The sequence below is a fragment of the Maribacter aquimarinus genome (assembly GCF_047345505.1).
In the GTDB taxonomy this organism is placed as follows: Bacteria; Bacteroidota; Bacteroidia; order Flavobacteriales; family Flavobacteriaceae; genus Maribacter.
The window spans coordinates 132,165-189,835 of sequence record NZ_JBLFEO010000006.1 but is presented as its reverse complement, the minus strand read 5'-3'; the positions used below and the strand labels follow the sequence as shown (position 1 = coordinate 189,835).

The 57,671-nt window shown below is 51.1% G+C and carries 50 protein-coding genes and 1 pseudogene (1 of these 51 only partly in view); 21 read left to right on the top strand and 30 right to left on the bottom strand.

The features are described 5' to 3' along the window. The 9 genes from ACKWCC_RS06600 to ACKWCC_RS06560 all read left to right on the top strand — a co-directional run. Positions 1-1,150, top strand: partial view of an MBOAT family O-acyltransferase gene (locus ACKWCC_RS06600; RefSeq protein ID WP_413995118.1) — the 3' portion only. It extends 272 nt beyond the left edge of the window; 1,150 of the gene's 1,422 nt are visible here — the last part of the coding sequence; the start codon falls outside the window, past its left edge; its stop codon occupies positions 1,148-1,150. Positions 1,151-1,271: 121 nt separating this feature from the next. Then, positions 1,272-2,060 carry a hypothetical protein gene (locus ACKWCC_RS06595; protein ID WP_413995117.1) on the top strand — a complete coding sequence of 263 codons (789 nt, stop codon included), beginning with the start codon at positions 1,272-1,274 and terminating at the stop codon, positions 2,058-2,060. Beyond that, positions 2,057-3,184, top strand: a complete 1,128-nt coding sequence (locus tag ACKWCC_RS06590) for a glycosyltransferase family 4 protein (RefSeq protein WP_413995116.1) — start codon at positions 2,057-2,059, stop codon at positions 3,182-3,184. The genes ACKWCC_RS06595 and ACKWCC_RS06590 overlap by 4 nt, the downstream gene beginning before the upstream one ends. Before the next feature lie 90 nt (positions 3,185-3,274). Beyond that, positions 3,275-5,002 (top strand): GMC oxidoreductase, encoded by a 1,728-nt coding sequence (locus ACKWCC_RS06585; protein ID WP_413995115.1) that lies wholly within the window; start codon positions 3,275-3,277, stop codon positions 5,000-5,002. Positions 5,003-5,006: 4 nt separating this feature from the next. Then, complete coding sequence (locus ACKWCC_RS06580) at positions 5,007-6,473, top strand: oligosaccharide flippase family protein (protein ID WP_413995114.1); 1,467 nt, start codon at positions 5,007-5,009, stop codon at positions 6,471-6,473. Between the two features lie 58 nt (positions 6,474-6,531). Beyond that, complete coding sequence (locus ACKWCC_RS06575; RefSeq protein WP_413995113.1) at positions 6,532-7,782, top strand: glycosyltransferase family 4 protein; 1,251 nt, start codon at positions 6,532-6,534, stop codon at positions 7,780-7,782. A 21-nt stretch (positions 7,783-7,803) separates the two neighbouring features. Continuing rightward, complete coding sequence (locus tag ACKWCC_RS06570) at positions 7,804-9,048, top strand: glycosyltransferase family 4 protein (RefSeq protein WP_413995112.1); 1,245 nt, start codon at positions 7,804-7,806, stop codon at positions 9,046-9,048. A 359-nt stretch (positions 9,049-9,407) separates the two neighbouring features. After that, the gene (locus ACKWCC_RS06565; RefSeq protein ID WP_413995111.1) at positions 9,408-10,226 is read left to right on the top strand and encodes a hypothetical protein; all 819 of its coding nucleotides are present in this window, start codon (positions 9,408-9,410) and stop codon (positions 10,224-10,226) included. A gap of 107 nt (positions 10,227-10,333) precedes the next feature. Further along, the gene (locus ACKWCC_RS06560; RefSeq protein WP_413995110.1) at positions 10,334-11,470 is read left to right on the top strand and encodes a glycerate kinase; all 1,137 of its coding nucleotides are present in this window, start codon (positions 10,334-10,336) and stop codon (positions 11,468-11,470) included. Here the strand turns inward: ACKWCC_RS06560 and ACKWCC_RS06555 are convergent. The 12 genes from ACKWCC_RS06555 to tamL form a co-directional block, all read right to left on the bottom strand. Then, the gene (locus tag ACKWCC_RS06555; RefSeq protein ID WP_413995109.1) at positions 11,457-12,443 is read right to left on the bottom strand and encodes a YpdA family putative bacillithiol disulfide reductase; all 987 of its coding nucleotides are present in this window, start codon (positions 12,441-12,443) and stop codon (positions 11,457-11,459) included. The two genes, ACKWCC_RS06560 and ACKWCC_RS06555, sit on opposite strands and share 14 nt — an antisense overlap. After that, entirely contained in the window at positions 12,443-13,093 is a 651-nt protein-coding gene (gene rpe, locus ACKWCC_RS06550) for a ribulose-phosphate 3-epimerase (protein ID WP_413995108.1), read from the bottom strand. Before rpe ends, ACKWCC_RS06555 begins: the two co-directional genes overlap by 1 nt. A 71-nt stretch (positions 13,094-13,164) precedes the next feature. Next, on the bottom strand, positions 13,165-15,807 hold the full coding sequence (locus tag ACKWCC_RS06545; protein ID WP_413995107.1) for a c-type cytochrome: 2,643 nt from the start codon (positions 15,805-15,807) through the stop codon (positions 13,165-13,167). Between the two features lie 92 nt (positions 15,808-15,899). Continuing rightward, positions 15,900-16,484: a hypothetical protein gene (locus ACKWCC_RS06540; RefSeq protein ID WP_413995106.1), complete on the bottom strand. Its 585-nt coding sequence runs from the start codon at positions 16,482-16,484 to the stop codon at positions 15,900-15,902. Positions 16,485-16,524: 40 nt separating this feature from the next. After that, positions 16,525-16,989, bottom strand: a complete 465-nt coding sequence (locus ACKWCC_RS06535; RefSeq protein WP_413995105.1) for a tRNA (cytidine(34)-2'-O)-methyltransferase — start codon at positions 16,987-16,989, stop codon at positions 16,525-16,527. Then, positions 16,980-17,219: a VF530 family protein gene (locus tag ACKWCC_RS06530; RefSeq protein WP_413995104.1), complete on the bottom strand. Its 240-nt coding sequence runs from the start codon at positions 17,217-17,219 to the stop codon at positions 16,980-16,982. Before ACKWCC_RS06530 ends, ACKWCC_RS06535 begins: the two co-directional genes overlap by 10 nt. 213 nt (positions 17,220-17,432) lie before the next feature. After that, complete coding sequence (locus ACKWCC_RS06525; protein WP_094997794.1) at positions 17,433-18,296, bottom strand: sigma-70 family RNA polymerase sigma factor; 864 nt, start codon at positions 18,294-18,296, stop codon at positions 17,433-17,435. 246 nt (positions 18,297-18,542) lie between these two features. Then, positions 18,543-20,756 carry a polyribonucleotide nucleotidyltransferase gene (locus tag ACKWCC_RS06520; protein WP_413995103.1) on the bottom strand — a complete coding sequence of 738 codons (2,214 nt, stop codon included), beginning with the start codon at positions 20,754-20,756 and terminating at the stop codon, positions 18,543-18,545. 220 nt (positions 20,757-20,976) lie between these two features. Beyond that, positions 20,977-21,246, bottom strand: coding sequence for a 30S ribosomal protein S15 (rpsO, locus tag ACKWCC_RS06515; RefSeq protein WP_413995102.1), 270 nt, complete (start codon positions 21,244-21,246; stop codon positions 20,977-20,979). Between the two features lie 228 nt (positions 21,247-21,474). Then, positions 21,475-22,368, bottom strand: a complete 894-nt coding sequence (gene accD, locus ACKWCC_RS06510; protein ID WP_413995131.1) for an acetyl-CoA carboxylase, carboxyltransferase subunit beta — start codon at positions 22,366-22,368, stop codon at positions 21,475-21,477. 28 nt (positions 22,369-22,396) lie between these two features. Further along, positions 22,397-23,464 carry a class II fructose-bisphosphate aldolase gene (gene fbaA / locus ACKWCC_RS06505; protein WP_413995101.1) on the bottom strand — a complete coding sequence of 356 codons (1,068 nt, stop codon included), beginning with the start codon at positions 23,462-23,464 and terminating at the stop codon, positions 22,397-22,399. 67 nt (positions 23,465-23,531) lie between these two features. Further along, positions 23,532-26,147 carry a translocation and assembly module lipoprotein TamL gene (gene tamL / locus ACKWCC_RS06500; protein ID WP_413995130.1) on the bottom strand — a complete coding sequence of 872 codons (2,616 nt, stop codon included), beginning with the start codon at positions 26,145-26,147 and terminating at the stop codon, positions 23,532-23,534. Positions 26,148-26,189: 42 nt separating this feature from the next. On the opposite strand from tamL, the gene ACKWCC_RS06495 reads away from it, so the two are divergent. Beyond that, complete coding sequence (locus ACKWCC_RS06495; protein WP_413995100.1) at positions 26,190-26,897, top strand: TrmH family RNA methyltransferase; 708 nt, start codon at positions 26,190-26,192, stop codon at positions 26,895-26,897. Positions 26,898-26,969: 72 nt separating this feature from the next. Here the strand turns inward: ACKWCC_RS06495 and porT are convergent, their stop codons facing one another. Further along, the gene (gene porT, locus ACKWCC_RS06490; RefSeq protein WP_413995099.1) at positions 26,970-27,677 is read right to left on the bottom strand and encodes a type IX secretion/gliding motility protein PorT/SprT; all 708 of its coding nucleotides are present in this window, start codon (positions 27,675-27,677) and stop codon (positions 26,970-26,972) included. A 46-nt stretch (positions 27,678-27,723) separates the two neighbouring features. Then, positions 27,724-28,455, bottom strand: a complete 732-nt coding sequence (gene ubiE / locus ACKWCC_RS06485) for a bifunctional demethylmenaquinone methyltransferase/2-methoxy-6-polyprenyl-1,4-benzoquinol methylase UbiE (RefSeq protein WP_413995098.1) — start codon at positions 28,453-28,455, stop codon at positions 27,724-27,726. Between the two features lie 385 nt (positions 28,456-28,840). Here ubiE and trkA point away from each other — a divergent pair, with 385 nt between their 5' ends. Both trkA and ACKWCC_RS06475 read left to right on the top strand, forming a co-directional pair. Then, a complete protein-coding gene (gene trkA / locus ACKWCC_RS06480) occupies positions 28,841-30,190 on the top strand; it encodes a Trk system potassium transporter TrkA (protein WP_413995097.1) in 1,350 nt (449 codons plus the stop codon). Between the two features lies 1 nt (position 30,191). Then, positions 30,192-31,685: a TrkH family potassium uptake protein gene (locus ACKWCC_RS06475; protein WP_413995096.1), complete on the top strand. Its 1,494-nt coding sequence runs from the start codon at positions 30,192-30,194 to the stop codon at positions 31,683-31,685. 21 nt (positions 31,686-31,706) lie between these two features. On the opposite strand, the gene ACKWCC_RS06470 is transcribed toward ACKWCC_RS06475, so the two are convergent. The 3 genes from ACKWCC_RS06470 to ACKWCC_RS06460 all read right to left on the bottom strand — a co-directional run bounded on the left by ACKWCC_RS06470 (position 31,707) and on the right by ACKWCC_RS06460 (position 34,673). Then, the gene (locus ACKWCC_RS06470) at positions 31,707-32,114 is read right to left on the bottom strand and encodes a hypothetical protein (RefSeq protein ID WP_413995095.1); all 408 of its coding nucleotides are present in this window, start codon (positions 32,112-32,114) and stop codon (positions 31,707-31,709) included. 254 nt (positions 32,115-32,368) lie between these two features. Further along, on the bottom strand, positions 32,369-33,562 hold the full coding sequence (locus ACKWCC_RS06465; protein ID WP_413995094.1) for a pyridoxal phosphate-dependent aminotransferase: 1,194 nt from the start codon (positions 33,560-33,562) through the stop codon (positions 32,369-32,371). A 4-nt stretch (positions 33,563-33,566) separates the two neighbouring features. Further along, the gene (locus ACKWCC_RS06460; RefSeq protein ID WP_413995093.1) at positions 33,567-34,673 is read right to left on the bottom strand and encodes a fatty acid desaturase family protein; all 1,107 of its coding nucleotides are present in this window, start codon (positions 34,671-34,673) and stop codon (positions 33,567-33,569) included. A 119-nt stretch (positions 34,674-34,792) separates the two neighbouring features. Here ACKWCC_RS06460 and rsmG point away from each other — a divergent pair, with 119 nt between their 5' ends. Continuing rightward, positions 34,793-35,428, top strand: a complete 636-nt coding sequence (gene rsmG / locus ACKWCC_RS06455) for a 16S rRNA (guanine(527)-N(7))-methyltransferase RsmG (RefSeq protein ID WP_413995092.1) — start codon at positions 34,793-34,795, stop codon at positions 35,426-35,428. 360 nt (positions 35,429-35,788) lie between these two features. Here the strand turns inward: rsmG and ACKWCC_RS06450 are convergent, their stop codons facing one another. The 4 genes from ACKWCC_RS06450 to ACKWCC_RS06435 form a co-directional block, all read right to left on the bottom strand. Further along, positions 35,789-36,298: a DinB family protein gene (locus ACKWCC_RS06450; RefSeq protein ID WP_413995091.1), complete on the bottom strand. Its 510-nt coding sequence runs from the start codon at positions 36,296-36,298 to the stop codon at positions 35,789-35,791. Between the two features lie 266 nt (positions 36,299-36,564). Continuing rightward, positions 36,565-38,193 carry an L-glutamate gamma-semialdehyde dehydrogenase gene (gene pruA / locus ACKWCC_RS06445; protein WP_413995090.1) on the bottom strand — a complete coding sequence of 543 codons (1,629 nt, stop codon included), beginning with the start codon at positions 38,191-38,193 and terminating at the stop codon, positions 36,565-36,567. Positions 38,194-38,260: 67 nt separating this feature from the next. Continuing rightward, on the bottom strand, positions 38,261-38,647 hold the full coding sequence (gene apaG / locus ACKWCC_RS06440) for a Co2+/Mg2+ efflux protein ApaG (protein ID WP_413995089.1): 387 nt from the start codon (positions 38,645-38,647) through the stop codon (positions 38,261-38,263). A 493-nt stretch (positions 38,648-39,140) separates the two neighbouring features. Then, positions 39,141-40,385 (bottom strand): type IX secretion system plug protein, encoded by a 1,245-nt coding sequence (locus ACKWCC_RS06435; protein WP_413995088.1) that lies wholly within the window; start codon positions 40,383-40,385, stop codon positions 39,141-39,143. A gap of 151 nt (positions 40,386-40,536) precedes the next feature. Here ACKWCC_RS06435 and ACKWCC_RS06430 point away from each other — a divergent pair, with 151 nt between their 5' ends. From ACKWCC_RS06430 to ACKWCC_RS06395, 8 genes are all read left to right on the top strand, one after another. Beyond that, entirely contained in the window at positions 40,537-41,889 is a 1,353-nt protein-coding gene (locus tag ACKWCC_RS06430) for a Na(+)-translocating NADH-quinone reductase subunit A (RefSeq protein WP_413995087.1), read from the top strand. 3 nt (positions 41,890-41,892) lie between these two features. Continuing rightward, positions 41,893-43,164 carry an NADH:ubiquinone reductase (Na(+)-transporting) subunit B gene (locus ACKWCC_RS06425; protein WP_413995086.1) on the top strand — a complete coding sequence of 424 codons (1,272 nt, stop codon included), beginning with the start codon at positions 41,893-41,895 and terminating at the stop codon, positions 43,162-43,164. 2 nt (positions 43,165-43,166) lie between these two features. After that, positions 43,167-43,940 carry a Na(+)-translocating NADH-quinone reductase subunit C gene (locus ACKWCC_RS06420; RefSeq protein WP_413995085.1) on the top strand — a complete coding sequence of 258 codons (774 nt, stop codon included), beginning with the start codon at positions 43,167-43,169 and terminating at the stop codon, positions 43,938-43,940. 1 nt (position 43,941) lies between these two features. Beyond that, a complete protein-coding gene (locus tag ACKWCC_RS06415; protein WP_413995084.1) occupies positions 43,942-44,589 on the top strand; it encodes an NADH:ubiquinone reductase (Na(+)-transporting) subunit D in 648 nt (215 codons plus the stop codon). A gap of 12 nt (positions 44,590-44,601) precedes the next feature. Beyond that, positions 44,602-45,351, top strand: a complete 750-nt coding sequence (gene nqrE, locus ACKWCC_RS06410; RefSeq protein WP_413995083.1) for an NADH:ubiquinone reductase (Na(+)-transporting) subunit E — start codon at positions 44,602-44,604, stop codon at positions 45,349-45,351. Position 45,352: 1 nt separating this feature from the next. Continuing rightward, positions 45,353-46,663 (top strand): NADH:ubiquinone reductase (Na(+)-transporting) subunit F, encoded by a 1,311-nt coding sequence (nqrF, locus tag ACKWCC_RS06405; protein WP_413995082.1) that lies wholly within the window; start codon positions 45,353-45,355, stop codon positions 46,661-46,663. 155 nt (positions 46,664-46,818) lie between these two features. Then, positions 46,819-47,184, top strand: a complete 366-nt coding sequence (locus ACKWCC_RS06400; RefSeq protein ID WP_413995081.1) for a Na(+)-translocating NADH-quinone reductase subunit F — start codon at positions 46,819-46,821, stop codon at positions 47,182-47,184. An 82-nt stretch (positions 47,185-47,266) separates the two neighbouring features. Next, entirely contained in the window at positions 47,267-48,253 is a 987-nt protein-coding gene (locus tag ACKWCC_RS06395; protein WP_413995080.1) for an FAD:protein FMN transferase, read from the top strand. Here the strand turns inward: ACKWCC_RS06395 and ACKWCC_RS06390 are convergent, their stop codons facing one another. The 9 genes and pseudogenes from ACKWCC_RS06390 to ACKWCC_RS06350 all read right to left on the bottom strand — a co-directional run. Then, the gene (locus tag ACKWCC_RS06390; protein WP_413995079.1) at positions 48,254-49,018 is read right to left on the bottom strand and encodes a class I SAM-dependent methyltransferase; all 765 of its coding nucleotides are present in this window, start codon (positions 49,016-49,018) and stop codon (positions 48,254-48,256) included. It abuts the gene before it with no gap. Between the two features lie 203 nt (positions 49,019-49,221). Further along, positions 49,222-50,040 (bottom strand): type I methionyl aminopeptidase, encoded by an 819-nt coding sequence (gene map, locus ACKWCC_RS06385; RefSeq protein WP_413995078.1) that lies wholly within the window; start codon positions 50,038-50,040, stop codon positions 49,222-49,224. A 144-nt stretch (positions 50,041-50,184) separates the two neighbouring features. Beyond that, complete coding sequence (gene gpmI, locus ACKWCC_RS06380; RefSeq protein ID WP_413995077.1) at positions 50,185-51,702, bottom strand: 2,3-bisphosphoglycerate-independent phosphoglycerate mutase; 1,518 nt, start codon at positions 51,700-51,702, stop codon at positions 50,185-50,187. Between the two features lie 409 nt (positions 51,703-52,111). Beyond that, positions 52,112-52,282: a DUF6747 family protein gene (locus ACKWCC_RS06375; protein ID WP_413995076.1), complete on the bottom strand. Its 171-nt coding sequence runs from the start codon at positions 52,280-52,282 to the stop codon at positions 52,112-52,114. A 219-nt stretch (positions 52,283-52,501) separates the two neighbouring features. After that, the gene (locus ACKWCC_RS06370) at positions 52,502-53,269 is read right to left on the bottom strand and encodes a M48 family metalloprotease (RefSeq protein ID WP_413995075.1); all 768 of its coding nucleotides are present in this window, start codon (positions 53,267-53,269) and stop codon (positions 52,502-52,504) included. Positions 53,270-53,307: 38 nt separating this feature from the next. Then, positions 53,308-54,042: a M15 family metallopeptidase gene (locus ACKWCC_RS06365; protein WP_413995074.1), complete on the bottom strand. Its 735-nt coding sequence runs from the start codon at positions 54,040-54,042 to the stop codon at positions 53,308-53,310. 203 nt (positions 54,043-54,245) lie between these two features. Then, on the bottom strand, positions 54,246-55,430 hold the full coding sequence (locus ACKWCC_RS06360) for a gliding motility-associated C-terminal domain-containing protein (protein ID WP_413995073.1): 1,185 nt from the start codon (positions 55,428-55,430) through the stop codon (positions 54,246-54,248). A 136-nt stretch (positions 55,431-55,566) separates the two neighbouring features. Next, on the bottom strand, positions 55,567-56,217 hold the full coding sequence (locus tag ACKWCC_RS06355) for a hypothetical protein (RefSeq protein ID WP_413995072.1): 651 nt from the start codon (positions 56,215-56,217) through the stop codon (positions 55,567-55,569). A gap of 4 nt (positions 56,218-56,221) precedes the next feature. After that, positions 56,222-57,671 (bottom strand): annotated as a pseudogene (locus ACKWCC_RS06350) (hypothetical protein); the annotation flags it as partial.

The following is a 57,671-nucleotide window of genomic DNA, read 5'->3' as shown; positions in this document are numbered from 1 at the left end:
TAAGTATTACAACTTTTTCAACACGGCCATTTTTGGATTTTTGGAGGACTTTGGCCTTAGAATGCACCTACCGGAGTTTGGGTTCTTGTTGCCCGTGGGCATTTCGTTCTATACGTTTCAGGCGGTGGGCTATACCATAGATGTGTACCGTGGCGATATAAAAGCAGAAAGACATCTTGGGATCTATGCGCTCTTTGTCTCGTTTTTTCCCCAATTGGTGGCGGGGCCCATTGAGCGCGCCAAAAACTTGCTGCCGCAATTTAGGCACCACGCCCCGTTCAATTACAACATGGCGGCCAGTGGGGTGCGACTTATGATATGGGGATATTTCATGAAAGTGGTGGTGGCCGATCGTTTGGCCATATATGTAAACGCCGTCTATGGTAATGTGGAGTACCACAGTTCCATGACCCTAATTACCGCCACTTTGTTCTTTGCCGTGCAGATCTATTGTGATTTTGCCGGGTACAGCAATATAGCCATTGGCAGTGCCAGAATCATGGGCTTTGATTTAATGACCAATTTTAAAAGACCCTATTTTGCACCTTCTTGTGCCGCCTTTTGGCAGCGTTGGCACATCTCATTGTCCACTTGGTTCAAGGACTATGTGTACATTCCCTTGGGAGGGAACAGAAATGGGAAGGTCAGGACCTACACCAACTTAATGCTCACTTTTCTGGTCAGTGGCCTTTGGCACGGTGCCAATTGGACTTTTGTTGTCTGGGGAGGTCTAAATGGAATATATCAAGTGCTGAACAAAGTCTTGCCCTTTGCGCCCAGTGGTAAAAGGGACGTGGTACCGGCCGGGATGAGATATGCGGGCAACGTGGCACTTACCTTTTTGCTCATTTGTTTTTCGTGGATCTTCTTTAGGGCCAATTCTTTTGATGATGCCTTGGTGGTGGTAACAAGAATGGTTACGGCCAAAGGGGAGCTCTTTATCGGAGAGAGAAGTTATTTCCTTTACGGGCTTTTGGGCATTGGCATCCTTTTTCTCAAGGACGCCCGGGACGAGTTTTTTCCAAATGCCAGAATCTTTTTTAAAAGTACATCCAAGCCTGTTCGTTATCTGTCCTATACCACGGTGGTGGTCTTGATCCTTTTGTTGGGGGTCTTTGATGGCGGACAGTTCATATATTTTCAGTTTTGAAATGCGAAAATTTATCTTAAATATACTATTTGGGGTTCTTCTGCTGGTTCTGGTGGATTTTGCTTTGGGGAGCCTTTTGCACAAGCTTTATTTTTCCCAAAAACAGGGAGAACACTCCCTAATGACCCACGCCTTGCAAGAGACCAAGGAAGATGTTTTGGTTTTTGGGTCCTCCAGGGCAAGAAACCACTATGTGCCCGAAGTGTTTGAGAAAGGGTTGAACACCTCTTTTTTCAATACGGGAAAGGATGGCAGTTATGTTTTTTACCAAACCGCCGTCTTAAAGGCCGTGTTAAAGCGGTACCGACCCAAGCTCATTGTCTATGATTTCTATGGCACCCTTTGTTACGATCAGCGGGACTATGATCGGCTTTCCGTGCTGTTGCCCTATTATAAAGAGCATCCAGAGATACGGGAAACCTTGCATTTAAGAGGGGCGTACGAACCCTACAAGAACGTATCGCGGCTCTATCCGTTCAACTCCACCGTGGCCATTGTGGCCAAAGGGCTGCTGCTAAACGACAGTGCCACTGACCAGGAAAAGGGCTACACGCCGGGGAAGGGGGCGTTCAAAAATGTGCCCAATCTTGAATTTAGGGAACCATGCCCACTGGACAACCAGAAAGTGGAGCACTTCAAAGCATTTTTAAGTCTGTGCCAAGCAGAAAAAGTACCTTTGGTGGTAGTGTTTTCGCCCGTAATACATGACAATTCGGACGATTTTATGGTACAGACCATAAAGGAAATCTGCGAGCGGCAGAACACGGATTTTTATGATTTCTCAAAACCAGAGGCATTCCCCAAGGAGAAGAAATATTTTGTGGACGACATTCACCTCAATGAAAGCGGTTCCAAGCTGTTTTCACAAAAGGTGGTGACCTTGATAAAGGATAAAAAACTTTTTGAATGAAACGGACCATCTTGTTTGGCATACCACCCAAAAACCATGTCAATTTGGCCATGGATGAAGTATATGGGCTCAGGGAACTGGGCTATGACTGCGAAACCATTGGCTACACCCGCAACAATGACCGGCTGAGCGTATTCAACAAATTAATGGGCGTGCTCTACAATGCCTTTGCCATTGTGGGAAGGCTGTACAAGGTACGGCCCCATGTCCTCTACCTAAATTCAAGGTTCGAGAAAATTGGGTGCACCAGGGATTTCATCACTATTCTCATCATTCGTCTGTTGTACTGGCGCAGGCTCAAAATTACCATTAAGACCCATGGTTCTGACCTCTACATCCTAACACAGAAATCCTTTTTCCTGAACCGTATGGTCATTCCCTACCTGCAAAAGGAGGTGGCCCTCTGGTTTTTTCTTTCGCAAGTGGAAAAAGACGAGATTGCAGCGGTGGCACCGCGTTTTGCAAAAAAGGTCTTTGTGACCTGTAACATCATAGACCCAAGAAGATCGGTGGCCTCTGGGCAGTTTCGTGAAAAATATGATCTGGACAAGGGCCGGTTCACCTTCTTTTTTGCGGGCCGAATGATTGCCGATAAAGGCATCTTTAACATTGTCAAGGCCATTTCCAGGTTTGCATCCAGAGATGAATGTCTTTTTCTGTTTGCGGGAGATGGCGAGGATTTTGGGGCGCTAAAGGAAGAAATAGAACGTTTGGGAATCAAAGAGCAGGTGCGGTTGTTGGGCTTTGTGCCCGAGAACGAGTGTGATCACTTTTTTGCCAATACCAATGCTCTGGTGTACCCTACCTGTTGTGATGAAGGTTTTGCCATGGCCCTGTTCAAGGCGGTGGCTTGCGGTATGCCTGTAATTACCACAAAAGTCAGGGCCGCCGCAGATCACCTAACGGAACCCGAGCATTGTCTTTGGGTCGATGGCAGGAGTGTGGACAGTATCCTCGCCGCAATGGAACAATTGTACCGGGACAAGGAACTCAGGGAGCAAATGGGCAAGAACAATGTTCTGTTGGGCCAAAAATTCTCCAGAAAGGTCGTGGCCCAACAAATGTGCAATGATTTCAACACATTATTTTTGGAAGAAGACGGCATTACGCTTAGGCAAGTGTAATACCGGGACGGATTTATGGGGTTATCTGGCCGATTCCCTCCATTTTATACACCTGTGACATAGGGACAAAAACGCAAGAGAGCCGTTTTTGTGAACCAAGAAGAAAACGCAATGATCATCAATACCAATGAGATTCGGAATGGCCAAATTATGGTGGCAGACGTCTGTATCATAGGCAGTGGTGCCGCCGGTATTGCCATTGCCCTACAGTTTATCGGTACGTCCAAACGGGTGGTGGTGCTCACTGGTGGCAAAAGGAGGGAAACCCTAAAAAACAGGTCTTTGTACAAAGGCGTGGTTGAGCCAAAGGGCACGCATGAAGATCTCAGGGAAAAACGCAGAAGGGCCTATGGTGGGTCCACACTGGATTGGGGCGGCCGCTGTATCCCCTTTGATGCCATTGACTTTGAAAAAAGGGATCATGTCCCATTTAGTGGCTGGCCCATTGACTATGATGAGGTGGCCAAACATTATCCCCGGGCCATGGCGCTCTGCAAGGCCGGCGAGTTCAATTTCAAGGCCCCGACCACCTTTCCCAACACCCCAAAAGAGATCTTAACGGGCCTGGACAATGAAGACATCCATTCCAATGCACTGGAGCGTTGGAGCACTCCCGTGAATTTTGCCAAGGACTATGGGAAAGAGCTGGCAGCGGCCCCGAACATCAAGGTTTTGGTCAATGCCCACGCCACCGGTATAGACACGGCAGAGCGTAAATCTTCCGTTTCCGCCATTTCTGCCCGGGCAGGGGAAAAGGATTTTGAGGTGGTGGCGCACCACTATGTGCTGGCAGCGGGCGCCATTGAAAATGCCCGTATTTTATTGGCCTCCAAAAATGGGCACCACCCCAACGGCATCGGTAATGAAAAGGACGTGGTGGGCCGGTACTATATGTGCCACCACGATGGCTTTTTTGGTGCCGTGGCACCAAAGGACCGCAAAAGTATCCTGTACGATTTTGAGACGGACAAGGACGGTGTTGGTTGCCGCAGACGTTGGGTAATTACCGCAAAGGCCCAACGGGAAAGGAAAATGGGCAATGCAGTGATGTTTCTGCACAGTCTCCATAACGATGAAAAAGAGCAAGATCCGCTCTTCTCTTTGATATCCACCGTAAAATGGCTGCGAAACTTTATCACCCCAAGAACGGGAGAAACGCGTTTGGCACTATGGAAAAATGACAAAAAGATGCTTCTATGGCACCTTAAAGTGGTGCTTTCCAAGATATGGGGCCAGTTGCCCCAGTTGATCCATTTGTCCGGTTTACGATTTAAAAAGAGGCGGCTCCCCTTTATCCTGAAATCGGTGAACAGTGAACAATTGGGATTGTATTTCCAGACAGAACAGGTGCCACATCCAGATAGTCGCATTACCTTGGCGCCGGATCGGGTGGATGCCCACGGGATGCCCTTGGCCAAGGTGCAGATGGCCTTCAATGACATGGATGTTAAAACGGTGGTAGAAAGCTATCTTCTCTTTAAGGAACAATATCTCAAAAATGTGGAAGGGGAGATCCACGTTGATTTGAAAGCGCTGGACCAATTTGTTCGGGACTCTTTCAACAATTTTAGTTCGGGCTCGCACCAAATGGGCACCACCAGAATGGCCGCCGATGACAACTTTGGGGTGGTCAATGCAGATTGCAGGGTGCACGGTATGGAAAACCTTTACGTGGCCGGGGCCTCTGTGTTTCCAACCGGCAGCCACGCCAATCCCACCTTGACCATCGTGGCCCTTGCCCTGCGTTTGGCAGAACATCTCATTGAAACGGACCCCGTGACGCGTTCCAAAAACCAAAACCAGCAAGTACTCAGTTAAAAGAATGGGCCTAGACTTTAAATCAAAAATCGTTAAGAACAGCATGTGGGGCCTCACGGGGAGCCTGGTGCAGAACGTTCTCCTGAGCCTGTTCTATGTCCTTGTGGCCAGATTCTACGAGGTAGCGGACTTTGCCCAATACGTCATTGCCAATTCCCTCTACCAGATGATCGTGGCCTTTTCTGCAATGGGCCTAGGGCAGTGGTTCATAAGGGAAGTGGTGAAGGTGTCGGACAAGAACGCGCTGGTGGCCAAGTTCATGAAGATGCAGGTCTTCTTTGGGCTTTTCTTTTTTATGGTCAACCTCATTCTGGCCTTTGCGCTCTATCAAGATACCACGGTGCGCATATTATCGCTTCTCTTTGCGGTAAACATTGTTTTTGACAATATCATTTACTCCATTAAGAGCATCAACATTGCGCAGTATGCCCAAGAAAAAACGGTTAAAGTGCTTACCATTGAGGCACTGGCAAAATTCTCGTTGGCCTGCTTTCTCTACCTGTACCCCATTTCCATTTTCAGCTTGGTCATCGTCATGGTGGCCATACGTTTTCTGACCTTGAACCTCTTTTTGCGCATAGGGGCTGCAGAGGGCATAGTGCTCACGGGCTTTTGGAAAGCCGATCTTCCCTTTGCCTATGTACGCGATGTGCTGCACAAGTACTGGCCCTTTGCGGTCATTGGAAGCTTGTACGTGGTCTATTGGAGAAGTGCCGCTTTGATCATTTCAAAATTTCTTCCGTTAAAAGATGTGGTGCACTTTGAGAATTCCTTCAAAATCTTTACGGTGGCCACCTTGGTGCCCATGGTGGTCAGTACTACCTTGCTGCCAAAATTTGTGTCCCTGATCATGGACAATAAGATGGATGAGTTAAAGTCCATGTACCAAAAAATATTCCTGTTCCTTATGGGATATGGACTTTTGGCATTTACATTTACCTATTCCTTTGCGGCCGATCTGCTTCCCTGGATTTTTGGGGAGAAATATGCAGATACGGCACTTTACGCCAAAGAAATGTTCTTTACCCTCCTGGTGTTTCCCACGGCCTTGTTGCAAGCCAATATCCTAATTGCGATGAAACTGGAAAAGCTGGACATGTGGTTTAACCTGAACAGTGTCCTGATCAATACCCTTTTGTGCATTGTGGGACTTTATTTTTATGAGTCGCTCTCCGTGGTAAATTATAGCATTTTGGTGTCCTTTATAATCTTTCATCTGTCACAAGATGTGGTATTGTACAGACGGGACGTAATTGGTGGGCGGCATATCATACTGTTCATGGGGGTGTCCGTGTTTTTGGTGTTGGGTTATATGGCCCTTTCCGGGGTTGTTTGGGCATGGTACCTATTTCCATTGTTTTGGTTGGTGGTGGGCGGTACCGGTTACTTTGTCTTTCGGGGCATGGAAACACCACGGATGGAAGAAATGCCCTTGCCCAACGGTAATGGGAAACCATCAAAAAATCCTTAATGGTACAGCAACCCTCTAAATTTAATTTTACAAAAAGGCCCAAAAAGATAAAGCATACATGAAGATCATATATTGTACAGAGGTGTATTATTTGGACAACGCCCTGGAGCAAGTGAAGCTCTTGGCCGGTGCCGGCCATGAGGTGCACTTATTGGTGGAACTGTCCCCAAAACAGTTAAAAGCCAATATCCTGCACATTGAGGCCCAGTTGGAAGAATACCCGCCGTTGATCCCATTTGCCAGTGTGGAAAAGCAATGGGGGCTGGAGTATTTGGTTGAATTTGCATCCCAATTGGGCAGCTTCCATTTTTGTTGTTATCCTTCCAAAAAGGTGTTGCCCACACTTAAGGTGGGCAAGGCCATAAAGAAGTTTATACGTGCCATAAGGCCAGATTTTATCCATTTGGATGATTTTTCTTCCAGACAATTGTTTCTTTTACCGTTTTTTTATGGGAGAAAAAAGAAACTGGTGCTCAATGTGCACGATCCGGAAGTACACTCCGGAGAGTTCCGGTTGCTGCCCTATATGTACAGGTTTGCCCTGTACCGCATGATAAGCACTTTTGTTGTGTTCTCAGAACACAGTAAAACCTCGTTGCAGAGACAATTGGGCCGCAACAAAAAAGTGGTGGACATTAAATTGTTGCCCTATACCGTATATCGGAGCTTCTCCCGTAATTCAGAGATGGGTGCTGGGGAACACATTGGTTTTTTTGGCCGTATCTCCCCATACAAGGGCGTTGAGATTTTTGTGGATGCCATTGCCATTGTGCACCGTGAAAGACCTGATGTGCAGTTTCATATTGGCGGAAAAACGATTGCAAATTATCAACCCGATTTTCTGGGTCTGGATCTACCCAATGTCACCATTGAGAACAAATTCCTTACCAATGCGGAAATTGTGGACATCATCCAAAAATCAAAACTCATTGTGTGCCCGTACCTGGATGCCACCCAAAGCGGTGTGATCATGACGGCCTATGCCATGAACTGTCCTGTGTTGGTCTCCAATGTGGGCGGTTTGCCCGAGTACGTGGACCACGGAAAGACAGGGATGGTGCTGGAAGAGAACAGCCCGGAGGCCCTGGCCAAGACCCTATTGCAACTGGTGGAGGACAAGGAATGTGAGCAGTGGTCCGCAAACCTGTCCCAAGGGGCCTATTACCGATCTCTTTACCAATACAATTTAAAAGGGATGGATCTCATTTATCAGACGACCGGGCACATCAATGATTTGAAGAAAACAAAGCGCAGAAGTGCAATGGGGCCGCCAAAGCCCGTGGGACAAACCCGCAGGGATGACCTTTAAACCTAGTACCGAGCAAAGCAAATGATGCAAAAAAAGACCATATTGTTAAGTGCTTACGCCTGTTCCCCCATCAAAGGATCTGAGGAGGGCAGGGGTTGGAACTGGGCCGTGGGACTGGCAGAGCTCGGGTACACTGTTTATTGCATGACCAATTTCGAAGATCGGGAACACATACTTGCCCACCATCAAGAGACGGGCCTGAGCAATTTGCACTTTGTCTTTGTGAACCTTCCCTTTGGTCTTGATCGGTTGCTTTTCGATCCCTCGGGAAAAACCGTTTATCTGCATTATTGGCTCTGGAAGCGAAAGGCCAGCAAGATGGCCAAAAAACTGCATGCAAAGTATCGTTTTGATGTGGCCCACCACGCCACCTATGGAAGTTTGCAGCAAGGTTCTGCCCTCTATGATGTAGAGGACTGTAAAATTATTTTTGGGCCTGTGGGCGGGGGGCAAATGGCACTCCCCATTTTTAAAGGGTATTTTGGAAAAGCTTGGATAACGGAACTTTTAAGACAACGGGTGTCCAATTTTATGCTAAGGAGCAGTACCGGTCTCAAAAAGACCATACAGCGCGCCGCCGTTATTGTGAGCACCAATCAAGAGACCAAGGCTCTGTTGGAAAAACATTATGATGAAGCCCGGGAGAAAAGCCACTTGGCCACAATGTATCCCATTCCAAAAATGTACAATGCCCTTCCCTATACCGATCGGGGCGAAGAACATAAAAAGCTGAACATTATTTGGATCGGTAGGCTGCTGCCCAGAAAAGGGCTTAACCTTACCCTGCACGCCCTTTCTTTATTGCCAGATTCGGTGCCCTTTGAACTGACCGTGGTGGGCGATGGCAGGCATAACCACCAGATAGACACCTGGTCCAGGGAATATGGACTGGACAAGAACAAGTTGAACCTTGTGGGCAAAATACCTTATAGTGAGGTGGCCCGTTATTACAAAGAGGCAGATGTGATGTTGTTCTGTTCCTTGCGGGACACCTTGGGCATACAGATCATGGAAGCCATGGCCCACAGCCTGCCCTTGGTAGTGCTCAATATAAGCGGGGCGCGGAATCTGGTGCCCGAGGCTTGCGCCATAAAAATTGATCCCACCGAAACCCCGGGAACGGCAGAGGCCATTGCAAACGCCATTGAAACCTTACAGAAAAACCCCGGGTTGCGAAAAAAAATGGCCAAGGCTTCCCACGCCCACGCTATGCGCAATACTTGGGAAAAAGTGATACTCGATTTTACCCAGCGCCATTACGAATAGTGGCCGTTGGACTGTGAACGGAGCCTTAAGGCCACTGCCGGCCCATTTGGGGCAACGTTTCGCCACAGTACACCCTTAATAATGGGAGGTTTAGGTCAATCACGTATCATTTATCACATTCAAGCGTCATGACTACCAATAGAAAGACCATTCGCCCGGGTTTTTTCATATCCGCTCGGGCTGTGGAAATCCAGATTGTCCCTTTTTTCGTATGGTCGGGCTGCCCATCTGCCCAATGGAATGATTTATTTGCCTATTTTGCGAATATGCTTTTTGGAAACTTACAGAGTATGGTTACCGGGAGAACATTTTTATATCCTTTACTTATCCTAGCTGTCACGGGATACCTTAGCGCACAGGTGAAAATTGGGGATGCCCCTGAAGAGATCGATGCAGGTTCCTTGCTGGAACTGGAGAGCACGTCCAAGACTTTGGTGCTCACCCGGGTGAACAATGCACAGATGCAGGCTTTGGAGCCGTTGCCCGGAGCTTTGGTGTACAATACGGACCGCCAATGTGCCTTTGTTTTCAATGGGGCGCAATGGAACAGTTTGTGCCAGGAAGGGGCCGGGCTTACCCTTGAGGACAATGGGGACGGTACCTATTCGTTCGTGAACGCCAACGGTGGTACCAGTACCTTTAACGGGGCACCGGAAACAGAGACCATCCTCACTGACAATGGAGATGGCACTTATGACTATACCAATGAGAACGGTGTTACCACTACCATAACTGGCGGTACGGCACTTGAAGGGAGAGAGGGTTCGGTCTTTTTTGCCAAAGAGGACGGTGCCCCCACTGAAGACAACGCCAACCTGCATTGGGACGCTGCTGCCAATGCCTTGGGCCTGGGCACGGCAGTGCCCAATTCCACTCTTCACGTAAATGGGTCCATGACCACCAACTTTACATTTATGGGGGGGAGCGATCTAGGTGTCAACGAACAACACCATACCGTACTCATCAACGATCCGCCCTCTGGAGACGTCAATTTCTTCTTGCCCGATGCCGGTGGGGCCACGGGCCGCATATACATCATTAAAAAACTTCCCGGCATCAACTTGAACATTAATCCGGGCTACTACGATGAAGCGTCACAATTTGTGAGGGTACTACCGCCCAGGGAAAACATTTTATGGCTTCAGAGCAATGGTTTTTCGTGGGAGAAGATAAATTGATGCAGGAATCCACCGTATCAGCCATTCAATCAGGTAAGGCCCGTTTTCATCTTACCTTTGCCGTAGGCCATTCGCCTCACTTTTGGTTAACTTTATGGTTCTAACTTATGGGGATAACGTTTTTATTGGCACCGGACAAGTTTAAGGGCTCCCTTGACGGCTTTATGTTTTGCAAAGCGGTAAAAGAAGGGATTTCCATGGTTTATCCTGATGCCGTGTATGTTGAAAAACCTCTTGCCGATGGTGGGGATGGCACTTTGGATGCAGTTGCGGGGCACTTTAAGGGAAGTTGGGTAAACGTTGAGGTGTTTGATCCATTATTTAGAAAAATCAACACAAATTATCTGTATTGCCCGGAAGAGCACTTGGCCTTTATTGAACTGTCCAAAGCATCTGGATACCGCCTGTTGCGTGCGTCTGAACGCAATTGCATGCACACTACCAGCTATGGAACGGGGCAACTCATTGCGCACGCCCTGGAAATGGGTGCCACCCAAATTGTTTTGGGCATTGGCGGCAGTGCCACAAACGATGGCGGTATGGGCATCGCGGCGGCTTTGGGCTATGTTTTCTATGACGCACGTGGCCGGGAATTGCAAGCCGTGGGCAAGAACTTGCGCCATATTTCCCATATCTCGGACCAAAAATGCCATCCTAAATTGGCCAATAGCACCATAAAAGTGGCTTGTGATGTCTTGGCGCCGTTGTACGGCCCTGATGGCGCAGCCCACGTTTACGCCCCCCAAAAGGGGGCTTCCCAAGAAGAGGTGCACGCTTTGGATTTGGGCCTGCGCCACTTGGCCAATTTGGTAATGGACCGTTATGGACTGGATCTTCAGAAAGCACAGGGTGCCGGTGCGGCAGGAGGTATCGGTGGCGGTATGATGGCTTTTTGTAATGCCAGCCTGCACCCAGGCATCGATCTGGTAAAGGAATTGGTTCATTTCAATGAGGCTCTCAACGGGGTAGATTGGGTCATATCTGGCGAGGGGCGCCTGGATGAACAGACCTTACAGGGAAAAACCCTGGCCGGGGTGATGCAATCTGCATGCGAAAAAGGGGTGCCCGTGGCCGCATTTTGCGGAGAGGTTCTGCTCAGCGCGGAACAACAGCGCAAATGGGGACTTGATTATGCCGTTTCCATTCTAAAAAAAGTGGGCTCCATGGAACAGGCCAAGGAAGACGCTTACAACAACTTGGTGTTTGCCGCACATAACTTTGTGTCCCTGCTCAAGAAGCCTTAAGGGATCGGTGGGTGTGAAGGTGCTCCATAATGCGCTTGGCGTGCACCCTGGAATTTTCAATGAACCATTTATGCGTTTCCATACCGCCGCAGATCACCCCCGCCAAAAAAATTCCCGCCACATTGGTTTCCATGGTGTCGGGGTCATAAACGGGCCGTTTTTTTTCATCATGGGAAAAGGCAATGCCCATCTGTTCTAGAAAGTCAAAATTGGGCGTGTACCCCGTTAGGGCCAGTACAAAATCGTTGGAAAGCACTTGTTCCCCTTTTGGGGTGTTTAAAAGGAGCTCGTTTTCCTTTACTTCCTTTATGGTGGTGTTGTAGTGCGCGGTGATGCTGCCTTCCTCAATACGGTTAATGATGTCTGGCCGCACCCAATACTTAACGCGCTGGCCCACTTCCTTTCCCCTGATGACCAGGTCCACCTTGGCGCCTTTTCGCCAACATTCCAGCGCGGCATCCACGGCCGAGTTGCTGGCTCCCACCACCGCCACTTTCTGGCCGGCATAAAAATGCGGGTCCTTGTAGTAGTGGCTTACCTTGGGCAGCTCTTCGCCCGGTACGTTCAGCAGGTTCGGAAGGTCATAAAACCCGGTGGCCACAACAATGTTCTGGGCCATGTACCGGGCTTTGTCCGTTTTTATCTTAAAGGTGTTCCCCTCTTTTTCCGTGTGCAACACCTTTTCAAAAAGATGCATGTTAAGGTCATTGTTGGTCACAATCCGCCTGTAATACTCCAGGGCCTCGTCCCTTTTGGGTTTTGCCTCTTTGCTAATGAAGGGAATATGGTCTATTTCCAATTTTTCCGATGAGGAGAAGAATTGCATGTTCACCGGGTAGTTGAAGAGGGAATTCACAATGGGCCCCTTTTCAAAAATAACATAGGAGAGCCCTTTTTTCTTGGCCTCCAGGCCACAGGCAATGCCAATGGGTCCGCCGCCAATGATCGCTACGTCAAAGGGTTTTTGCTCCATTACTTTTTCAAGTCATTTATGGTGTCTTCCGGATGTGCGCTATTGAACACAAAACTGCCGGCAACCAGCACATTGGCCCCTGCAGCCACAAGTGCCTTGGCATTGTCCGCGTTTACCCCGCCATCTATCTCAATGAGGGTGTTGGCCCCTTTTCTTTCAATGAGCTGTCTTGCCGTCCGTACCTTCTCAAAAGTGTTCTCTATGAAAGACTGCCCACCAAAGCCCGGATTAACGCTCATGATCAGGAGCACGTCCACGTCCTTGATGATTTCTTCCATAAGGGCGACCGGGGTATGTGGGTTCAGGGCCACGCCCGTCTTCATTCCGGTTGCCCTTATGGCCTGTAGCGTGCGGTGCAAATGCGTGCACGCCTCATAGTGCACCGTTAAGACGGAAGATCCCAGATCGGCAAAGGTTTGGACGTAGCGATCGGGATCCACGATCATCAGGTGCACGTCCAAAGGTTTGCGGGCGTGCTTTGCTATGGCCTTTAGCACGGGCATTCCGTAAGATATGTTGGGGACGAACACCCCATCCATAACATCAATATGGTGCCAATCTGCAGTACTGCGTTCCACCATTTCCACATCGCGCTGTAAATTTCCAAAATCGGCAGCGAGGAGCGATGGGGCAATTTTTACCTTGTTCATAATCCTAATTTGCCATTGTACTGCAAAAATAAGGATTAAGCTATAGCTTCGCCGTTTCTGGCAGTGGCTATTTATTGGTTTTTTGTGTAAACCTCGTGTGTGGCATCGCCCCCGGCCTGGACGTAGGCAAAAAGGTTGCGTATTTCATTTTCATTGAGCCGGTTCAACAGGCCAGCGGGCATTGGGGAAATGGGGGACAGGCCCCGCTCTGCAACTTCTTCTGGATTCAGGGTAACCGTGTAGTTCTCGTTGAAGGGGTTGGGCATTAAGACAATCCCATCCGCACCCTCCGATTTTATTCTGCCCGCCAGTTTTTTGCCATCTTTCATCGTGAAAAGCGTATTGGCGTACTGATCGGAAATATCTTCGTTGGGGCTGTAAATGGCATAAAGGAGGTCTCCGCGGCCAAATTTGGTGTGCACTTGCGTCAGGTCGGGCCCGGAGGCACCGCCTTCGCCCCTCATTCTATGGCAAACAATGCACATGCCCGCGGCAAAGGCTCTTTTGCCGGCCTCAAAAGAGGGTTCGGTCCCGGGGGAGCCCCAGACAATGCTGCCCATATCGTCTCCGCTGTAGTTGCCGCCAGGGCCAATGGGCTCCGGTAGATCAGCTATGTCGGTGGCGGGGCTGTACACGCCCGAGAGTTCTTGATAATGCGTTCTTTCCGCTTCTGGAACCTGGGCCAGGGCCCGTTGGCGCACATCTTCCATATAGGCCTTGAAGCTCCTGCCGCCCTTGCTGTCCAGTACATCAAAATACCAAGAGAAGTAATCTTCGCGCAAGGCATTGGTCCACCCTTTTGTGGCGTTGCTCAGGAGCATCCCGTAGAAGATGGCTTCACTTGGGGGCATCTGGGCAATGACCTCCCGGATAAGGGGGCCGTACTGTTCACTTCTCAAGGTGGTCTCTTCACTGAGCAGGGACGCTTCCTCGCCCACGGTGCCCTGCTGGGTATGGTGTTGCAGTTGTTGCACCAGCCGATCAAGGATACCGGGCGCATCCGCATAGAGCAGCAGTTGGGCCAGCTCCCTGTTAATGGCCCTGTTCTTGCCCGGGAAATGTGGGCCCAATTTTTCAACAAGGTTCTTTTTGTGGGCCGTCCCGGGATCGCCCATCCGTATAAAGCTCAGGGAACAGGCCCTTAAAAAATCCAGCTGTTCCCTATCTTTTAGCTCCTGGAAAGGAATGCCCTGAAGAACCGTCAGCAAATCTTGCTTTTCTGCCGGTGTCCCGCTCCGGGCCAGGGCAATGGAGGCTTCGATCTGTTTTGTGGGAGCGGCTTCCCTTTGCCATCTTTCTTTCCAGAGGGCGTAGGGTTGGTGTTCCAGCACAAGGCGTGCGGCATAGCGTATGAACCGGTCTTCATGATCTAGATGCTGCCAAGCCAATGCGATGGCGTTTTTATTGGGCTCACCGCTGTGGTGGGCTTCCAATGATCTGCGAAGTTCCCTCAGTGCCTTGCCTTCTTCATTTCCCGTAGGTGCCGTTGGCTCCAAATGCCCTTTGTAATGCAGGCGGTACAACCGTGAGTCCAGTCCTCTTCCGCCAGTGGCAAAATAAAGGTGGCCGTCCTCTCCGGCCACCATATCGGTAAGGGGCAGGGGAGCGCCCGAAAAAAACTCTTTGCGACTGGCCCCATAGGAGCTTCCCTGGGGCTCAAGGTCTATATGGTACACGGTGCCAAAGCTCCAGTCCATGACAAAGAGACCGTTTTGGTATTCAGGGGGAAAATGAAGTGCCGCCCCGGGCAACACGGCCGTGGGAGACCCTTGTTCCAGATTGTGTACGGCCGGCAAGTTGTCCGGATAGTACGCGGGCCATTTGCCCGATCCGGTGCGCCACCCATATTCGCTACCGCTGGTCACGTGGCATATCCGGGTGGGGCGGTACCAAGGCATGCCTATGTCCCACTCCATGTCCGAATCATAGGTAAAGAGTTCCCCATCCGGATTAAAGGCAAGGTCAAACGGGTTTCTGTATCCTGCCGATACCAGTTCCCAATGGGATCCGTCCGGGGTAAATTTGGCGATCCAACCTCCCGGGGCCTTGATGTCGGTGGCGTGGCCACGGGCATCCAGAAAAGGGGCGAAGAGATTGTCCTCTCCCCAATGCAGTGGCACGCGGCTGCTTTTTTTTATTTGTTCCGGTACCAAGGTATGGTTGCCCGCAATAAAATAAATCTCTTTCCCGTCTGGAGAGGGCACCAGGCTGTGCGGGCCGTGCTCTCCGCTGCCCTCGAGCCTCAGTAGCATCTCCACTTGGTCCAAGCTGCCATCCCCTGTGGTGTCTGTAAGCTTATAGATGCCGCTACCGTAGCTTTCCCCGGTGGTTTGCCCTCCGTTGTCCCAGTTTTTGTTCACGGCCACATAGAGGGCGTTATGGGCCCAAAGCAAGCCCTGCGCGGCACCGATGTTCAGGGCAAGGGGAACAACGTCATCGGGTGTCATTTTGCCACTCAGCTCCGGCAATTTTATATGATAGAGCTTCCCCCTTTGGTCGCTCGCGTACAGCGTGTTGCCCGGTGCGGCGGCCAGGGCCACCCAGGATCCCTGCCCAACGGCACTGGGATGGTGCAATTGCTCCAGTGCAAAATTGTCCGGCAGCTGGAAGCGCACAGGCTCCTCGTTTTCCTTGGAGGTGGTTTCCGTGGATCGGCCGCAAGAAAAAAGCAGGAAAATGGAAAAGATCAGGGCAAAGGGGCTGCGTTGTAACATCTTAGGCAAGATTTTTCCCTCAAAAATAGGGAAAAGTTGCTTCGTCCCATCATTGTGCCCCCTAAAATGCAAGAACCCGGGCGCAAAAGGGTTTAAGGCTCTTGAAAAGCCTGTTTGCCAAACTTGTAGCCCAGGCGCAGTTGTACGCGTATCACGGCATCGGTGGTCTGCTCTTCCGTAAAGAACAATTCGTGCACGTCCACGCCGACCCCAAGACCAAGTTCATAATTTAGCCGATAACTTATATTGCGCTGAAACCCCCAAGTGGGCACCAAAAAGAAACCTCCGTCAATAGTGGCCCCATCATGGGGCGAAAGCTTAAAAAAGGTGGGAATGTACAGTAAGCCCACGGCTGCGTAGTTACTGCTATTGTGAAAGTAGTTGAGGCTATTGCCCTGTCTCTTTCGGGAATTATAATACCATTTTGGGGTCAGTGAAAGGGTGGGCACAAAGACGGGATAGTCTATGGCACCTATGAGGCCACTGGCCACGGGGGCCTCGAAACCAACTTCTGATCGTAGCGCCCAATTGGGGGCCATTTTGGACTCATTGTGCAGCCATGCCCCAAAAAAGCCCACCTGTACCGCGTTTATGCTCTCATCCACTACCTGTGCCATAAGTTGTCCTGAAAACAGGAGGCCCAGCAAGGCGCCAATGGTATGTTTTTTTAGGTTCACAAGGTCGGTGTTCCCAAGGGAAAACGCATAAAAAATAGTTTTAGTACCTGGGGAGGGACAGTTGCCTTAGCCCTTCGTACAGTACAATGCCCACGGAATTGCCCAGATTCAAACTGCGTATGTGCGTTCCGTGCATGGGTATTTTATAACAGTGGTCCGGGTGCTGCCCCGTGAGTTCCCTGGGCAGGCCAACGGACTCCTTGCCAAAGACCAGGAAATGATTTTGGCTAAAGGTCAGGTCCCAATGGGTCTTGGTGGCGTGACTGCTGAAAAACGCAAAAGACTGTTCTTGATGTTGCTCAAAGAAGGTGTGGGTGTCCTCGTAGCGCGTCAGGGAAATGTGCGGCCAATAGTCCAGACCGGCCCTTTTCAGTCGTTTGTTGTCCAGGTCAAATCCCAACGGCCCCACCAGGTGAAGGTGACTGTTGGTGGCCAGGGCCAGGCGGCCTATGTTGCCGGTGTTGTTTGGGATTTCGGGCTCAATGAGCACAATGTTCAACGGCATGGTCTTTTAATGGATTGTAGGTACAGATATTCCACCTTTTTTCTGGCCCAGGGGGTTTTCCGCAAGAATTTTAAGGACGATTTTATGGAGGGATCCTTTTTAAAACAGTTGATGTTCACCTGTCCCGCCAAGTCTTCCCAACTGTATTTGGAGGTCAGGTATTCCAAGATATCTTGGAGTTTTACCCCGTGCAGTGGGTTGTTGGGCTGTTCTTTTTCCGGTTTTTCCATGCATCGTTTTTTTATGGGCCATGTTCTTGTCCCAAGGTCATTGGTTTTGCCTGCCCACGGGAAGGTACCAATGAAAAACTCCGGTAATCAGCCGGAGTTCATTCATCAATCAAAAAACGAACAGTCATGATAAACTGTTGTCAGGTTTAAAATTACAATTAATATGCCATATTTGCAATGGGCCGCAAAAGATGGCCTGAAATTAAAGGGCGATCAGCCCAAATAGGTTTTTAAAATCTTGCTTCTGGAGGTGTGTTTCAATCTCCTAATGGCCTTTTCCTTGATCTGGCGCACGCGCTCGCGGGTCAGGTCAAAGGTTTCCCCAATCTCTTCCAAGGTCATGGAGTGCTGTCCTGCCAGGCCAAAGTAAAGGCGAATCACGTCCGCTTCCCTTGGGGTAAGGGTTTCCAGGGCACGCTCAATTTCGGTTCGCAAGGATTCGTGCAGCAGTTCCTTGTCCGGGTTTGGAGATTCGCCGCTGCGCAGCACATCGTACAGGTTGCTGTCCTCCCCATCGATCAGGGGCGCGTCCATGGATACATGCCTTCCGGAATTCTTGAGGGATTGCTTTACGTCTTCCACGGTCATGTCCAGTTCCTTGGCTATTTCCTCGGCAGAGGGAATGCGCTCGTGGGCCTGCTCCAAAAAGGCAAAGGTTTTGTTGATCTTGTTTATGGACCCGATTTTGTTCAAGGGGAGGCGCACAATACGCGATTGTTCTGCCAAGGCCTGCAGAATGGATTGGCGGATCCACCATACGGCGTAGGAGATGAACTTGAATCCCCTGGTTTCATCAAAACGTTGGGCGGCCTTGATCAGGCCAAGGTTGCCCTCGTTGATCAAATCCGGTAAGGTAAGTCCTTGGTTTTGGTACTGCTTGGCCACGGACACCACGAATCTCAGGTTGGCCTTTGTCAGTTTTTCAAGAGCGATCTGGTCGCCTGCCTTGATGCGTTGTGCCAACTCCACTTCTTCATCTGCGGTAATCAAGTCCACCTTGCCAATTTCCTGCAAGTACTTGTCCAAAGAGGCGGTCTCCCTATTGGTGACCTGTTTTGTGATCTTAAGCTGTCTCATTCAAGAAAATTAAGTTTAAGTCGCATAGACTGCATATACTTATACGTTGAAATCTTTGAAATGTTACAATGGCACCCAAAAAAGTGCCTTTTTTATCGATGGAGCGCAAAAAAAGCCCCGGCAACGGGCCGGGGCTTTCATCTTAATTTCGGTAAAAACACACTTTACATCTTGCCCAATGGCAGCATCTTGGTGTTTTTTATGCCCCCCCCCCCCTTTGGGTAAAAAGGGGTAGGGTCAATACATTTAGTCCCTTCTCGGCTTGCGGTCCCTGTTGTCCCGTCCTCGCCGATCATCGCGTCTTTTGTTGTCTCGCGGCGGCCGTTCCTGATAGCCTTCGGGTTTGGGGAGCAGGGCTTTTCGGGAAACCTTTTCCTTTCGGGTCCTTGGGTCGGTGCCCATGTACTGTACTTCAAACTCGTCTCCCATGTTCACCACGTCCGAAACGTTTTCGGTGCGTTCCCAGGCCAGTTCGGATACATGCAACAGGGTCTCGTTTCCTGGGGCGTCCAAGTATTCCACCACTGCGCCAAAATCCAACATTTTGATCACTTTGACCTTGTAGGTCTCGTGCAATTTTGGTTTGAACATAAGGGAATCTATCTTGGCCAGTACGGCGTCTATGCCATTTTGGTCAGTGCCCAAAATTTCCACAATGCCTTCCTCGGTCACCGGATCTTCATTGATCACAATGGTGGTCTTGGTCTCTTTCTGCAGTTCTTGGATCACTTTGCCGCCGGGGCCGATCAGCGCTCCAATGAACTCGTTTGGAATAACCGTGGTCACCATCTTGGGTGCATGGGGCTTTACGTCTTCCCGCGGTGCGGCAATGGTGTCCACCAACTTGCCCAGGATATGCAAACGTCCGTCCCGTGCCTGTTTCAAGGCCTTTACCAAAATTTCATAGGAAAGTCCTTTTACCTTGATGTCCATTTGGCAGGCCGTGATGCCATCTGCGGTACCGGTTACCTTAAAGTCCATGTCGCCCAAGTGATCTTCATCGCCCAAGATATCGGACAGTACGGCGTACTTCCCGGAATCGGCATCGGAGATCAAGCCCATGGCAATCCCGGAAACGGGCTTCTTCAGTTGCACGCCGGCATCCATCAGGGCCATGGTGCCCGAACAAACGGTGGCCATGGAAGAGGAGCCGTTGGATTCCAGCACCTCGGATACCACGCGCACGGTGTAGGGGCAGTCTTCGGGGATCATGCCCTTGAGCGCCCTTTGGGCCAGGTTTCCGTGTCCTATCTCCCTTCTGGAGGTACCGCGAATGGGGCGTGCCTCACCGGTACAGAACGGGGGAAAGTTGTAGTGCAGGTAAAAGGTCTCCTCGCCTTCGTAAGAGGGCATGTCTATCTGGTTGGCCTCCCTTGAGGTGCCCAGGGTCACTGTGGCCAGGGCCTGTGTCTCCCCACGGGTAAATAGGGAAGAACCATGGGTGGAGGGCAAATAATCCACCTCGCACCAGATGGGACGGATCTCATCTGTCTTTCTTCCATCCAAGCGCATTCCTTCGTTAAGGGTAAGGTCGCGCACTGCGGCCTTTTCCGCCTTGCGGTAGTACTCGGAGATCAAATCGCCCTTTTCCTCGAGTTCTTCTTCAGAGAACCCGGATTTAATATCTTCCTTGATGGCGGCAAAGGCCTCGGCGCGTTCGTGTTTTGCAGAGCCTTTCTTGGCCACCTCATACACGCGGTCATAGGCCAGCTCGTGTATTTTCTTTTCCAGGTCCTGGTCGTCTTCCCCTTGCTCGTACTCCCGTACCTCTTTTCTTCCAAAGGCATCGGCCAACCTCATTTGGGCATCGATCTGTTTCTTGATGGCCTCGTGGGCAAATTGTATGGCTTCCACCATTTCCTCTTCGGAGATCTCGTCCATTTCACCTTCCACCATCATTACGGAATCTGCAGAGGCACCAATGATCATGTCAATATCGCTCTCCAACAACTGGGACCGGCTTGGGTTAATGATGAACTCCCCGTTCACGCGGCCCACCCGGGCTTCGGAAATGGCACATTCAAACGGAAAGTCGGACAGCTGTATGGCTGCCGAAGCGGCTAGCCCCGCCATGGCATCGGGCATCACGTCCTCGTCGTGGGACATGAGCTGGATCATTACCTGGGTCTCGGCGTGGTAGTCTTTAGGGAACAGGGGGCGCAGTACGCGATCCACCAGGCGCATGGTAAGTACCTCTCCATCACTGGGGCGGGCCTCCCGTTTAAAGAAGCCTCCGGGATACCTGCCCGAGGCGGCAAATTTTTCGCGGTAATCCACGGTCAATGGCAAAAACGGCAAATCCTTTTGCTCGTAATTGGATACCACGGTACACAATAACATACATTTTCCGGACTGCACCACTACGGAGCCATGGGCCTGCTTGGCCAGTTTGCCGGTCTCGATGGAGATTTCGCGTCCATCCCCAAGGTCAATGACCTCTCTAAAAACTTTTGGAATCATACAATTGATTTTTACCCGAACCATATCGGGATTTTGTTAAACAATGGTCTCCCCGTCCATTTCGGTTGGTCGGGGGGGGTGTTGTGTGTTGTGTTTGTGCCCGGGCACTGACCAATGAAAAACTACGTGCAGCTTTTTGTGTTGTCTCTGTATTTGGATCCCCGAAACTTGGGATGATCATAAAAAGAAAGGGATAGCGCACTATCCCTTTCTAGGTATTTTATTTTCTGATGCCCAATTCCTTGATGAGCTCCCTGTACTTTACAATGTCATTTTTGATCATATAGTCCAACAGACTTCTGCGCTTGCCCACCAATCTTACCAGGGAGCGCTCGGTGTTAAAGTCTTTGTGGTTTCTTCTCAAATGTTCGGAAAGGTGGTTGATCCTGTACGTGAACAGGGCGATCTGGCCTTCCGTGCTTCCGGTATTGCCTTCCGCACCGCCGTATTTCTTAAAGATTTCGGCTTTCTTTTCTTTGGTTAAATACATTCCAATATTGTTTTAAATGATTTTTATGTATCCGTTCTCCTGGTCCCCGCCGTTGTACAGGGCCTTTTTGAAACAGGCCGCAAAGATATCATTATTTTTCTTATATCTGGAGAAGGGCCACTAGAAAATTGAACCTAAGGGTTGCCTGGATGGCCCGTGCGCCTCCAGTCCCGTTTTTCCGGTCCCCGCCCCGGGGGGGCAAAGATTTGGTGGGCGCTCCCCAGCGGCCTAGGCCGATGCCTGTTCCCCCTCTTTGGGCGCCTCTTTTCTCAGCGGATGGTTCTGTATAAGGTCCAGATAAAGGTTGATGTTCTTTTTGAGGTCCCTGCGGTGGGTAATGAAGTCCAAAAAACCATGCTCCAACAGAAACTCACTGGTCTGGAAATCTTCCGGGAGGTCTTTGCCCGTGGTGTCCTTTACAATTCTGGGCCCGGCAAAACCGATCAGCGCCCCTGGTTCTGCAATGTTGATGTCCCCGAGCATGGCGTAGGATGCCGTGGTGCCTCCCGTGGTGGGATCGGTACATAAGGAGATGTAGGGCAGGCCGGCTTCTGCCAACTGGGCCAGTTTAACCGAGGTCTTTGCCAGTTGCATCAGGGAGAGGGCCGCCTCCATCATCCGGGCGCCACCGCTCTTGGATATCATCACAAAGGGCAGTTTCTTTTTTATGGCGTGGTCAATGCCCCTGGCGATCTTTTCGCCCACCACACTGCCCATGGAGCCACCAATGAAGCCAAAGTCCATGCAGCAGACCACCAGCTCCTTGCCCATGGACTTGCCCACAGCGGTGCGCACGGCATCCTTGAGCCCCGTTTTCTTTTGGGCCGCCTTTAAGCGATCCGCATATTTTTTGGTGTCCTCGAACCTCAAGGGGTCCTTGGAGGTCATTTTGGCGTCCAGTTCCTTGAATTTGTTGTCATCGAACAAAATCTCAAAATACTCTTTGCTTCCAATGCGCACGTGGTAGTCGTCCTCCGGGCTCACATAAAAGTTCTTGGCCAGATCTTCGGATTCCACGATCTTTCCCGTGGGCGATTTGTACCAGAGTCCCTTTGGGGTGTCCTTTTTTTCCTCCGTGGAGGTCTGTATTCCCTTCTCCTTGCGTTTGAACCAAGCCGTCATGTCGTCCATATTTGGTTTTTAATGCCGTCTAAAGGGTGTTTACGTTGTTCAAATCCTCAAACGCTTTTTTCAAGCGCTCAATAAAGGCGGTCTCGCCGTGGCGCAACCACACCCTTGGGTCGTAGAATTTTTTGTTGGGCTCGTCCGCTCCCTTGGGGTTGCCTATTTGCGACTGTAGGAAGTCTTTGTTGTCCTGTATGTAGTCCCTAACGCCACAGAGAAAGGCGTATTGCAGGTCGGTGTCAATGTTCATTTTTATGACCCCGTAGCTAATGCCCTCCCGGATTTCCGCTACCGTGGAACCCGATCCGCCGTGAAAGACAAAATCAATGTGGTTGTGCCCCACGCCATATTTCTTGGAGACGTATTCTTGGGAGTTTTTCAAGATTTTTGGGGTGAGCTTCACGTTGCCCGGTTTGTACACGCCGTGCACGTTGCCAAAGGCGGCCGCGATGGTGAACCTATGGCTTACCTTGCTCAGTTCTTCGTAGGCATATGCCACTTCCTCTGGTTGGGTGTACAGCTTGGAATCGTCCACATCGGAGTTGTCCACCCCATCTTCCTCTCCACCGGTTATGCCCAATTCTATTTCCAGGGTCATCCCTATTTTGGCCATTCTTTCCAAATAGGTCTTGCAAAGGGCTATGTTCTCTTCCAAGGGCTCTTCGGAGAGGTCGATCATGTGAGAGCTAAAGAGCGATGTTCCGTGTTCCTTGTAGTGCTGTTCGCTGGCCTCCAGGAGACCGTCTATCCAGGGCAACAATTTCTTGGCGCAATGGTCCGTGTGCAGTATCACGGTGGCCCCGTAGGCCTTGGCCAATTGGTGCACGTGCTTTGCCCCTGCAATGGCTCCCTGTACCGCCGCGTTCTGCCCCTCGTTGGAAAGGCCTTTCCCCGCATTGAACTGGGCGCCACCGTTGGAGAACTGTAAGATTACGGGCGCGTTTAGGCTGGCTGCGGTCTCCAAGACCCCGTTTATGGTGTTGGAACCGATCACGTTCACGGCGGGCAGGGCATATCCGTTTTCCTTGGCATGCTTAAAAATTGCCTGTACTTCATCTCCTGTTGCCACGCCGGGTTTAATGTTGTGCGCCATATTTTTTAATTTAAATGTGTTGGGTTGTTTTCTGTTTTGGGGAACAAAAGTACTAAAAGAATTGCACTTAAAAGGGATAGTTGATGCCAACGTTGAGCACCGGATTCCTGAAATAATCAGTGAACCAGCGTTCAGAGTGGGAGAGGGCGGGATTGTAGGTCTTAAAGCCCATGTCCAGCCTAATGATGAAATAGGTGGCATCGTAACGGAGCCCAAACCCTGTCCCCAGGGCCAGATCCTTGAGGGAAGAAATACCGTTGAAGGTGGCTTCGGGGTCCTCTACATCATCAAAGACGTTCCAAATGTTACCGGCATCCGCAAAAATGGCCCCGTTGATGTCTCCCGCAATGGGGAAACGGTACTCCAGGTTCAGGGCGATCTTAAAGTTGGCCTCATTGAAATCGTTCACGGCAGAAGTGCGCCCAGGACCCAGCGAGTAGGGAAACCAAGCGCGGTTGTCATTGGATCCACCGCCAAAGTAACTGCGTACAAAGGGAATGTTCCTTGAGTTTCCGTAGGGCACCGCAATGCCCACAAAAGATCGCGCCGCGAGCACGTTGTTTCGGGAGAGGTCCCAGTACTTCACATAGTCGAATTCCGTTTTCAGGTACTGGGAAAAGGGCACGCCAAAAACCAGTAGCTGGTTGTCATTGTTTTCATTGAAAGGGATGAGGTTGGATATGCCGGAGAGCAAATTGCCCGCACTTTCCAACCGGAGCCTAAATTGGTAAAACTGATTGTCCGCAATGCCGTTGCGGTTGTTTTTGTTAAAGGTGTAGTTGGTGGTAAAGATGAGGTTGTCCTCGGTGAGGCGGATCTCGCGCTCATTGATGCTCCGCACATCGTCAAAATCTTCTTGGGTGAGTCCGCCCGGGGAAACGGGGATGCTTCCGTTGAGCACATCGTCAATGAATCCGGTGGTTCCCGCCACAAGGCCTTCCGGGGCTTGGTTGGGAGTGGTAAGGTTGTTGTCCGCGTTAAAGTAATCGGGGTTGGCCTGGGCAATGACCCCTGGGTCCCTGGCAATATTGTTCAGTTGTTGGTAGGTGTTCTGGTACACGTTAAAGAAGCGGTTGGCGTTCACATTTCGCACAAACTGTACATTGATCAGTTCCAGGACGTTCCGGGTAAAGTCGTCCGGGGTCCAGTTGTAGCCATAGACGGTGTTAAAGGTTTGTTTGTCCAGACCTATGTTCCGCTGAAAGCTGGTGCCCAGGGCGATCCTGGTCTTGGGAAGGCTGTAGTTGGGGATGAGCTTGGTGGTGTTTATGAAGGGGAACCAAATGCGGGGAAAATCCAAGGTAATGTCGCCCCCGATCTCTGAAAAAACGCTTTCCTGAAAGATGACCGAGTTGCTCAACAGGCCAAAGGTGGCGTTGCCGGAAATGCTCAGGTTTTCGGCTCCCTTGAAGATGTTCCTGATCAAAAGGGAAGCGCCCATACCAATGCCCAGCCGCCTAATGTTGCTTCTGCTGACCTCAAAGTTGGTGCCCAGGGAGTACTTGGTCTTTGGGGCCAGGTACACCTTGTAGTTCACCTGATTGGCCGTACTGTCCTCTTCCGGGATCAGGTTGGGATACTTGAAGATGTTTAGGCTGTTCAGCTGTCTGGCGGTCCTGATCTTGTCAATGTCGCGGTAAATGCTGTCTTTTTTAAAGTAGATGGCATTGGCCAGGGTCTTTGGCTTAATGTCAAAATTGTCCGTGTAGTGAAAGGTGTAATCACCGTAGGCCACGGTTTTGGTGGCCCCCTTTCCGTTGCTGGCCAGATAGTCCGTGTACACATCAACGGAGCCTATGCGCTCCACTTTGTAGGGTTCCGTGGTTACCTCGTTTTCTCCCCGTTTTTTAAGATCGCCTATGTTCAGGGTAATGTTCATTTTACGGTCGGCCGCGGTGCTAAGGGTGTCCCGGGCAATGTCAAAGGTAATGGAGCTTTGCTGGAAATTCCGGATGCCATTGTTCCGGAAGAGCTCCGTTAAACGCTCCCTTTCGCGGTTGAACTTGGAGAGGTCAAAACGCTCTCCCGGTTTTATGAACGATTGCCGGGCATGGAGAAAGTAGAGGGAATCCACGGCCCTGGAACTGATGTCGTTCCCAATGGAGTCAATGATGAAGGGATCGCCCAGGGCAATCTCATAATTGACCTTGGCGCGCTGTTTTTTGCCGGTGGAGTCAATGACGTACTTGGTGCGGTTGTTAAAATAGCCCTGACTGTCATAATAGGCGCTGAGCCGCTCCAGGCTAAGCCGGGTACGGCTGGTGTCCAGCACCACGGGGGGCTCTCCAATGTCCTTGAGCCACTTGCCCAACCCTGCCACAAAAAAGGATTCGCCCAGCCGCTCCACCTGCTTTTCGGACAAGAGTTTGGTGAGCCTTTTTTTGCGGTTCTCCTTTTTGTTGAGCCAAACCTGGTAAAGTGAGTCCGGGTTTTCCTTGGCCAGATTGTAGAGGTTAAGGCGCAACGGATAACCCAATAAAGACGTATTGGGAGCTTGGATGATCAAACTGGCCAAATCATCGTCCTTCACCTTTACCGAGTCCACGAGAATGGTGTTCTTGGCCACCAGATACGCATCTTCCTCTACTTTTTTAAGGGTATTGCAGGAAAGAACGACCGTTGCAAGAAAGGAGAATAAGCTTAATTTAGCAATGTTGGTCCTAGAACAGAGTGCCGCCCTCATAGAATTCAAAAGTACAGTATTTGTATGGTTGTTAAAAGTGAATTGAAACTTATAAGAAGCCTTGGCCAAAAAAAGTACCGTCTGGAACACGGTCTGTTTGTGGTGGAAGGCCAAAAGGCCATATCGGAGTTCTTGGGCCGGCGCCACAAGGTGCATAAAATCTATGTCACGGATGCCTTTGCATCAGATTTTGGTGCCTACCCTGTGGTCCCGGTGACGCCCCGGCAACTGGGGCAGATGAGCCAACTTAAAAACCCCAGTGGGGCCTTGGCGGTCTTTGGCATTCCTGCCCCGGAACCCTTTTTGCCCACCGGATGGTGCCTGGCCTTGGACGGCGTGCAGGACCCCGGCAACCTGGGCACCATCATTAGGCTGTGCGATTGGTTCCAGATAGACCGGTTATTGTGCTCGCCCAACACGGTGGATTGTTACAATCCAAAAGTGTTGCAGGCCACCATGGGCTCCTTGGCCAGGGTCAAGGTGCACTACGGCCCCTTGCCCACTTTTTTTGAGGCTTGGGATGGGCCCGTTTATGGTGCTTTTATGGATGGGGCCGCGGCCCAGCGCACCGAATTTGGGGCAAAGGGGATGCTGCTAATGGGGAACGAGGGCCAGGGCATCTCCAAGGAAATGGCCAAGTGGTGCACGGCCCGGGTGGGCGTTCCGCAGTTTGGCCCCCCGACCGCGGAGAGTCTCAATGTGGCCACCGCCACGGCCATTTTACTGCATGAAGTAAGAAGGGGCCATTGAAGGGGCGCCTTCCTGTCCGGGGGGCGCGCACGGACCTTTGTTGGCCGCCCTCACTGAGGTTAAAAAGGGGTGTTACTCAAATGTGAAGTTCAAAAATAGACCGCGACTGCGCATGCCGGCTATGTTTCCGGTCCACGGGCTGTTGGGGTCGTTGTCCCTGACCAGTTCATCCGTAATGGCAAAGACACCTCGAATGGAGGGGGTGAACTTAAAGTATTCCAGGTAAAAGTCAATGCCAAAGCCCAGCTCGTAATTGTAGGTCCATTTGGTCATCCGGAAGGTGCCCGTGCTATTGTCGTCCAAATTGGTCTCGTTGCTGCCCAGATTTAGGCTCATGGAACCACCGCCCAGTAGAAAGGGTTTCCAGTTGCCAAACCGCTTGGCGCTGGCCTTGAGCAATAGGGGGAAGTTGATGTAGGTACTGGTAACTTCCCGGATGGCGTCCCGTTCTTCATCGAACCCACGAAAACCAAGGGTGCGCTGGGTATAGTGCAATCCGGGCTCAAACCTGACATCCAGGTGGTCGTTTATCCGCATTTCACCTATGAGGCCCACATTGAAGCCATAGCTCTTGCTCACCAGCACATCCGTGTCCTGGGGGCCCCGGTCCTCTTTGTAGTCGAACTTAAAATCATACTGGTTAAAGCCCAAAAAATAGCCGTAGTTGAGAAAGCGCTTGTCCTCGTTCTCCCTATTGATCACCGGATCGGGATTAAATTGGGACAGGCAGGCAACACTGGCCAGCAACGCAACAATAGAAGTGAAATACCATTTTTTCATTCACGATCTGGACTTATGGGCATTTCATTTGCATGGGCCAACGGGGCTATCCCTTTTTTGCCACATAAATGGATGCCACCCCAAGGGTCTGGGGCTTGTTAACTACCTCTATAAACCCAGTTTTGCGCAAAATATTGTTGAAGGCCTCTCCGTGGGGGAAAACAGCGGCCGATTCGCTCAGGTAGCCGTAGGCGGCATCATCTTTGGAGAACATTTTCCCTATCAGGGGCAAGATGTGCTTGGTGTAGAGTCTGTATCCTTGTTTAAATGGGGTTTTGGTGGGCACCGAGGTTTCCAGCACCACCAGACTGCCACCGGGCCTGAGCACCCTGAGAATTTCCGCCAGGCCGGTTTCCAGATTTTCAAAATTGCGAACGCCAAAGGAAACGGTCACCGCATCAAAGGTGTCTTTTTCAAAGCTCAGCTGTTCGCTGTCCCCCACCACCATCTCAATGGTCTTGTCCAACTTTTTCTGTGCTACCTTGTCCTGCCCAACGGCCAGCATGCCCGGGGAAATATCCAGTCCCACAATGCGCTTGGCCCCTGTTTTTACCAGCGCAATGGCAAGGTCGCCGGTGCCCGTGGCAATGTCCAGTATGGCCTGGGGCCTTTCTTTTTTTAGGAGGGCCACCACCCGTTTGCGCCATTTGATGTCAATACCGAAGGAAATGACACGGTTGAGCCCATCATAATTGGTGGAGATGGCGTCGAACATTTTGGTCACTTGCTCTTTCTTTCCCAGTTGGGAATCTTTGTAGGGGGTCACTTTCTTGGCCATGGGCGCAATTTTTTGGGCAAAGATACAATTTAGGGGCATACCGTCCCTGGGATCTGCCAATCCGTGGGGGAGCAAGGTGCAGTGACCGCCTTTATTACCATCTTTTCCCGTTCTTTTGGCCGCCCGGGGAGAAGAACATGGTGCTTTGTTCCTTGAAACAAGGGAAAAGGGCACGCCTTCCCAGCAAGGCCATGCTTAGGTGTTTGCCCGGGCTCCGCTCCAGAAATGGACACTTTGAACCATAAGATGTGCGTTAAAGGTGCAGTTGGTGTCCAATGCCCCTAAAATTATGTAATTTCGTACCCTATAATACGCGTGGCACCCCGATAAGGGAGCGCAGGTACAGTCCTTGCTCCCGGTATTGGCCCACCGTGTAAACAACGCAATGAAAATTATAATTGCCGGTGCTGGCGAAGTGGGTTTCCACCTGGCCAAACTCCTTTCTTACGAGTCCCAGAACATTACATTGATCGATACGGACAAGGAAAGCCTTGCCTATGCAGACAACCATTTGGACATTAGGGTGCTGCGGGGAGACGCCACCTCCGTGTCCGTGCTCCGGGATGCCCAGGTGGCCCAGTCCGAATTGGTCATCGGGGTCACGTCATCGGAGACCACCAACATCACCTTGTGCATGTTGGCCAAGCAACTGGGCTGCAAGCGCACCATAGCCCGGATCTCCAACACGGAGTTCATAGACAACAAGGATGCACTGCACTTTCCGGACCTGGGGGTGGACGAGCTCATTTCGCCCGAAGCCTTGGCGGCCACCGAAATACAATTGCTCTTGAACCGTTCTGCCTTTAACGACACCTATGAGTTCGAGGAGGGCAAGCTTACCCTGGTGGGCATTTCCCTGCCGGCCACCGCCCCCTTCATTGGGAAAATGGTAAAGGAGACCGAAAAAATATTTTCGGAGGTGCACTTCATGCCCATAGCCCTAAAGCGGGCCGGTACGCAATATACCATCATCCCCCGGGGAGACACCGTGTTCAAAGACGGAGATCAAGTCTATTTCATCACGGTAAAGGAAGGGCTGGACGAACTCTACAAACTGGCCGGCAAGAAAAAGGCAGAGATCAAGAACGTGATGATCTTGGGCGGCAGCAAGGTGGGGTACAAGACCGCGCGAGACCTCTGTGCCAAGAAGTTCAACGTGAAGCTCATTGAGCGAAACAAGGAAAAGGCCTTCGATCTTGCCGATGAGCTGCCCAATGCCTTGGTGATCAATGCCGATGGCAGCAACGTGGAACTGTTGGAAGAGGAAAGCCTGGAGTCCATGGATGCCTTCATCGCAGTGACGGGAAATTCGGAAACCAACATCATGAGTTGCCTGGTGGCCAAGTCCAAGTTCATAAAAAAGACCATTGCCTTGGTGGAGAACATGGATTATTTTCAACTTTCGCACTCCATAGGCATTGACACGCTCATCAATAAAAAACTGTTGGCGGCCAACAATATCTTTAGGCACATTAGAAGGGGAGAAGTGGTTGCCCTTACCCGCCTTAACAACCTCAACGCAGAAATTCTTGAGTTTTTGGTAAAAAAGGGCTCCAAGGTCACCGGCACCAAGATCCGTGACCTGGATTTTCCCAAGGATGCCACAGTGGGCGGGGTGGTCCGCGATGGCAAGGGGATCATTGCCCTGGGCGGATTTTGCATAGAAGAGGGCGATCGCGTGGTGGTCTGCTGCCTTCCTTCGGAAATTAAGAAAGTGGAACGCATGTTTTTGTAAGATGCATCTGAACGCCAAGGTCATATTTCATCTCATGGGGCTGTTGATGCTCTTCAATGGTGGCTTCATGCTGCTGGCCGCCTTGGTGAGCGGCTACTATGCCGATGGCGCCACGCTGGGCATTGCCATGGCGGCCATTGCCACCATGTTCTCGGGGGTCATTGCCATGTACTTTACCCGTGGGCACCGCAAGGAGGTGAAGAAGCGGGAGGGCTATATCATTGTCACCTTTGGTTGGGTGGTGATGTCCCTTTCCGGAATGCTTCCCTATCTTTTTTCCGGGGCCATCCCGTCCTTGAGCAATGCGGTGTTTGAGACCGTTTCCGGGTACACCACCACGGGCGCATCCATTTTGGAGGATATTGAGGCCATGCCCAAGGGCATCCTGTTCTGGCGCAGTCTTACCCACTGGATCGGCGGTATGGGCATCATTGTCCTGGCCATTGCCATTTTGCCGCTTTTGGGCATTGGCGGCATGCAGTTGTTCTCTGCCGAGGCACCCGGACCCAATGCGGACAAGCTGCACCCCAGGATCACGGACACGGCAAAAAGGTTGTGGCTCATTTATGTGGGCTACACCGTGGCAGAGACCTTGTTGTTGAAATTGGCCGGAATGACCCTCTTTGACGCCGCCAACCACGCCCTGGCCACCCTGAGCACCGGCGGGTTCAGCACCAAGAATGCCAGCCTGGCCCATTATAACGACCAACCGCTCATTCAATACATTGTCATTGTCTTCATGTTCTTGGCGGGCACCAATTTTGTCCTGAGCTATTTTGCCTTCAAGGGAAAGGTACAGCGGGCGCTCGCGGACGAGGAGTTTAAATATTATGCCGTTTTTATTCTGCTGGCCACCGCCGTGGCCGCCCTGGTCATATATTTCCAGGCCAACATAACCCCTGAAACCCCCGGCTACCCCATGGTGTTGGGTGCGGAGGAAAGTGCTTTTAGGCACGGTCTTTTTCAAGTGGTGGCGGTGATCACCACCACCGGTTTTGTCAGTGCCGATTTTACCGCTTGGACCCCTTTTCTCACCATTTTCTTTTTTGGGCTGTTCTTTTTGGGCGGGTCCGCGGGCTCCACGGCCGGGGGCATCAAGATCATGCGGCATATTCTGATCATTAAGAACGGGTTGTTGGAGTTTAAGCGCACCCTGCACCCCAATGCCATCATACCCGTGCGCTACAACAACAAAACCGTTACCGAGCACATTGTGTACAACGTCATTGCCTTCTTTGTGCTGTACATGCTGCTCTTTATCATAGGTGCCCTGGTGCTGGGGCTTTTTGGGTTGGACTTTGTATCGGCGATTGGTGGGGCGGCCTCCTCCCTGGGCAATGTGGGGCCGGCACTGGGAAGTCTTGATCCCGTGAGCAATTTCAATGGCCTGCCCGATGGGGCCAAATGGTGGTGCGGATTTTTGATGCTTGCCGGGCGCCTGGAACTCTTTACCGTGCTCATTCTCTTAACGCCCTACTTCTGGAAGCGGACGTAGCCGTGGCCACCGAAAAAACACCTAATGTCCATTAGATTGGTTTTGTTCCGGAGCCACAATTTCCCCCGATTTAAGCGCCATTTCATAGTCTATGCGAAAGGGCCTCATCAAACCATAGGAATTTGCTTCCACAAACACCTTGCCCCGTAAACGCCCTCGCCTGAACGTGCGTATGCGTTCCACGCCCACTTTTCTTCCGGCAATGACATTTGATGCCGAAAATTTCCCCACATTAATGAACCGGAAACCATTGGGACCGGTGGGCATGCCAATGGTAAGGCTGTCCCGCAGGGCAATGGTCTGTCCGCTTTTGGTCACGTAAGTGCCGTAACGCCCTTCCTTTTTCGGAATGTCCGCATACTTTACGTTGATCTGCCCCATACAAAATAGGGGAAACAGCAATAGGGCATACATTTTAAATCCTTCCATCTTCTTGCCTATTTTTTTGGAGGTGCACCTATACTAAGTCAGGTTCAGGGCGCCTCGGTTATGCCGAATCCACAATCAAAAAGCGTTCCTTTGTCAGAAGATAAGTGTTACTTGTTTGGGGTGGAAGCAGCGGTGGGCCGTTCCTCTTTTTGGCCACACGCTGAAGTGGTTTAAAGTTCTTGCGTTAAAGCGAAAAAGAGGGTATAAAAAAGCCCTGCCTTGGGGCAGGGCCGTGGGTGCAAGATAGGGCCATCTCAAGCGGTCAGGGCCGCTTTTATTCTTGATATCGCTTCCTCTATCTCCTTAACCGAAGCAGCATAGGAGATCCGGATACAGTCACCGTTCCCAAAAGCATCACCGGTCACGGTGGCCACATTGGCCGCTTCCAGCAGGAACATGGCAAAATCAGAAGCATTGCCAATGGTCTTGCCCTTGAGGGTCTTGCCAAAATAGGCCGATACATTGGGAAAGACGTAAAAGGCACCTTCCGGTTCGTTGCATTTAAAGCCCGGTATGCCGTTTAAGAGGTCCAAAATGAGTTTTCTGCGTTCCTTGAATTCCGTGACCATATAGGCAATGCGGTCCGGGGATTCCTCCAGTGCGGTGATCACGGCCCTTTGGGCAATGCAGTTGGCTCCGCTGGTTACCTGGCCTTGCAGTTTGTTGCAGGCCCGGGCAATATGGCTGGGGCCGCCCAGATACCCAATGCGCCATCCGGTCATGGCAAAGGCCTTGGCCACACCGTTCACGGTTACCGTGCGATCGTACATGTCACTGAACTGGGCCATGGAGGCGTGGGGCGTTACCCCATAGTTGATGTGTTCGTAGATCTCATCGCTCACCACCACGATCTGTGGGTGGTCTTGCAGCACATCTGCCAGGGCCCTCAGTTCTTCCCGGCTGTAGATCGAACCGCTGGGATTGCAGGGCGAGCTGTACCAGAGCATTTTGGTCTTTGGGGTAATGGCCTCCCTTAACTGTTGCGGGGTCATCTTAAAATCGTTCTCCAAGGTGGTGGGCACTTCCACCGGCACCCCGTCCGATAGTTTTACGATGTCGCTGTAACTTACCCAGTAGGGGCAGGGCAAAATTACCTCGTCACCGGGGTTCAGGCACACTTGGGCCACGTTGTAGAGCGATTGTTTGGCCCCGGTGGAGACCACGATCTGGGAGGGTTCGTACCGCAGTTGGTTGTCCCTTTCAAATTTGGTGATGATGGCCTTCTTCAATTCCACGTAACCGTCCACCGGGGTGTAGGCGTTGTAGTTGTCCTTCACCGCTTGTATGGCCGCATCCTTGACATAGTCCGGCGTGTTAAAATCGGGCTCCCCGAGGCTCAGCCCTATGATGTCTTTTCCCGCTGCCCTTAGTTCCCTTGCCTTGGCCGCCATTTCCAGGGTGGCCGAGGGCACAAGTTTGTTGATTTTTTCCGATAGTTGGTGGCTCATAAACTTATTGCTGATATTGTAATGAGGGTTCCTGACCCAATTCCTTTAAATGTTTAAAATGTGAAATTATGGCTTTTCTCGTGGTCTTGTACTCGTTGTAGGGCAAATTGAACTCCTTGGCCGTCTGTTTCACAATTTTGGAAATATTTGTGTAGTGCACATGGCTAATGTTGGGAAAGATATGGTGTTCCACTTGGTGGTTAAGGCCACCCGTGAACCAGTTCACCAGTTTGTTTTTGGTGCCAAAGTTTACCGTGGTGAACAATTGGTGTATGGCCCAGGTGTTCTTCATGGTACCGTGCTCATCGGGCAGGGGGGTGTCCGCTTCATCCACAATGTGGGCCAGTTGGAACACCACGCTCAGGATCACGCCGGCCACATAGTGCATCACAAAGAAGCCGATCAATATTTTCCACCAGGCAATGTCCAACAGCAACATTGGCAATACGATCCAGATGGTCACGTAAATCATCTTGGTGATGAGCAAGGTGCTCCAGTTCTTGATGGGGCTGGGCAGTTTCCCGTAAGACAGCTTTCGCTTCATATAGCGGTACATCTGTTGGAAATCTGTGGTTATGGCCCAATTGAAGGTAAGCAGCCCGTACAGGAAGACGGAATAAAGATGTTGGAACCTATGGTATTTTTTCCACTCTGCGTGCTTGGAAAAGCGCAGGATGCGGCCGGCCTCCATATCTTCATCGTGTTCGTGTATGTTGGTGTAGGTATGGTGCAGTACATTGTGCTGTACCTGCCAGTTGTAAACGTTGCCCGCCAAGATGTAGATGCTGCTTCCCATAAGCTTGTTCACCCATTTTTTGTTGGAATAGGCACCGTGGTTGCCGTCATGCATGACGTTCATGCCCACACCGGCCATGCCCACCCCCATGACAATGGTGAGCAAGAGATTGGCCCAATTGGGAAGCCCCAGGGTAAGGATCAGAAAATAGGGCGTAAGAAACAAGGCGAACATCACCACAGTTTTGAGGTGCAGGCGCCAATTGCCCGTTTTTTTGATCCCATTTTTCTTAAAGTATTCGTTTACCCTAGTATTGAGCGTCTTAAAAAACTGCGCTGGATCCTTTCGGGGAAAGCGAACGGTCTGTTGTTCCATGATCTAATCTTTTTTGTTGAATATGTGCAATTACCGTCCTACAATTTTTGACGGTGCCTTAAAAATGAAAACCTTTGCACAGGTGAATATACTATAATAATCGATATACAAAGATAACGATGACGGCCGAAAACATACTGCAATACTTTCCCAATTTAACCGAAAAGCAACAGAAACAGTTGAAATCGTTGGAATTCCTGTATAAGGATTGGAACCAAAAGATCAACGTGGTCTCCAGAAAGGACATAGATGAGCTGTATTTGAGGCACGTGCTACATTCCCTTGGCATTGCCAAGGTGCAAGCCTTCCAAGCAGGGGCAAAAGTGCTCGATGTGGGCACCGGCGGTGGCTTTCCGGGCATCCCCTTGGCCATCCTTTTTCCCGAGGTGGAGTTTACCTTGGTGGACTCCATTGGAAAGAAAATAAAGGTGGTGAACGAGGTGGTCCAGGGACTCTCCCTGCAAAACGTTGCCACCATAAACGCGAGGGTGGAAGAAATACCCGGTCAGTTCGATTTTATTGTGAGCCGTGCCGTGGCGGCAATGCCCACTTTTGTGCATTGGGTAAAGGGAAAGATAAAAAAGCAGTCGGCGCACCAACGCAAAAATGGTATCCTGTACCTAAAAGGGGGGCACTTGGAGGAAGAGCTGCAACATTATGCCAATATTGAGATCTTTGATCTGCAACAATGGTTCAAGGAAGATTTTTTTGAAACGAAAAAAGTGGTGTATTTGCCCTTAAAGTTCAAAGGCTGAGCAAGGAGTAATAATCCTTTCGGCATCGCTTGGCATAGCTTTTTAGCCGGCTCCAATAGTGCTGGTGGTAAGAAGATAGTAGGGTACCAATTTTTGTGGCCATAAAGGTCAATTTTAATTTGGCTTCTAACGAAGGTCTAAAGATTACGTTCCAATAACAATTAGTTAACGTTAAATTTACATTAAAATTGTGCCAAATCCGAAAAAATCCAATAGAACAGGGGTTTTAAGGGGATTTTGAACCTCTGGTGTATCATTGGATAGTTGCCCCACCGTGGGTTGTTTTTTTACAAGGGGCCATCATGAAGGGTGTCCCAATCTTGTGACTGTCCGTTGGTTTTTAACTTTTCAACGGCATCTTTAACGGCTCCAAGGGGGTTGTATCCCATTGGATCGGGCATAGGCTATGAGCTGCCCTTTGTGCTCGGCATTGTGCTCTATGAGGCGCAAAAGGCCTCCCATGGTGTTCATTTTGGCAAAACCGAAGTCAACCTCCGTGTCCAGTTCCCCATCCGTTACCTTGCCCACCACCTCCAAAACAAAGGCACTGGAGCGCTTAAGGGCGCTTACAATTGCTTCCTTTTCGCGGAGCTCGCGCAGTTCCATCACACGGGCATCGGCGGGCGGGGGGAAGCCCATTTTTGTGGCCAGGTAATAATTGCTCGCGGCCACGTGGGTCAGCACTTCCGCTACGGACATGATGCCCTCCGACGGGCGCCATGGGTACAGCCCTTCATCAAAGGCCTCTGCCAATTGCAAGGTGTGCTCCTGTGTCCGGGCCAAGGCCGTCTCCATGGCAGCTTGGGCCAATTGATCTTGGGCCAAAACGCCACCACTATATAACAGGGCTAAAAGAAGAATTTTTTTCATCTGTTTGTATTATTGGTTCTTATACCATTTCCCAATTGAAAATAAGCCGATAAATGGTTTCTTTTTAGGCCCTACTTCAAAATAAAAATAAGCCGTAGCTCGGCTATGCCTGATTTTTCTTTTTCGCAGGCCAAAAAAATAATTCCATTTCTATGGCTGCATTTCAAACGAGAACTGGTATAACATCTTCATTCGTCCTTAAAAGTAGGCAAAAAAAAAGGGGGTGCCACCGGCGTCCCCCTTTTTTTCTTTAGGTGTATTGTGGGCTAGCCCAAGAAGGGATAGCGATAGTCGGTGGGGGTCACAAAGGTCTCTTTAATGAGCCTTGGGGAGACCCATCTGAGCAGGTTTTGGGCGGATCCGGCCTTGTCATTGGTTCCGGAGGCCCGGGCACCACCAAAGGGCTGTTGCCCCACCACAGCCCCCGTGGGCTTGTCATTGATGTAAAAATTGCCGGCACAGTTCTGCAGTGCCTTGGTGGCCTGGTCAATGGCATAGCGGTCTTGGGACAGCACGGCCCCCGTCAAGGCATATTCAGAGGTGTTGTCCACCAATTTCAGGGTATCGGCCCAATCGTTGTCCTCATAGACGTACACCGTTACCACGGGTCCAAAAAGTTCCGTGCACATGGTGGTGTATTTGGGGTCTTCGGTAAGGATCACGGTGGGCTCCACAAAATAGCCCTTGGACTTATCGTACCCGCCCCCGGCGAAGATGGTGGCGTTGGCATCGGCCTTTGCCTGGTCTATGTACTTCGCCAATTTATCAAAGGAGCCCTCGTGTATCACGGCGGTGATGAAATTGCCCATATCTTCCGGAGATCCCGGTTTGTTGAAGCTTTCCATGTCTTTTTTTACGTGCCCCAATATTTCCTCTGCCGTGGATTTGGGCAAGTACACCCTGGAGGCCGCACTGCATTTCTGTCCCTGGAACTCAAAAGCCCCCCTTGTTATGGCCGTGGCCACTTGCTTGGGGTGTGCCGTGGGGTGTGCAATGATAAAGTCCTTGCCGCCGGTTTCGCCCACGATCCGGGGATAGGTCTTGTACTTGTGGATGTTGTTGCCGATCTGTTTCCAAAGGGACTTGAACACTTCCGTGGAGCCGGTGAAGTGCAGGCCGGAAAAATCCGGACTGGCCAAAACGGTATCGCTGATCATCACCGGATCGCCCATGACCATGTTGATGACCCCATCGGGGAGGCCGGCCTCCTGGAACACGTCCATGATCACTTTGGCGGAGTACACCTGGCTGTCGCTCGGTTTCCAGACCACTACATTGCCCATCATTGCCGCGCTGGCCGGGAGGTTGCCCGCAATGGCGGTGAAATTGAAAGGGGTTATGGCATAGACAAAGCCCTCGAGGGGGCGGTACTCCACACGGTTCCAAATGCCCTCTGCAGATTCGGGCTGCTCCGCATAGATCTGGCTCATGTACTCCACGTTGAAGTTCAGGAAATCTATGAGTTCGCAGGCTGCATCGATTTCGGCCTGGTGTATGGTCTTGGACTGCGCCATCATCGTGGCGGCGTTTATCTTGGCGCGGTAGGGTCCGGCGATCAGGGCGGCCGCTTTCATGAAGACGGCAGCGCGTTGCTCCCAGGCAAGGTTGGCCCACGCCTCGCGCGACTCCAGGCAGTTGGCTATGGCCTGCTCCACATGGGTCTTTTCCGCCAAATGGTAGTGCCCCACAATGTGCCGGTGGTCATGCGGCGGTGACATGCTCCGCGTGTTTCCCGTTTCCACGGTTTTGGACCCAATGTACAAAGGTACGGTAACCTCTCCTTCGTAATAGGCCCTGTACTGTGCCAAAACGGCTTCTCGCTCCGGGGTGCCCGGCGCATAACTTTTTATTGGTTCATTGACTGCGGTGGGAACCTGAAAAAAACCTTTGCCCATAATCCTATTGTTGTGTTATTAAATTTATAATGGCAACAAAGGTAAGGAAGCATGTTAAAAAAAGCGATTAGTTCAAGGTGAAAGGTGCACTGAACTTAAAAGAGGGAATGGGTACCTGAAATGTTTCCCCGCTGCTAAAGTTTAGCATGCCGTAGTGGCCGTTCATGGCCCCAATGGGAGAGGTGAGCAAACATCCTGAACTGTAGGTGTGCGCCTCCCCGGAGGCAATGATCGGTTTTTTGCCGATCACGCCCTCACCGTCCAGGATTTCCAGATCGTTCAGGGAATCGTGTATTTCCCAGTGCCGGGAAAGGAGCTGTACGGCATCCTTCCCTTGGTTCTCTATGGTTATGGTATAGCCAAAGGCGTAGTGCATCTTGTAATTTTTGAAGAACGTGCCCTCAAAATTGGTCTGTACCGATATCTTGATTCCCTTGGTTACTTGTGTGATCATAACGTATAAAAAATAAGAATGGGCGCCAGCCACGTCAACGTGCCCAATACATTTCATCATGGCCCGTAAGGAAGGCAAAAAAGATGGTTGTGCATGCCCCGTGGGCCTACCAACGGTGAACAGCACCTTCTGCACATCCATTTGCTGTCCTTCTGGCATCACTTTTTCAAAAGGACACCAATAGGGCCATTCTGTGGCAAGATAACCAAGAAGGGGCAATTGGGGAAGCCAAATCCCAGATAATCGGTATAGTTGTGTTTATTTCTGATGTACATCGCCCTTGAGCCTTACAGCGCATGGCCGCGACGCCAAAGAGAAAGGGCTGGTGTTGCCTGGATGATATCTTAATGATTACCTAACGGGTGCACATCCCCACAGAACCGATCACTGTGCTCATTTTCGCCCGGTTACCATCGCAATGGCCATGCTTCAATCGCAAAAGTCTTGATGTTGTCGCGGGTTGCACCCTTAGTGCGAAAGTTTAAGGCCCTTGTCAATTGCTGATATTGGCCGAGCTCACCGAGCCAATGCCGATGACACTGTCATAGATTTCGCCAAAATCACGGTAATAGACCAGGATAAGGTAATTGTTCTCGGTAAAGTGGAAATTACCGCCCACGGCGTTGAGCCTAACCTTCCCTTCCTCGCTCTTGGCCACGTACCGGTAGTTGTAAAAGCCTTGCTTCATTTTAAGTTCGGCCTCCATCATTCCGTTTTTTTCGTTGTAGGTCATCTTGTTCCAATCTTCCAAGGCGTAGTTGTTGAATTTGCCAAAGATGTAGATGTCGTCCAATCCCAGGGTTTCCTCGTAGGGAAGGCTAAAGTGCACGTTGGTGTATTCGGCCTCCCGGCTGTTGTCCTGCCCCTGGAGGGTGCGTACCACAAAATCGCCATTGATATCGGGAAAATAGGTGTAAGGTTCATCGTAGCGGTAATCGTCCCCAAAGAGGTAGTGGTGGTACAGGTCCCTGACCTCAATATGGCTGATCTGGGAGGTGGGCGTCCTGAGGTCGCTGGTATCAAAAAGTAAAAACTCGTTGCCCCCAAAGAAAGCGGTCTCCTGGTCATAGCGGTACACCAGTTCGTTCCCAATGGTGAACTGCGGGGGAATGTTGTAAAGGGCCGTGGGCCAGTAGTGGTTTTGCAGAATGGCCACCTTTATTTCCTTTTTGGGGTTCACCAGCCTAAAGTTTCCCGCGTTGATGGTAAAGTGCACCACCTGCTTTTCATTGAGAAAGTCAAAATCGCGTGAGCGCTTCACCGTGCCGCCCACTTTTAAAATATCCTTATAGACCACAAACCTTCTGGAAAACTGCAGCTCGTAGCCACTGTTGTAGATCTCCAGCATGTAATTGCCGCTCACCTTCAGGGACACGTTCTCATTGGGCAGGGTCAGCTGGTAGTTGGAGTAGGTCTCCAGGGTATTGTAGCTGTTTTCGTAATTGATGATGCGCTGGTTGTCCACGCCCTTCAAATATTGCGACTTCAAAAGATCGGACGGGGTCCAGTCGTAATCACAATGCACGATCTTGTAATAATAATCTTGTTCATTGGCCGTTAAATCATCAAACTCCAAATAAATGGTCTCTCCAAGGGTGACCAAGGGGAATTGGTCTTCCGTGGGGCCCTTGAAGACTATGGACCTTATGTGGGAAGGCGGATTTATTTCCTCCTGCACCTGCCCGTAGGCCAATGGCGCCAGGAGGTACAAAAACAAATGTTTAAGGAAAATGCGCATTTTGCAACAATTTTTTGGGTAAAGGTAAACAAAAAGGATGCCAAGCAAATTTAGTTCGATGTAAAGACTAAAATCTGGTTAATAATTATGAATTTTTTTGTTTTAGTAGTATTTTCGCCCCCAAAATTTAGTAACTAAGGTCAACCAGCATATGTCAAAGGACATTAGAATTAAAAAGGGACTGAACATCAACCTTGTAGGTGCCGCGGAAAAGGAGACCACCAAAGCGGTGGACAGTAACGTTTACGCCATTGACATGGCCGATTTTCACGGTGTTACCCCAAAAATGATTTTAAAGCAAGGGGCCGAGGTAAAGGCCGGCGAACCGGTGTTCTTCAGCAAGGACATTGAGGAAATGATGTTCGTCTCGCCCGTGAGCGGGGAACTGATAGAGATCAACCGTGGCGCAAGACGAAGGATACTCTCCTTGAAAATCTTGGCGGACAAGCAGCAGGAGACCTTGGCCCACAAGCCCTTGGATCTGGAAAAGGCCACCAAGGCAGACGTAAAGGCCTATCTCCTCAAAGGGGGCTGTTGGCCCTTCATCAAACAACGTCCGTACGACGTTGTGGCCCATCCGGATGCCACGCCAAAGGCCATTTTTGTCTCCGGCTATGTTACCGCCCCATTGGCGGCAGACCTTAATTACACCTTGAGCGGCAAGGAAGCGGAGCTACAGGCGGCAATTACCGCCCTTTCCAAGATGACCCCGGGAAAGGTCCATGTCTCCGTGGGCAAGGATGCCACGTCTCCCCTGGCGGGCCTCAAAAATATGGAGCTGCACAAAGTATCGGGTCCGCACCCTGCCGGTCTGGTGGGCACGCAGATCAACCGAATAGACCCGGTGAACAAAGGGGAGGTGGTATGGACCATCTCGCCGCAGGATCTGGTGGTTCTCGGGGAGTACGTGCTCACCGGAAAGTACAATCCCGAGCGCACCGTGGCCCTTGTGGGTTCTTCCGTGAAAAAACCACAATACTACACTGCCAAGATCGGCGCCGAAATCTCCACCTTTTTGTATGCCAGTGGAGTGGAGGGGGATAATTTCAGGGTGATCAACGGCGACGTCCTAACGGGCTTGCAAAGCGCCCCCGATGGTCATTTGGGGCATTACAACACTACGGTCTCCGTGATACCGGAGGGCGATGATTATGAGTTCTTCGGGTGGAACAAGCCGGTTTTTGACAAGGTGTCCGTTTCCAGGGCCTTGACCTTCTCTTGGCTGCAGCCCAACAAAAAATACGACCTGGACACCAATACCAACGGGGAGCACCGGGCCTTTGTCCTTACCGGGCAATATGAAAAGGTCTTTCCTTTGGACATTTATCCCATGCAGCTCCTAAAGGCCTGCATGGTCAAGGATTTGGACGAAATGGAGCACTTGGGGCTCTATGAGGTGGCTCCGGAAGACTTTTCACTGACCGAATTTATTTGTGTTTCCAAACAACCGCACCAAAAGATCATACGTGAAGGATTGGATTTGTTAAAACAAGAAATAGGATAGAAGATGAGCATAAAAAGCACGTTGCACGAGATTAAGTTAAAGTACAAGGGCACCAAGATGGCCCCGGCCTTCAATGCCTTCCATACGTTTCTCTTTACCCCGGACGAGACCACCCATGGCGGTACGCACATAAAGGGTGCAGATGATCTTAAGCGAACCATGAACACGGTCATATTGGCACTGGTGCCCGTATTGATCTTTTCCATGTTCAATGCAGGATACCAGCATTATTCCGCCATCAACGGATTTCCCGAGAATTTCTCCCTTTTGGAGCACTTCCTTACCTGGGACAATCTCTGGATCGGTATCACAAAGGTGTTGCCCTTGGTGATCGTTTCCTACGGGGTGGGACTCATTGTCGAGTTCATTTTTGCCGTGATCAAGGGCCACGAGGTGGAAGAGGGCTACCTCGTCACCGGTATGTTGGTGCCGCTGATCATGCCCATTGACACACCGTTGTGGATGTTGGCCGTTGCCGTTGTTTTTGGTGTGGTCATTGGAAAAGAGGTGTTTGGTGGCACGGGGATGAACATCTTGAACCCCGCCCTTACCATTCGCGCTTTCTTGTTCTTTGCCTATCCCACTTGGATGAGCGGGGACAAGGTCTGGGTGCACGGGGCCAAGGATGGGGTTACCCAAGCCGGTTCTGCCGATGCCATTTCCGGAGAGACCATCTTGGGCTATTTGGCCCAGGGCAACGAGGCCGCTTACCAGGCCAAATACAGCCTTTCGGACATGTTCTTTGGTTTTATTCCCGGTTCTGTCGGGGAGACCTCCACGTTCCTGATCCTTTTGGGCGGCCTGTTCTTGATTTTCACCAAAATTGCCAGTTGGAGGATCATGCTGAGCGCCGTTATCGGCTCTTTGGTAATGGGCCTAATCTTTAACGGTATCGTGGAAGCGGGGTGGATCGCCGAGTACAGCAAGTTCTACGGTTTGATGCAGTTCGATTTTTGGAAGCACCTCATTGTGGGCGGGCTGGCCTTTGGCATTGTCTATATGGCAACCGATCCGGTAACCGGGTCCCAGACCAATAGGGGCAAATGGATCTACGGCTTCTTCATTGGCCTGCTTTCGGTCATGATCAGGGTCTTCAACCCTGGGTATCCAGAGGGTGTTTTCTTGGCCATACTATTGATGAATGTCTTTGCCCCCACCATAGACCACTATGTGATCCAGGGCAACGTGAAGCGCAGGATGAAAAGATTAAAGAATGCCGTTATCCTGCCCAAGGACAGCGAAGCGGCCCAACAACTTAAAGCAGAAACGGTTTAACAATGGCTATAGATACGGATAAAAACGGATACACCATGCTATTTTCCATAGCGATGGTGGTGGTGGTGGGATCGCTGTTGGCCTTTCTGGCCTCCAGCCTAAGCGAGCGCATCAAGGAAAACGAGCGTTTCGAGAAGCAACAGAACATTCTCTATGCCATGGGGGTCAATGAGAACACCCCGGACAGTGGTGTAAATTTCATTCCCACCGACGTGGTGGAGGAGAAGTTCACCGAACGCATTAAAAAACAATATGTTCTGGTGGGTGCAGAAAAAAATACCGCTGCCCCTGCCAACGTGGAGGAAGATGACCAAGCCTTTCTCATTGATGTGAGAAAGCAATTGGCCGCGCTGAAGAAGGGCGAAGAGGCCCGCCTGCCCATTTTTGTGGGAGAAAAGGAGGGCGAGGAAGTCTATGTGCTGCCCATGTACGGTAAGGGACTGTGGGATGCCATTTGGGGCTTTGTCTCCGTGGACAAGAACATGATCATCCAAGGGGTGTATTTTGATCACAAGCAAGAGACCGCAGGTCTTGGGGCCAACATTAAAATGCGCTTCTTTATGGACGATTTTATCGGAGAGTCCCTTTTGGACGGCAACAGCTATCGCGGGGTTGAAGTTTCCAAGACCAACAACGATCCCCTGAACGAGGACAAGGAAGACAATGCGGTGGATGCCATTGCAGGGGCCACCATTACCGGTAACGGGGTGTCCAATATGATCAAGGAGACCCTTAGGGCCTACAAACCTTATTTAGAAACCATCAGAACTAATTAAAATGGCAATACTTTCAAAAAAAGATGCAAATCTCATCATGGACCCCCTGGCGGACAATAACCCCATTACCATACAGGTATTGGGCATCTGTTCCGCACTGGCCATTACGGCAGAGCTCAAGGCCTCCCTGGTGATGGCCATATCGGTCATCTTTGTAATGGGCGTGGGCAACGTGGTCATCTCCTTGATGCGTAACGTTATCCCCTCCAAAATACGCATCATAGCCCAGTTGATCGTGGTGGCCACCCTTGTGATCGTTGTGGATCAGGTGCTAAAAGCCTTTGCCTATGAACTGAGCAAGACGCTTTCGGTCTTCGTGGGGCTCATCATTACCAACTGTATCATTATGGGACGTTTTGAGGCCTTTGCCCTGGGCAACGGCATTTGGAGGTCCTTTTTGGATGGCATTGGAAATGCCTTGGGATATGGGGTCATCCTCATCATTATCGGTTTCTTTAGGGAATTGTTGGGCTCGGGCACCTTGTTTGGCATTCCTGTCCTGGGAGATCCCATTGCCAAAACCGGACTCTACGCCATTGGGTATGAGAACAACGGGTTTATGATCATACCACCGGCGGCCTTGATCGTGGTGGGCATCATTATTTGGGTACAGCGTTCGCGCAACCCTGCATTGATTGAAGAAGCGTAAATAAAAGAAATTATGTTAGAGCATTTGGAATTATTTTTTAAGTCGATCTTCATTGACAATATGGTGTTTGCCGTGTTCCTGGGGATGTGTTCCTACCTCGCGGTCTCCAAAAAAGTGGCCACGGCCGTGGGCCTTGGTGCCGCCGTTATCTTTGTACTGGCCGTGACCGTGCCCTTGAATTGGCTGCTGGACCAATATATCCTGCAAGAAGGGGCCCTGGTCTGGTTGGGACCGGAATACGCGGACTATAACCTGAGTTTCCTCTCCTTTATCATGTTCATTGCCACCATTGCCACCATGGTACAATTGGTGGAGATCGTGGTGGAGAAGTTTTCGCCCTCGCTGTACAACTCCTTGGGTATCTTTTTGCCGCTGATCGCGGTAAACTGCGCCATTTTGGGTGGATCGCTCTTTATGCAGGCCAGGGAAATAGGGACATTTGGTTTGGCCCTCAACTATGGCATAAGCTCCGGGATTGGCTGGTTCTTGGCCATTTTGGCCATTGCCGCCATACGGGAAAAGATCCGTTACAGCAATGTACCGCCCCCGCTTCGTGGCTTGGGCATCACCTTTATCATTACGGGCCTTATGGGCATTGGTTTCCAAAGCTTTGGTGGCATGCTCACCGGGGACAACGAGCCGCCCGAGGGAACGGAGCCCACAACGGCAGAGATAGAGAACGTGGAAGAAAAGGATTTGATCGAGAAGGAAGAGGTGGAAGATGCCAAGGCCGTTTCGTATAACGACGTAATAAACGAGTAAGATGATATTAGCTACAACTACCGGTGGTACCATTCTAATTACAGTGGTCGCATTTTTGGTCATATTGAGCCTTTTGGTGACCCTGCTGCTCTTTACCAAACAAAAACTGTCCCCCTCGGGTCCTGTTACCTTGACCATAAACGGGGAGAAGCAAATAGAGGTGCCCTCGGGATCCACCTTGTTGACCACCTTGGGATCGCAAAAGGTCTTTTTGCCTTCCGCCTGTGGCGGTGGCGGAACTTGCATCCAGTGCGAGTGCCATGTCCTTTCCGGAGGTGGCGAGGCGCTGCCCACCGAGACCCCCCATTTCTCCAGGAAGGAACTGCAGCAAGGGGCACGTCTCGCTTGCCAGGTAAAGGTGAAGCAAGACATGGAGATCACCATTCCCGAAGAGGTGTTTGGCATTAAGAAATGGCCGGCCAAAGTGGTGCGGAACTACAATGTGGCCTCTTTTATTAAGGAATTTGTGGTAGAGATCCCTGAGGATATGGGCTATAAGGCCGGAGGGTACATCCAAATTGAAATCCCGGAGTGCGAGGTGAAATATTCGGACATCGATATCACCGCCCACCCCGAGGAGCATGACAAGCCGGACAAGTTTCAAGAGGAATGGGACAAGTTTAATCTTTGGCCCTTGGTGATGAAGAACCCGGAGACCGTGGAAAGGGCCTACTCCATGGCTTCCTACCCTGCCGAAGGGCGTGAGATCATGCTCAACGTGCGTATTGCCACCCCACCCTGGGACCGCTCCAAAAACGGTTGGATGGATGTGAACCCCGGCGTGGCCTCCAGCTATATCTTTGCCCTGAAACCGGGTGATGACGTGGTCATTTCCGGACCTTATGGCGAATTTTTCATCAATGAGTCCGAATCCGAAATGTTGTATGTGGGCGGAGGGGCCGGTATGGCACCGATGCGCTCGCACCTGTACCACCTGTTCAAGACCTTGAAGACCAACAGGAAGGTGACCTACTGGTACGGCGGGCGATCCAAAAGGGAGCTCTTCTACATAGACCATTTTAAACAGTTGGAAAAGGATTTCCCCAACTTTAAGTTTTACATGGCGCTTTCAGAACCCTTGGAAGAGGACAATTGGAAAGTGAAAAAGGACATCAATGATGAAGAGGGCGATGGTTTTGTGGGCTTCATTCACAATTGTGTCATAGACAATTATCTGGACCACCACGAAACCCCTGAGGACATTGAACTATATTTCTGCGGCCCACCCTTGATGAACAAGGCGGTGCAAAAGATGGGCGAGGACTACGGTATCCCGGATGAGCACATCCGCTTCGATGACTTTGGCGGATAGGGAAACGGAACACTGATACTATCACGGGCCCATGTCCCGTGCCATAAAAAGACCGATATCCTTGATGTCGGTCTTTTTGTTGGCCAAGTTTCCCCTATTGCGGACTGGCCTTATACCCTTAGTTCCGTCCGCCGCAAACCAAAAATGTAAACACTATGCAGCCACTTACAGAACAAGAGTTACATAATTTGGCCATGAACATTGTGGGCAAGCGCCTGGAACAGGAAGGTTTTGAGTTCCTGGCCGTGAACAGCAAGCTCAAAAAGAACCCCCAGTTTGTCTGTCTTAGGGAAAAAAAGCTCCATTTTATCGTGGTAAAGTCCATTTCTTATCCCGGTGACCCCACCGATATGGAATTTTTTAAGGCCGATCTGTACAAGATGCGGGATCACGCCCTAAAGTTCGAGGCCGAAACCTTCTATGCCGGGGTGGGCCTGGTCAATGCTTCGGACTATAACCTGCCGGTGTACTTGAACCAGGAATATATTGTGGATTATGACGGACTCATCAAAATTGAATAGGATGAATGGACCACTTGGCCAGGGGGAACATCGGGCCGCTTCAAGCAAAAGTAAAGGGAGGGCTCCCCTGTTTTTTCTGGGTATGCTCGGTTTAATGACGGTGGCCTGCCAACAGCCCAAGGAATGGGTTCAAAGTCAGAACACAGGGCCTGCCCTGGGCACCTCGTACTCCATATTGTACCAGGCCGATCGGGAACTGGATTTTCAGGATGAGATCGATTCCGTGTTCCGGGTGGTGAACCAATCGCTTTCCACCTACCTTCCGGAATCGGACATCTCCAGGATCAACAGGGGGGAAACAGGGGTCACAGTAGATGCCATGTTCAAGGAGGTGCTGTCCCGTTCCAAGGACATCCACAAGGCCACCAACGGATTTTTCGATCCCACGGTGGGCACCTTGGTCAACGCCTGGGGCTTTGGCCCGGAGGAAGGGGAAGTGCTCATGGATGCGGCCACAGTGGACAGCCTGATGCAGTATGTTGGGCTGGACAAAGTGCACCTAGGGGAAAATGGTGTCCTCTCCTTTTCAAAAGAGGGGATGTACCTGGATTTCAACGCCATTGCCAAGGGGTATGCCATTGATCGCCTTGCCGTGATGTTGAATGGAAAGGGCCTGGAGCACTACTTGGTGGAAGTGGGCGGGGAAATCGTGGCCAAGGGCCATAACGCCGTAAAGGGAAAGCCCTGGAGCGTGGGCATCGATGATCCCGAGGATACCGCTGGCCGAGGGCTAAAACTGCTCATAGGTTTGGAAGACCGCGCCCTGGCCTCTTCCGGGAATTACCGAAAATTTAGGATAGATGGGGAAACCGGCGAAAAATATGTGCACACCATAGACCCGAAAACGGGGTTGGCCAAAAATTCCACCACCCTGGCGGTGACGGTCCTGGCCGATGATTGCGCCACGGCAGACGCCTTTGCCACCGCCTTTATGGCCATGGACCGGGAAGCGGTAAAGCGCTTGGTGGACAAAAGATCCGATCTGGAGGTCTATATCATTTATCTGGATGCCAACGGGGAGACCCAACAATATTTTACGGATGGCTTCAAGGATTTGGTGCTGCCCTGATCATTTGCGCACCAGGGGAATGAGTTCGCCCTTGGCCAAGCGGTACCGCTCGATCTCCGAGGCCGAAAGCTGGGCGGTATAGTCCACCGGTTCCACCCTAAAGCCCACGGATTCCAGTTTTTGAAAATAGTCCAGCCCATAGACCCGCACATGGTCGTACTGGCCAAAAATCTTGGTGCGTTCCCTTCTGTCCGTGATGCTGTCATCTTCAAAGGTCACCGGACGTTCCAGGTCCTGCGGAATTTGGAAAATGCCCCAACCACCCTTTTTCAACACCCTGTAGAGCTCTTGCATGGCCTTGGTGTCATCCGGGACGTGCTCCAGCACATGGTTGCAGAGAATAACGTCAAAAGAGGCGTCCTTGAAGGGGAGGTCACAGATATCTGCCTTTACCTCCGCCAGGGGAGAATTCAGGTCCGTGGTCACATAATCCAAGTTTTTCAACTTTTTAAACCGGTGGTAGAATGCCTGCTCGGGCGCAAAGTGCAGCACTTTTAACGGTGCCGTGAAAAAACGGGTTCGGTGCTTTAGGTAGAGCCAGAGCAGTCTGTGCCGTTCCAGGGATAGGGTGGAGGGAGAGAGCACGTTCTCACGTGGGTTCTGATAGCCATAGGGCAGGAGACTCCTAAAATTCTTCCCGTCTATGGGATCGGTAAAGGTGTGGCCTCTGTAATAAAGCGCAAAAAGGGGCCGTGCCACATAACTGAGCTTGATCAGTACCGGCCTGGGGACACGGTTTAAAAAAAAGCGGAACAGTTTTTTCATTGCATCGTCACCTTAATGGGCCGTATATTTTTTTTGTATGGGGGCAACATCAACCTGTTTGTCGCAAACTGCGCCATGTTCTGGTATTCCAATATGGCCCGTGCGCTTTTGGCGAATTTCATTTTGGATGTCCCCTTGCCGCCCCTAAACGATCTTTTCATCAAAAAAAAACCAAATGGGCCATTTTGGCCACCTCCAAAAGGTCAAGGCACCAAGGGTACGCTCCTAAAGGGGGCTTCTTCATCACTGACAATGCCCAAGACTTCGTAAATATAGTGAAAGGTGGAGAGCAGCTCCGGCTTTCCGTCCACTAGGGCCACATTGTGCTCAAAATGGGCGCTGGGTTTCCCGTCTGCGGTGAGGATGGTCCAGCCGTCCTTGAGCTGTCGTATTCTTTTGGTGCCCATGTTGGTCATGGGCTCAATGGCCACGGTCATTCCCTCCACAAATTTCTTGCCCCGGCCGCGACGGCCATAATTGGGCATTTCGGGATCTTCGTGCATGGTTCTGCCCAGGCCGTGCCCCACCAGCTCGCGCACCACACCATATCCGTGTTTTTCGGTGTATTCCTGTATGGCGTGCCCCACATCGCCCACGCGGTTGCCCAGTTTAAACTCCCCAATGCCCACATAGAGCGAGGCTTTGGTCACCTCCAGCAATTTTTGGACCTCGGGGGCCACGTTCCCCACGGCAAAGGTATAGGCATGGTCCCCGTAAAACCCGTTCTTTAGCACCCCACAGTCTATGGAAATGATATCCCCGTCCTCCAGTGGGGTGTCATTGGGTATGCCGTGCACCACTTGGGCATTGGGGCTCATGCAGAGGGTGTTCGGGAAGTCATATAGGCCCAGGAAGCCCGGCACGCCGCCGTGGTCGCGGATAAAGGTTTCTGCCAGTGCATCCAATTGCAGGGTGGTTACCCCGGGCTTTACTTCGGAGGCCAGCATGCCCAAGGTCTTGGAGACGATCAATGCGCTCTCCCGCATCAGCGCTATCTCCTCGGCCGTTTTTATTTTGATCATTTGTTGCTGTCTTTTATTGGTAAAACTCCATTTTTGGCCGCCGGTGGGGCGTGCACGTCAGCTTGCGCATGCCAAACCCCGGCCTGTGGCGCTTTTGTTTCTCCTCCGGGCCTTCCCCGGTAATGGATGGCTCTTGCCCATGGTTTACACCAGCGGCTTTTGGGTCATGGCCTCGGGTTGGGGCACGCCGATCATTTTTAAAATGGTGGGCGCCAGATCGCCCAACACCCCATCTTTAATGGATTTTAGGTCCTTGTCCACCAAAATGAGCGGTACCGGATTGGTGGTATGTGCCGTATTGGGACTGCCATCGGGGTTTACCATGGTGTCGCAATTTCCGTGATCGGCTATGACCAGGGTGCTGTACCCGTGTTCCAAGCCGGCCGTAATGACATCCTTGGCGCACTGATCTACCGTTTCGCAAGCTTTTATGGCCGCTGCCATGACGCCCGTATGCCCCACCATGTCCGGATTGGCAAAATTAAGGCAGACAAAGTCCACCGCTTCCTTTTTGAGCTCGGGAATGATGGCGTCCCGTATGTCGTAAGCGCTCATCTCGGGCTTTAGGTCATAGGTGGCCACTTTGGGCGAAGGGCAAAGAATGCGTTCTTCCCCATCAAAAGGGATTTCCCTGCCACCATTGAAGAAAAACGTCACGTGCGGGTACTTTTCGGTTTCCGCAATACGGATCTGTTTTTTTCCCGCGCGGGCCAGGACCTCGCCCAAGGTGTCTTTGATGTTCTCTTTGTCGTACACCACTTTTACCCCTTGGAAGGCGTCGTCATAATTGGTCAGGGTCACATAGTACAGGTCCAATTTGGCCATGTCGTGCTCGGGCATGTCCTCCTGGCTCAGCACTTGGGTAAGTTCACGGCCCCGATCCGTCCTGAAGTTGAAGAAAATGACCACATCACCATCCTTTATGGTGGCAAGGGGCCTCCCGGCCGCATCCGTGGCCACAATGGGTTCAATGAACTCGTCCGTAACGCCCTTATCGTAGCTTTCCTGTATGCTGCGAACCACATCGGTGCTCTTTGTGCCCTGGGCGTTCACCATGACGTCATAGGCTTTTTTTACCCGTTCCCAGCGTTTGTCCCGGTCCATGGCAAAATACCTGCCGATCACCGTGGCAATGCTCGCATTTCTGTCCTTGCCGTATGCCGCCAGGTCTTTAATAAAGCCTTTTCCGCTTTTGGGGTCCACGTCCCTGCCATCGGTAAAGGCGTGCACGAACATGTCTTTGACCCCAAGGTCGTCTCCCGCCTTGATCAGGCCCTTGATATGGTCAATGTGGCTGTGAACGCCTCCATTGCTCACCAGTCCCAGGAAATGCACGGCCTTGGCATGTTTCTTGGCGTGGGCAAAGGCGTCTTGCAGTACCGTTTCGTCCTTTAGGGTGTCCCGTTCCACTGCCAGGTTGATCTTCGCCAGGTCCTGGTACACAATCCTTCCCGCACCCAGGTTCATGTGCCCTACCTCGCTGTTTCCCATTTGACCCTCGGGCAGCCCTACGTGCATCCCGTCGGTCAAGAGGTCGGCGTGGGCATAGTTTTGGTAAAGACTGTCCACAAAAGGGGTATGGGCTTGGTCAATGGCAGATATCTTTGGATCTGGCGACTTGCCCCAGCCGTCCAGTATCATCAAGATCACTTTTTTGTTCATCGTCATCACGTTTTCAGAGCACAAAAATAAGACCTTCTCCTTAGTATAGCGCCTTAGGGGCCTTCCTTTTTGTGGCCTTGGCGACAAGATGCCCCGACATCGCTATTTTTTTTGTGGTTCTACCACTGATGTTGTGGAAACGAAAATGGTATTGGCCAGAGGGAGTACCCTAGGAATTGGGGAGAAAGACCAAAAATAGGTCCTATTGCAAACACCCGTAAAGGAAGTGGCCATACATAATGAAGCTACACATATAAACCCCTGCGTATTCTAGTCCTCTGTCAAATTGTGAATCAAGGGTTTTGGCCAAGAATATTTTGGCAGAACCTCCCAACAAAAAAATCCTTCGGTGGTTTCGAAGGATTGGGTCAAGGCATCGTGGCGCGGGCCCTAGGGCTCCAAGCGGGTCTCAGTAGAATTCAAAACCGGTAAAAGCACGGTGAAAAAAGGCATAAAGCGCCATTAAGAGCATCCCAGCGCAAAAGACCGAATAAATCTTGAGAATGACCACCAGAATCTCTGGTTTGCAATTCTTGAATGCTTCGGTATAAAGTGTCTTAAAGTGTAATAGTGTTCCCATCCTATAGCTTATCTCGTACCATACGATAGCATAAAAGGTGGGCCAAGCACTAAGGCAACATCTGGGAAATTTAAAGATAGGTAAATTGAGGGGGGCAACAAACCATTTTAACGTTGATCTGTACAATTTATCGGCAAACGGCAAGGGAAAAAGGGGCTTTCCCAGCGATCCACGGGTTATTCCAAAAAGTGCGCCGGGCGCAGGGTTTTCAGGACCGTTTCAGTTGGGAGTGCTGTATTTTGCTATGGCCTCCCTTATTTTTTCAATCCGGTTTTCAGGATCCGGATGGGTGCTCTGGAACTCTGGGACCCGGTTGGGCCCTGCCGCGGCCTTCAATATTTTCATCACTTCGATCAGTTCATTGGGGTCGTACCCGGAATTGATCATTAAAAGCACGCCCAGTTCGTCACTCTCCAGTTCATCTTCCCTGCCGTTGGTGAGCAGGGTGTTCTGTCCTATTCCCTGAACCAAACCGCCCATATCGCCGCCCACGGAGGCCCCCATGGTCAGGGTCTGCCAAAAGTTGCTTTCCGCTATGCGCTCTGCGGAATGCCGCCCGATCACGTGGCCGATCTCATGCCCAAGCACTCCGGCCAGTTGCGCCTCGTTGAGCTGGGAGAACAAGGCATAGGTAATGAAACACTGCCCGCCGGGAAGGGCAAAGGCGTTGATCGAGCGATCGTCTGCCAGCAGATGAAAGTCGTATTTATAAGGGGTGTCCTTGGCTATGCTGTTGTTTACCAGTTTATGGCCCACGTCATCCACAAAGGCCTGCAGCTGCTCATCCGGATACAACCCTCCGTGTTGCTGCGCCATTTCAGGAGCGGTCTGCAAACCAATGGCAATCTCTTGGTCCGCACTCATGTTAATGTGCTGTACCCTACCGGTATAGGGATTTTCTTCCTTGTTGCTGCATTTTTGGATAAAGGCAAAGGCCACAATGGCCAACCCAATGAAGATGCGGATTTTCCAACTTCCTCTTCTCATTTTTTGTAACGGTTAGATATCAGCAATATACAAAACCATTACAAAAGTACTTCGTTTATATCAAGGATATTGTCTTGGATGTAGTTTTTTAGAAAACCAATGGTAAAGTGCTCGGCCCCTATGAAATCCTCTTGCTGCAGTATCTGCACGATGTTCTTCCTGCGGAAGGCCGTGAGCATGGGCTTGGAAATGGGCGCATAGCTGTAGTGCCAAGGTTCATATTTAAAGCCCTTTCGCTTGGGGCTGTCCGTATAGACCAAGTGAAAATCATAGGTGGCAGCGTTTTGGTCCATCCAGTCCTTTAGGTCCGCAAAGGCGCCGCCATCGGCAAATTTATCGGCATCGAGCACATCGCCCTCCGTCTTGCGGTAGCCATCAATGATGTCTATGTCCGTGCCCCAATGGTGCCGGCTGGTGCCGGGTATGGTGCTGTATTCAATGATCTTGTCAATGGCCGGCAGGGGTTCCATACCGTCCTCTTCGGTATATCTTATGAATTTGCGCTCAAAAATGCCCACCTGCCTTAGATAGCTCCTGTAGCTGGACACTATTTTTAGGTCGATGCCATCTTGGTAGGCGGCTTTTTTCATGGACACAAAGGCATCATGGGCACCTTTTTGTAGGTTGATGCCCTCGCCGTACAGTTCAGGTTCTGATTTTCCCATTAATTCCGTTATGGAATATTCGGTTTCTTGGGCCGCTGCCATTGCCGGAACGGTGGTCAGGGCCATGGTGGCCATACCGCCCTTTTTTATGAATGATCGTCTTTTCATATCTAATGGTTATCAAATTTTGTTCCAATCATGTGCAACCGTTGTGGTCGCTGTGTCCAACCTATCTGCTTTTGGTTTGGCCACAAGATGATGCGCCAAGGGGAACATAAGCGTCTTTATCAACGCAAAGCCCTGGTCCATAGGTGCGCATATCGGGTAAAAGTAATGTTTTTCACTGTTCTTGCCATCTACTGCCCTTTTGCTCAGTTCTTCTCACGGGGAATCAAATAGAAATAGCCCTGGTGCTTTTTCTCGAGGTCGGGCAGGGTAACAAGGTAAAAATAGATACCGGAAGGCAGTCCATTTTCCCTAGCGATCACCCCGTTCACATTGGAGATGCCCCCAAAGCTGTTGTCATAGTTTTCTTTTTGGTAAACGAGCAGGCCGTACCTATCGTATATCTGCAATAGGTTATTGGGCGAATTTTCCAGGCCTTCCAGGGTCAGGGTGTCATTGACACCGTCTCCATTGGGGGTCACGTAATAATTGTAAAACTCCAAATTATCCAAGGTCTCAAGGCCGCCCCGGGCACCGCCAAGGGTAAGAATGGCAAAATTGTCCGGCACAAAGACCGTGGAAGTCACACTGCCCTCGGTCATGTCCCCGGTAACGGACGCATTCCCCAAATTTTGCCACGTCCTGGCCAAAACGTTCCATCCCACCACTACAATATCATCAATGCTGGTGGCAAAGGATTCGGTATTGCTCAGGGCATTCCACCCCAAGGTTACCTGGGAGGGCACCTCACTGTCCAGGTGCCAAAACTCCCTTTGGCTCACCAGAAGGGAATCCCCGCTGGTCATATCCGTATCAAAACCGGGCGAGAAGGTACTGGGCACATTGGGATTTTCATAAAAATAGGCCGCCCTGGCGTAGTTGTTCACTGCCGTGGAGCGTACGCCCAAGGGCCTCAACATCTGGTTTTCGCCAACGGGAAAGACAAAGTCCAATTTATTGGAGATCGCGGTGTAACCGTCCACTTTGGTGGCATCGCCCTCGCCGTTGTAAAAGGAATTGTTCAGGAAATTGATGTTCACGTCCGGTGCGCTGCGTTGGGTAATGATGTCCCCCACAATAAAATTCGCGTTGTTGAGCACACCGATGGTATTGTTCACAAAGAAACCGTTGTCCACCGCCACTTCCAGATCATGAACAACGGGATTGCTGGTGCCCGAAAGGGTGAGCGGGTCATTGGCTCCATAAAAACCCACCAGCCCCTGGTCGTTTTTGAACGGGCCATTGTTTATGACATCCAAATGAAAGCCTATGGCGCCACCGCCGTGCACTTGCATGTTGCCATGGTTGTGCACCGCATCCTGACCCGTGGCCAGCGCCGTGGCCAACACGGAGATACAAAGAAAAACAAGGTTTTTTAGCATGCTTGTCATGGGGTCACCTTAAGTGTAATTTCCAATGCCATTTAAAAAAACGATCATTCCTTTTTGCAAGATGGGGCCGTGGCTACCGTTATCCAATGCACTGTTTTGCCAAAGGGAACCGTGCCAACCTGTCTCCCGCTGCGCCTTATTCATACGCTCTGTAAAGTACCACCACATCGTCATCATGGTTGCTGATGTTCAGGGTGAATGCGTCTGGGTTGAAACTGCTCAAGCTCGCCTCCGTGGTTCCAATGTTATCGCCGTTTTGGTTGCTGTAACGGATGCCGATACATCTGGAACTGGAGGCGTAGCGGGATATATCGTTAATGCTGGTGCCATTTCCCCCCACATAGATCACTTGTTGCTCAATGCCCGTGCCGTTGGCCCGCGCAAAACCGTTCATGGTGCCAAAGGCATTGGGAATTCCGTTGAAGTTGTTCCCCACTCCGTTGTCGCTGTTTAGGTTCAGGGTCTCTATATTGGCGTGCGCCACAAAACTAACTTGAGAAGGGGTAAAGGGCAGGCCGCCCACCGTTAGGTTTCCCGTGCCCGTAATGGTGAGCAATCCCAAATGAACTCGGGCAGGGGCGGCCAACACGGTCCAATCCGTACCGTTGTAAACAAAGACCTGCTCTTGGTCCGTATTGTACAATAGGGAGCCTTCAACGGGGTTGGCCACATTGGCCATTTCAAGGTCCGTGGCCCTGGTGAGCCCCAGCAATAGGTCTCCTTGCAATTGGGCAACGATGGTAGTGGCACTGCTGAACAAAACAAGTAAAAACAATAGGGTTCTCATAGGCCTAAAGATCTAAAATGGTGAACATGAACTCTGAATCGAAACGGGAACGATCGGTGCCTCCATTGTCATTGTCCCCCACAATCACTTCAAAACTGGTGGCGGTCTGGTTACTGTAGGAAATACCGGGATCGTCATTTCCCGCGCCGTTGCGTCCGGGCTGACTCAATTGTATAATGTAATTGGCGTCTGAAACCGTTCCTGCCGGTAGGGTAACGCGGTAGTGTCCGCTACCTCCCAATTTGGTAACGCTAATGCCCGGAGTTGCTTTTACCACGCTACCAATAGCAGAAACTTTGCCAAAGGCCTTGATCGGACTTACGTAGAACGCCCCGCCATTGGCACCAACACTGATGCTGTTATTGGTCTCGGCGCCCACGGTGTTCGCCGTTTGGTTGGAGCTGACCTCATTGGTGTAGGTAATTTGGCCGGTAGCCGTGTCTTGGGTCAGGTTGGTGGTGGTGTCCGTAGTTGGGGTTTCCCAGGCCACAGTGCCCGAAGCATTGGTGACCAATACCTGGTTGTTGGCACCGGGTGCAATTTTTGCCGGGGTAACGTTGCCATCCAAAATGTTCTCCGTTTCCACTGCATCTGCCCTTAGTTCGGAATTGCCCACGGCATCCGCACGGATCTCACCCCGATCCACTGAGTCGGTGGCTAGGTCGGAAGCTGTAATGGAATTATCGGCGATGGGTCCTCCCGGGCCACCCGTGATGGCGCCATCAGCAATCTTTGCGGCCGTTATGGCATCGTCTGCGATGACGGTGGCATTGGTGGGGCCCGTGACCTCCCCGGCCAAATTGTCCACAGAGAAGGCCGTACCGGTCAAGGTAAGACCGGTACCCGCGGTATAAGTGGTATCGTCATCGCCATCGGCAATATCGGCCGGGATGTTGGTCAAGCTGCCCCAATCGCCGTCGAAATCATCAGTGGCGTCCAAATCTAAATTAGCGGGAATACCGGTAAGGCTTCCCCAGGCCCCGTCAAAATCATCCGTGGCGTCGGTGTCCAAATTTGGGAACTCATTGTTCACGGCCGTGGCGACCTGGGCGTCGGTGAGCTGGGTGTCGTCGTCCCCATCGGCAATGTCGGTCGGGATGTTGGACAAGCTGTTCCAATCGCCATCGAAATCATCGGTGGCGTCCAGGTCGAGGTTGGTGGGAATTCCGGAAAGGCTTCCCCAGGCCCCGTCAAAATCATCCGTGGCGTCGGTGTCCAAATTTGGGAACTCATTGTTCACCGCCGTGGCGACCTGGGCATCGGTGAGCTGGGTGTCGTCATCGCCATCGGCAATGTCGGCCGGAATGCCCGTAAGGCTTCCCCAGGCCCCGTCAAAATCGTCCGTGGCGTCAGTGTCCAAATTTGGGAACTCATTGTTCACTGCGGAGGCGACCTGGGCGTCGGTGAGCTGGGTGTCGTCATCGCCGTCGGCAATGTCGGCCGGGATGTTGGTG

Coding starts and splice junctions, on each gene's coding strand:
- ACKWCC_RS06595 (WP_413995117.1), top strand. CDS start 1,272: ATGACCCACGCCTTGCAAGAGACCAAGGAAGATGTTTTGGTTTTTGGG.
- ACKWCC_RS06590 (WP_413995116.1), top strand. CDS start 2,057: ATGAAACGGACCATCTTGTTTGGCATACCACCCAAAAACCATGTCAAT.
- ACKWCC_RS06580 (WP_413995114.1), top strand. CDS start 5,007: ATGGGCCTAGACTTTAAATCAAAAATCGTTAAGAACAGCATGTGGGGC.
- ACKWCC_RS06575 (WP_413995113.1), top strand. CDS start 6,532: ATGAAGATCATATATTGTACAGAGGTGTATTATTTGGACAACGCCCTG.
- ACKWCC_RS06570 (WP_413995112.1), top strand. CDS start 7,804: ATGATGCAAAAAAAGACCATATTGTTAAGTGCTTACGCCTGTTCCCCC.
- ACKWCC_RS06560 (WP_413995110.1), top strand. CDS start 10,334: ATGGGGATAACGTTTTTATTGGCACCGGACAAGTTTAAGGGCTCCCTT.
- ACKWCC_RS06555 (WP_413995109.1), bottom strand. CDS start 12,443: ATGGAGCAAAAACCCTTTGACGTAGCGATCATTGGCGGCGGACCCATT.
- rpe (WP_413995108.1), bottom strand. CDS start 13,093: ATGAACAAGGTAAAAATTGCCCCATCGCTCCTCGCTGCCGATTTTGGA.
- ACKWCC_RS06545 (WP_413995107.1), bottom strand. CDS start 15,807: ATGTTACAACGCAGCCCCTTTGCCCTGATCTTTTCCATTTTCCTGCTT.
- ACKWCC_RS06535 (WP_413995105.1), bottom strand. CDS start 16,989: ATGCCGTTGAACATTGTGCTCATTGAGCCCGAAATCCCAAACAACACC.
- ACKWCC_RS06530 (WP_413995104.1), bottom strand. CDS start 17,219: ATGGAAAAACCGGAAAAAGAACAGCCCAACAACCCACTGCACGGGGTA.
- ACKWCC_RS06525 (WP_094997794.1), bottom strand. CDS start 18,296: ATGAGACAGCTTAAGATCACAAAACAGGTCACCAATAGGGAGACCGCC.
- ACKWCC_RS06520 (WP_413995103.1), bottom strand. CDS start 20,756: ATGATTCCAAAAGTTTTTAGAGAGGTCATTGACCTTGGGGATGGACGC.
- rpsO (WP_413995102.1), bottom strand. CDS start 21,246: ATGTATTTAACCAAAGAAAAGAAAGCCGAAATCTTTAAGAAATACGGC.
- accD (WP_413995131.1), bottom strand. CDS start 22,368: ATGACGGCTTGGTTCAAACGCAAGGAGAAGGGAATACAGACCTCCACG.
- fbaA (WP_413995101.1), bottom strand. CDS start 23,464: ATGGCGCACAACATTAAACCCGGCGTGGCAACAGGAGATGAAGTACAG.
- tamL (WP_413995130.1), bottom strand. CDS start 26,147: ATGAGGGCGGCACTCTGTTCTAGGACCAACATTGCTAAATTAAGCTTA.
- porT (WP_413995099.1), bottom strand. CDS start 27,677: ATGAAAAAATGGTATTTCACTTCTATTGTTGCGTTGCTGGCCAGTGTT.
- ubiE (WP_413995098.1), bottom strand. CDS start 28,455: ATGGCCAAGAAAGTGACCCCCTACAAAGATTCCCAACTGGGAAAGAAA.
- trkA (WP_413995097.1), top strand. CDS start 28,841: ATGAAAATTATAATTGCCGGTGCTGGCGAAGTGGGTTTCCACCTGGCC.
- ACKWCC_RS06475 (WP_413995096.1), top strand. CDS start 30,192: ATGCATCTGAACGCCAAGGTCATATTTCATCTCATGGGGCTGTTGATG.
- ACKWCC_RS06470 (WP_413995095.1), bottom strand. CDS start 32,114: ATGGAAGGATTTAAAATGTATGCCCTATTGCTGTTTCCCCTATTTTGT.
- ACKWCC_RS06465 (WP_413995094.1), bottom strand. CDS start 33,562: ATGAGCCACCAACTATCGGAAAAAATCAACAAACTTGTGCCCTCGGCC.
- ACKWCC_RS06460 (WP_413995093.1), bottom strand. CDS start 34,673: ATGGAACAACAGACCGTTCGCTTTCCCCGAAAGGATCCAGCGCAGTTT.
- rsmG (WP_413995092.1), top strand. CDS start 34,793: ATGACGGCCGAAAACATACTGCAATACTTTCCCAATTTAACCGAAAAG.
- ACKWCC_RS06450 (WP_413995091.1), bottom strand. CDS start 36,298: ATGAAAAAAATTCTTCTTTTAGCCCTGTTATATAGTGGTGGCGTTTTG.
- pruA (WP_413995090.1), bottom strand. CDS start 38,193: ATGGGCAAAGGTTTTTTTCAGGTTCCCACCGCAGTCAATGAACCAATA.
- apaG (WP_413995089.1), bottom strand. CDS start 38,647: ATGATCACACAAGTAACCAAGGGAATCAAGATATCGGTACAGACCAAT.
- ACKWCC_RS06435 (WP_413995088.1), bottom strand. CDS start 40,385: ATGCGCATTTTCCTTAAACATTTGTTTTTGTACCTCCTGGCGCCATTG.
- ACKWCC_RS06430 (WP_413995087.1), top strand. CDS start 40,537: ATGTCAAAGGACATTAGAATTAAAAAGGGACTGAACATCAACCTTGTA.
- ACKWCC_RS06425 (WP_413995086.1), top strand. CDS start 41,893: ATGAGCATAAAAAGCACGTTGCACGAGATTAAGTTAAAGTACAAGGGC.
- ACKWCC_RS06420 (WP_413995085.1), top strand. CDS start 43,167: ATGGCTATAGATACGGATAAAAACGGATACACCATGCTATTTTCCATA.
- ACKWCC_RS06415 (WP_413995084.1), top strand. CDS start 43,942: ATGGCAATACTTTCAAAAAAAGATGCAAATCTCATCATGGACCCCCTG.
- nqrE (WP_413995083.1), top strand. CDS start 44,602: ATGTTAGAGCATTTGGAATTATTTTTTAAGTCGATCTTCATTGACAAT.
- nqrF (WP_413995082.1), top strand. CDS start 45,353: ATGATATTAGCTACAACTACCGGTGGTACCATTCTAATTACAGTGGTC.
- ACKWCC_RS06400 (WP_413995081.1), top strand. CDS start 46,819: ATGCAGCCACTTACAGAACAAGAGTTACATAATTTGGCCATGAACATT.
- ACKWCC_RS06395 (WP_413995080.1), top strand. CDS start 47,267: ATGCTCGGTTTAATGACGGTGGCCTGCCAACAGCCCAAGGAATGGGTT.
- ACKWCC_RS06390 (WP_413995079.1), bottom strand. CDS start 49,018: ATGAAAAAACTGTTCCGCTTTTTTTTAAACCGTGTCCCCAGGCCGGTA.
- map (WP_413995078.1), bottom strand. CDS start 50,040: ATGATCAAAATAAAAACGGCCGAGGAGATAGCGCTGATGCGGGAGAGC.
- gpmI (WP_413995077.1), bottom strand. CDS start 51,702: ATGAACAAAAAAGTGATCTTGATGATACTGGACGGCTGGGGCAAGTCG.
- ACKWCC_RS06375 (WP_413995076.1), bottom strand. CDS start 52,282: ATGGGAACACTATTACACTTTAAGACACTTTATACCGAAGCATTCAAG.
- ACKWCC_RS06370 (WP_413995075.1), bottom strand. CDS start 53,269: ATGAGAAGAGGAAGTTGGAAAATCCGCATCTTCATTGGGTTGGCCATT.
- ACKWCC_RS06365 (WP_413995074.1), bottom strand. CDS start 54,042: ATGAAAAGACGATCATTCATAAAAAAGGGCGGTATGGCCACCATGGCC.
- ACKWCC_RS06360 (WP_413995073.1), bottom strand. CDS start 55,430: ATGACAAGCATGCTAAAAAACCTTGTTTTTCTTTGTATCTCCGTGTTG.
- ACKWCC_RS06355 (WP_413995072.1), bottom strand. CDS start 56,217: ATGAGAACCCTATTGTTTTTACTTGTTTTGTTCAGCAGTGCCACTACC.